Origin of the sequence: Bacillus sp. HY001, assembly GCF_007558965.1 — a bacterium.
GTDB lineage: Bacteria > Bacillota > Bacilli > Bacillales > Bacillaceae_G > Bacillus_A > Bacillus_A mobilis.
Genome location: NZ_VLTE01000048.1, coordinates 1 through 57,671, shown reverse-complemented (window position 1 = coordinate 57,671; position 57,671 = coordinate 1). Strand labels below are relative to the sequence as shown.

The 57,671-nt window shown below is 35.5% G+C and carries 51 protein-coding genes and 8 pseudogenes (1 of these 59 running past the window's edge); 13 read left to right on the top strand and 46 right to left on the bottom strand.

All coding sequences use genetic code 11. The annotated features are described in order from the left end of the window. The 3 genes from FOT98_RS21190 to FOT98_RS21180 all read right to left on the bottom strand — a co-directional run. Positions 1–1,129, bottom strand: partial view of a dynamin family protein gene (locus FOT98_RS21190; protein WP_063263285.1) — the 5' portion only. The gene continues 347 nt to the left of window position 1, outside the view; the window shows 1,129 of its 1,476 coding nt (coding positions 1–1,129); it begins with the start codon at positions 1,127–1,129; its stop codon lies beyond the left edge, outside the window. A gap of 211 nt (positions 1,130–1,340) precedes the next feature. Beyond that, positions 1,341–2,324, bottom strand: a complete 984-nt coding sequence (locus FOT98_RS21185) for a helix-turn-helix transcriptional regulator (protein WP_080467837.1) — start codon at positions 2,322–2,324, stop codon at positions 1,341–1,343. 556 nt (positions 2,325–2,880) lie between these two features. Further along, entirely contained in the window at positions 2,881–3,531 is a 651-nt protein-coding gene (locus FOT98_RS21180) for a Yip1 family protein (RefSeq protein WP_063263287.1), read from the bottom strand. Between the two features lie 447 nt (positions 3,532–3,978). On the opposite strand from FOT98_RS21180, the gene FOT98_RS21175 reads away from it, so the two are divergent. After that, a complete protein-coding gene (locus FOT98_RS21175) occupies positions 3,979–5,073 on the top strand; it encodes a response regulator aspartate phosphatase (RefSeq protein ID WP_063263288.1) in 1,095 nt (364 codons plus the stop codon). Continuing rightward, positions 5,073–5,357 (top strand): hypothetical protein, encoded by a 285-nt coding sequence (locus tag FOT98_RS21170; protein WP_061680352.1) that lies wholly within the window; start codon positions 5,073–5,075, stop codon positions 5,355–5,357. The genes FOT98_RS21175 and FOT98_RS21170 overlap by 1 nt, the downstream gene beginning before the upstream one ends. Positions 5,358–5,514: 157 nt before the next feature. Here the strand turns inward: FOT98_RS21170 and FOT98_RS21165 are convergent, their stop codons facing one another. The 18 genes and pseudogenes from FOT98_RS21165 to FOT98_RS33025 form a co-directional block, all read right to left on the bottom strand. Next, positions 5,515–5,970, bottom strand: coding sequence for an SMI1/KNR4 family protein (locus FOT98_RS21165; protein WP_063263289.1), 456 nt, complete (start codon positions 5,968–5,970; stop codon positions 5,515–5,517). 14 nt (positions 5,971–5,984) lie between these two features. Further along, positions 5,985–6,359 (bottom strand): HNH endonuclease, encoded by a 375-nt coding sequence (locus FOT98_RS21160; RefSeq protein WP_235608036.1) that lies wholly within the window; start codon positions 6,357–6,359, stop codon positions 5,985–5,987. 315 nt (positions 6,360–6,674) lie between these two features. Then, a complete protein-coding gene (locus FOT98_RS21150; protein WP_063263290.1) occupies positions 6,675–6,893 on the bottom strand; it encodes a hypothetical protein in 219 nt (72 codons plus the stop codon). A 725-nt stretch (positions 6,894–7,618) separates the two neighbouring features. After that, positions 7,619–8,011 (bottom strand): immunity 50 family protein, encoded by a 393-nt coding sequence (locus FOT98_RS21140; protein ID WP_000566923.1) that lies wholly within the window; start codon positions 8,009–8,011, stop codon positions 7,619–7,621. Positions 8,012–8,022: 11 nt separating this feature from the next. Further along, positions 8,023–8,112: pseudogene (locus tag FOT98_RS33030) on the bottom strand (HNH/endonuclease VII fold putative polymorphic toxin); the annotation flags it as partial. A gap of 331 nt (positions 8,113–8,443) precedes the next feature. Then, positions 8,444–8,899, bottom strand: coding sequence for an SMI1/KNR4 family protein (locus FOT98_RS21130; RefSeq protein WP_061680356.1), 456 nt, complete (start codon positions 8,897–8,899; stop codon positions 8,444–8,446). 11 nt (positions 8,900–8,910) lie between these two features. Then, positions 8,911–9,192: pseudogene (locus FOT98_RS21125) on the bottom strand (HNH endonuclease); the annotation flags it as partial. Further along, positions 9,184–9,258, bottom strand: a pseudogene (locus tag FOT98_RS32735) (protein kinase); the annotation flags it as partial. The pseudogenes FOT98_RS21125 and FOT98_RS32735, both read right to left, overlap by 9 nt. 171 nt (positions 9,259–9,429) lie before the next feature. After that, positions 9,430–9,638, bottom strand: a pseudogene (locus FOT98_RS21120) (ornithine cyclodeaminase family protein); the annotation flags it as partial. 10 nt (positions 9,639–9,648) lie between these two features. Next, positions 9,649–9,912, bottom strand: coding sequence for a DUF4176 domain-containing protein (locus tag FOT98_RS21115; protein WP_001116623.1), 264 nt, complete (start codon positions 9,910–9,912; stop codon positions 9,649–9,651). Positions 9,913–10,036: 124 nt separating this feature from the next. Continuing rightward, on the bottom strand, positions 10,037–10,705 hold the full coding sequence (locus FOT98_RS21110; RefSeq protein ID WP_063263291.1) for a hypothetical protein: 669 nt from the start codon (positions 10,703–10,705) through the stop codon (positions 10,037–10,039). Between the two features lies 1 nt (position 10,706). Beyond that, on the bottom strand, positions 10,707–12,086 hold the full coding sequence (locus FOT98_RS21105) for a T7SS effector LXG polymorphic toxin (RefSeq protein ID WP_063263292.1): 1,380 nt from the start codon (positions 12,084–12,086) through the stop codon (positions 10,707–10,709). Continuing rightward, the gene (locus FOT98_RS21100) at positions 12,083–12,445 is read right to left on the bottom strand and encodes a DUF3958 family protein (RefSeq protein WP_048545593.1); all 363 of its coding nucleotides are present in this window, start codon (positions 12,443–12,445) and stop codon (positions 12,083–12,085) included. Before FOT98_RS21100 ends, FOT98_RS21105 begins: the two co-directional genes overlap by 4 nt. 40 nt (positions 12,446–12,485) lie before the next feature. Next, complete coding sequence (locus FOT98_RS21095) at positions 12,486–12,761, bottom strand: TIGR04197 family type VII secretion effector (RefSeq protein WP_048545595.1); 276 nt, start codon at positions 12,759–12,761, stop codon at positions 12,486–12,488. A 160-nt stretch (positions 12,762–12,921) separates the two neighbouring features. Then, entirely contained in the window at positions 12,922–13,218 is a 297-nt protein-coding gene (locus FOT98_RS21090) for a WXG100 family type VII secretion target (protein WP_000918591.1), read from the bottom strand. A 183-nt stretch (positions 13,219–13,401) separates the two neighbouring features. After that, positions 13,402–13,610, bottom strand: a pseudogene (locus FOT98_RS21085) (ornithine cyclodeaminase family protein); the annotation flags it as partial. Positions 13,611–13,620: 10 nt separating this feature from the next. Beyond that, positions 13,621–13,884 (bottom strand): DUF4176 domain-containing protein, encoded by a 264-nt coding sequence (locus tag FOT98_RS21080; RefSeq protein ID WP_001160636.1) that lies wholly within the window; start codon positions 13,882–13,884, stop codon positions 13,621–13,623. A gap of 252 nt (positions 13,885–14,136) precedes the next feature. After that, a pseudogene (locus FOT98_RS33025) lies at positions 14,137–14,808 on the bottom strand (hypothetical protein). Positions 14,809–14,938: 130 nt separating this feature from the next. Between FOT98_RS33025 and FOT98_RS21070 the strand changes: the two are divergent. Beyond that, a pseudogene (locus FOT98_RS21070) lies at positions 14,939–15,157 on the top strand (tyrosine-type recombinase/integrase); the annotation flags it as partial. 4 nt (positions 15,158–15,161) lie between these two features. Here the strand turns inward: FOT98_RS21070 and FOT98_RS21065 are convergent. Then, complete coding sequence (locus tag FOT98_RS21065; RefSeq protein ID WP_063263295.1) at positions 15,162–17,282, bottom strand: family 10 glycosylhydrolase; 2,121 nt, start codon at positions 17,280–17,282, stop codon at positions 15,162–15,164. 551 nt (positions 17,283–17,833) lie between these two features. Continuing rightward, the gene (locus FOT98_RS21060) at positions 17,834–18,463 is read right to left on the bottom strand and encodes a hypothetical protein (protein ID WP_063263296.1); all 630 of its coding nucleotides are present in this window, start codon (positions 18,461–18,463) and stop codon (positions 17,834–17,836) included. Positions 18,464–18,691: 228 nt separating this feature from the next. Here FOT98_RS21060 and FOT98_RS21055 point away from each other — a divergent pair, with 228 nt between their 5' ends. Next, positions 18,692–19,030 (top strand): hypothetical protein, encoded by a 339-nt coding sequence (locus FOT98_RS21055; RefSeq protein WP_063263297.1) that lies wholly within the window; start codon positions 18,692–18,694, stop codon positions 19,028–19,030. Positions 19,031–19,340: 310 nt separating this feature from the next. Here the strand turns inward: FOT98_RS21055 and FOT98_RS21050 are convergent, their stop codons facing one another. The 9 genes from FOT98_RS21050 to FOT98_RS21015 form a co-directional block, all read right to left on the bottom strand. Then, a complete protein-coding gene (locus FOT98_RS21050) occupies positions 19,341–20,318 on the bottom strand; it encodes an ornithine cyclodeaminase family protein (RefSeq protein ID WP_063263298.1) in 978 nt (325 codons plus the stop codon). 19 nt (positions 20,319–20,337) lie between these two features. Then, entirely contained in the window at positions 20,338–21,342 is a 1,005-nt protein-coding gene (locus FOT98_RS21045; RefSeq protein ID WP_063263299.1) for a proline racemase family protein, read from the bottom strand. A gap of 356 nt (positions 21,343–21,698) precedes the next feature. Next, positions 21,699–22,901: an L-2-hydroxyglutarate oxidase gene (gene lhgO / locus FOT98_RS21040; protein WP_063263300.1), complete on the bottom strand. Its 1,203-nt coding sequence runs from the start codon at positions 22,899–22,901 to the stop codon at positions 21,699–21,701. A gap of 58 nt (positions 22,902–22,959) precedes the next feature. Continuing rightward, positions 22,960–23,898: a glutarate dioxygenase GlaH gene (glaH, locus tag FOT98_RS21035; protein ID WP_063263301.1), complete on the bottom strand. Its 939-nt coding sequence runs from the start codon at positions 23,896–23,898 to the stop codon at positions 22,960–22,962. Between the two features lie 310 nt (positions 23,899–24,208). Beyond that, a complete protein-coding gene (locus FOT98_RS33020) occupies positions 24,209–24,337 on the bottom strand; it encodes a hypothetical protein (RefSeq protein WP_257147110.1) in 129 nt (42 codons plus the stop codon). Positions 24,338–24,579: 242 nt separating this feature from the next. Then, a complete protein-coding gene (locus FOT98_RS21030; RefSeq protein WP_063263302.1) occupies positions 24,580–24,933 on the bottom strand; it encodes a DUF3870 domain-containing protein in 354 nt (117 codons plus the stop codon). A 32-nt stretch (positions 24,934–24,965) separates the two neighbouring features. Further along, positions 24,966–26,408 carry an aldehyde dehydrogenase family protein gene (locus FOT98_RS21025; RefSeq protein ID WP_063263303.1) on the bottom strand — a complete coding sequence of 481 codons (1,443 nt, stop codon included), beginning with the start codon at positions 26,406–26,408 and terminating at the stop codon, positions 24,966–24,968. A gap of 19 nt (positions 26,409–26,427) precedes the next feature. Further along, positions 26,428–27,756: a 4-aminobutyrate--2-oxoglutarate transaminase gene (gene gabT, locus FOT98_RS21020; protein ID WP_063263304.1), complete on the bottom strand. Its 1,329-nt coding sequence runs from the start codon at positions 27,754–27,756 to the stop codon at positions 26,428–26,430. 17 nt (positions 27,757–27,773) lie between these two features. Then, positions 27,774–29,198 (bottom strand): amino acid permease, encoded by a 1,425-nt coding sequence (locus tag FOT98_RS21015; protein ID WP_080467842.1) that lies wholly within the window; start codon positions 29,196–29,198, stop codon positions 27,774–27,776. A 318-nt stretch (positions 29,199–29,516) separates the two neighbouring features. Here FOT98_RS21015 and FOT98_RS21010 point away from each other — a divergent pair. After that, a pseudogene (locus FOT98_RS21010) lies at positions 29,517–29,717 on the top strand (YflJ family protein); the annotation flags it as partial. Positions 29,718–29,900: 183 nt separating this feature from the next. On the opposite strand, the gene FOT98_RS21005 reads toward FOT98_RS21010, so the two are convergent. The 3 genes from FOT98_RS21005 to FOT98_RS20995 all read right to left on the bottom strand — a co-directional run bounded on the left by FOT98_RS21005 (position 29,901) and on the right by FOT98_RS20995 (position 33,943). Continuing rightward, positions 29,901–30,854 (bottom strand): TRM11 family SAM-dependent methyltransferase, encoded by a 954-nt coding sequence (locus FOT98_RS21005; RefSeq protein WP_063263305.1) that lies wholly within the window; start codon positions 30,852–30,854, stop codon positions 29,901–29,903. Positions 30,855–31,004: 150 nt separating this feature from the next. Continuing rightward, complete coding sequence (locus tag FOT98_RS21000; RefSeq protein WP_063263306.1) at positions 31,005–32,627, bottom strand: N-acetylmuramoyl-L-alanine amidase; 1,623 nt, start codon at positions 32,625–32,627, stop codon at positions 31,005–31,007. A 266-nt stretch (positions 32,628–32,893) separates the two neighbouring features. Further along, positions 32,894–33,943: a M42 family metallopeptidase gene (locus tag FOT98_RS20995; protein ID WP_063263307.1), complete on the bottom strand. Its 1,050-nt coding sequence runs from the start codon at positions 33,941–33,943 to the stop codon at positions 32,894–32,896. A 126-nt stretch (positions 33,944–34,069) separates the two neighbouring features. Between FOT98_RS20995 and FOT98_RS20990 the strand changes: the two genes are divergently transcribed. Continuing rightward, positions 34,070–34,249, top strand: coding sequence for a hypothetical protein (locus tag FOT98_RS20990; RefSeq protein WP_063263308.1), 180 nt, complete (start codon positions 34,070–34,072; stop codon positions 34,247–34,249). A gap of 21 nt (positions 34,250–34,270) precedes the next feature. Here the strand turns inward: FOT98_RS20990 and FOT98_RS20985 are convergent, their stop codons facing one another. From FOT98_RS20985 to FOT98_RS20975, 3 genes are all read right to left on the bottom strand, one after another. Beyond that, positions 34,271–34,597 carry a nucleoside triphosphate pyrophosphohydrolase gene (locus FOT98_RS20985; protein WP_001277346.1) on the bottom strand — a complete coding sequence of 109 codons (327 nt, stop codon included), beginning with the start codon at positions 34,595–34,597 and terminating at the stop codon, positions 34,271–34,273. A 17-nt stretch (positions 34,598–34,614) separates the two neighbouring features. Further along, entirely contained in the window at positions 34,615–34,932 is a 318-nt protein-coding gene (locus FOT98_RS20980) for a hypothetical protein (RefSeq protein WP_063263309.1), read from the bottom strand. Positions 34,933–35,044: 112 nt separating this feature from the next. Next, complete coding sequence (locus FOT98_RS20975; protein ID WP_063263310.1) at positions 35,045–35,833, bottom strand: enoyl-CoA hydratase; 789 nt, start codon at positions 35,831–35,833, stop codon at positions 35,045–35,047. A 460-nt stretch (positions 35,834–36,293) separates the two neighbouring features. On the opposite strand from FOT98_RS20975, the gene FOT98_RS20970 reads away from it, so the two are divergent. Next, positions 36,294–37,673, top strand: coding sequence for an O-antigen ligase family protein (locus FOT98_RS20970; protein WP_063259402.1), 1,380 nt, complete (start codon positions 36,294–36,296; stop codon positions 37,671–37,673). A 302-nt stretch (positions 37,674–37,975) separates the two neighbouring features. On the opposite strand, the gene FOT98_RS20965 is transcribed toward FOT98_RS20970, so the two are convergent. Both FOT98_RS20965 and FOT98_RS20960 read right to left on the bottom strand, forming a co-directional pair. Next, positions 37,976–41,083, bottom strand: a complete 3,108-nt coding sequence (locus FOT98_RS20965) for an S-layer homology domain-containing protein (RefSeq protein ID WP_144291138.1) — start codon at positions 41,081–41,083, stop codon at positions 37,976–37,978. Between the two features lie 542 nt (positions 41,084–41,625). Continuing rightward, a complete protein-coding gene (locus FOT98_RS20960; protein ID WP_144291137.1) occupies positions 41,626–43,467 on the bottom strand; it encodes an S-layer homology domain-containing protein in 1,842 nt (613 codons plus the stop codon). A 263-nt stretch (positions 43,468–43,730) separates the two neighbouring features. Between FOT98_RS20960 and FOT98_RS20955 the strand changes: the two genes are divergently transcribed. Next, positions 43,731–45,152 (top strand): glycosyltransferase family 39 protein, encoded by a 1,422-nt coding sequence (locus FOT98_RS20955; RefSeq protein WP_144291136.1) that lies wholly within the window; start codon positions 43,731–43,733, stop codon positions 45,150–45,152. Between the two features lie 25 nt (positions 45,153–45,177). On the opposite strand, the gene csaB is transcribed toward FOT98_RS20955, so the two are convergent. After that, the gene (gene csaB, locus FOT98_RS20950) at positions 45,178–46,266 is read right to left on the bottom strand and encodes a polysaccharide pyruvyl transferase CsaB (RefSeq protein WP_144291135.1); all 1,089 of its coding nucleotides are present in this window, start codon (positions 46,264–46,266) and stop codon (positions 45,178–45,180) included. Between the two features lie 130 nt (positions 46,267–46,396). Further along, positions 46,397–47,917, bottom strand: a complete 1,521-nt coding sequence (locus FOT98_RS20945; RefSeq protein ID WP_144291134.1) for a putative polysaccharide biosynthesis protein — start codon at positions 47,915–47,917, stop codon at positions 46,397–46,399. Between the two features lie 251 nt (positions 47,918–48,168). Between FOT98_RS20945 and secA2 the strand changes: the two genes are divergently transcribed. Next, positions 48,169–50,532: an accessory Sec system translocase SecA2 gene (gene secA2 / locus FOT98_RS20940; RefSeq protein WP_144291133.1), complete on the top strand. Its 2,364-nt coding sequence runs from the start codon at positions 48,169–48,171 to the stop codon at positions 50,530–50,532. 15 nt (positions 50,533–50,547) lie between these two features. Continuing rightward, positions 50,548–51,429 (top strand): accessory Sec system S-layer assembly protein, encoded by an 882-nt coding sequence (locus FOT98_RS20935; protein ID WP_144291132.1) that lies wholly within the window; start codon positions 50,548–50,550, stop codon positions 51,427–51,429. A 101-nt stretch (positions 51,430–51,530) separates the two neighbouring features. On the opposite strand, the gene FOT98_RS20930 is transcribed toward FOT98_RS20935, so the two are convergent. Beyond that, positions 51,531–51,890, bottom strand: a complete 360-nt coding sequence (locus FOT98_RS20930; protein WP_061679994.1) for a hypothetical protein — start codon at positions 51,888–51,890, stop codon at positions 51,531–51,533. 218 nt (positions 51,891–52,108) lie between these two features. Further along, on the bottom strand, positions 52,109–53,623 hold the full coding sequence (locus tag FOT98_RS20925; protein ID WP_144291131.1) for a SulP family inorganic anion transporter: 1,515 nt from the start codon (positions 53,621–53,623) through the stop codon (positions 52,109–52,111). A gap of 151 nt (positions 53,624–53,774) precedes the next feature. Here FOT98_RS20925 and FOT98_RS20920 point away from each other — a divergent pair, with 151 nt between their 5' ends. Then, positions 53,775–54,245: a hypothetical protein gene (locus FOT98_RS20920; RefSeq protein ID WP_061679992.1), complete on the top strand. Its 471-nt coding sequence runs from the start codon at positions 53,775–53,777 to the stop codon at positions 54,243–54,245. Between the two features lie 88 nt (positions 54,246–54,333). On the opposite strand, the gene FOT98_RS20915 is transcribed toward FOT98_RS20920, so the two are convergent. Beyond that, complete coding sequence (locus FOT98_RS20915; RefSeq protein ID WP_063259404.1) at positions 54,334–55,182, bottom strand: MerR family transcriptional regulator; 849 nt, start codon at positions 55,180–55,182, stop codon at positions 54,334–54,336. A gap of 79 nt (positions 55,183–55,261) precedes the next feature. Here FOT98_RS20915 and FOT98_RS20910 point away from each other — a divergent pair, with 79 nt between their 5' ends. Both FOT98_RS20910 and FOT98_RS20905 read left to right on the top strand, forming a co-directional pair. Continuing rightward, complete coding sequence (locus FOT98_RS20910) at positions 55,262–55,897, top strand: GNAT family N-acetyltransferase (protein ID WP_063259405.1); 636 nt, start codon at positions 55,262–55,264, stop codon at positions 55,895–55,897. 106 nt (positions 55,898–56,003) lie between these two features. After that, on the top strand, positions 56,004–56,609 hold the full coding sequence (locus FOT98_RS20905; protein ID WP_063259406.1) for a DedA family protein: 606 nt from the start codon (positions 56,004–56,006) through the stop codon (positions 56,607–56,609). A 237-nt stretch (positions 56,610–56,846) separates the two neighbouring features. Here the strand turns inward: FOT98_RS20905 and FOT98_RS32730 are convergent. Further along, on the bottom strand, positions 56,847–57,671 hold an 825-nt coding region (locus tag FOT98_RS32730; protein ID WP_222104673.1), incomplete at its 5' end, for an LPXTG cell wall anchor domain-containing protein.

The window sequence follows — 57,671 nt, the reverse complement described above, 5'->3', positions numbered from 1 at the left end:
TATAATACGTTTTTTCGATTAATTCTCCACCTTCAACATCCAACGTGTCCATTTTGTTCAATACAAATATAACAGGAGCATTTTGACTATATTTTAAAATCTCTTTCAACAATTTTTGATCGTCAAAAATACCCCAATTTGTTATGTTTACTATATAAACAACATGAGTATAATCACCCTTCTTCAAAAAATCACTTGTTATCTTCCCGTGCAATTCATCAAACGAATTATTCGGTCCTGGTGTATCTATTAAGGAAATTTTCTTGTTCAGGCAGGAATACTTTCCAACACATCCCTCTATTTCAATATACGATACATGTGGATTTTTATTCCATTTTTTCATATCTTCCAACATAACATTGCATCTTATTTCATCTGTCATACCTTTCGCTATAGCTAGTTTATTTTTATAAACAGGATTAACAATAAACTCAAATAAATTCGACGTACAAGCTTTATTTTCAATTGGGAATAAATCATCTTCCACTAACGCATTAAATACCGTTGATTTTCCTGAACTCATCGTCCCAATAATCGCTACTTTAGGAGTTTTTATTTTTTCATGTCCAAAAGCATATCCATTATAAAAATAAACTAAATCCACATAACATTTGTCAGCCAAGAATTTTTTTGCAAGTTCATAATTTCCCTTTAATAAGTCGTAGATAAAATTAGAAAAGCCACGAATTTCTTTGGGATTGATTTTTAGTCTCGTAAAAATGTCATTTACAAGATCACACTCTTCAAATCTCTCTCCTAAAATCGTATAAACAAAAAGAATTTCAGCTGTTACCAAATAGCAATAGTCTAAATGAAAGATGTTCCACTGATTAAATATCTTCTTTCTCTTTACCATCCTCGATAAAATAGAATCTAAGCTTTTATTTAAATCAGAATAAACTAGACTATGTATATAGTTTACGTCTTCAGTCTTCAACTCAAACATATTACGATAAATACTTAGCAAGTTAGAAACATCTGGGTTTTCCTTCACATTGCATAAAGCAGCGTACATAATTTTATAGTAGCTTACTGTTGAAAGGTATCCCTCTTTTAAGAGCGGATGGGTCTCTCCATACATTTTATAGAATCGATATAAACTTAATTCTTTTTCATCTACTGCTCCCAATTTCTTCACTCCATAATAAAATCTCAATTTATTTTTAAGTTCCTAAAAATATCAAAACATTAAAATCAAATAAAAAAATAACTAACTATATAAATATTATATCTTTAAGAAGTTATTTTCTAGTAATTCGACAAAAACATCCAAAATACGCATGTAGCCTAAATTATTTATCTTTCATAAGTTATGGCACATTTAAACAACTTGAAGCCAATCATTCATACCTCCCCAACATCTCACCCAAACTCACCCTCATCTCCTCCCGAAACTCCACCGGCTTCAACACCTCAACAAAAGGTCCTTGGCTCAGTAACCACATTTTGATTCCCTTACCAAATACTTTCGCTTCAATGATGGCGCCATCGTCATCTTGAGATACGACGCGTGCAGTTGGAAGACGATCTAATACAGCTTGTAGTGATGCGCCTGAAAAACGGAATGTAAGATCCATTAATGGTCCTGAATGCATAAATTGAATTTTCTTTCGAAATTCTCCTTCTTCAAAACGATCTGTGTAGTTAACTTTGAAATGTTCCTTTTGGATCTCATAGTTTGCGATTCGATCCATCCTATAAATCGTTGGGAATTCAAAGTCACGTTCTACCGGAAAAGCCGCTAAGTAAAAGTAATACTCTGAAAATAGGATCCCTACTGGTTTTACTTTCCTTTTAGTTCCTTCCGCTGCTGTTTCTTTTTTATATTCCATTTCCAACAACTTCTTCGTTCTAACCGCATCACTAATGTCCCATATCATTTGAAGTAAAGAACTTTGATGTTGTAATGGTTCATAGTGATAACGCTCATTTCTCATAACATCTTTAATAAAATCACGATCTTTCGGTGCTGATTGATTCATAATTTTATCAAGTAACGTATTCATTTCATCCTTAGAAAAAGCTCTTGTTTCTAGCAAAACTTTTCCTAATGATAGGATTTCTTCTTTTGTAAGCCATAAATCACTACTACGTGATAAATGAACTTGCCGTTTTTTATCATCCTGTTCTAATTGCAATGAATTACCCGCATTCATATCTAAATACAACTGTATTTCTTCTAAATCCCTTTTAATTGTTTTTGGATGCACTCCAAAATTTTCTATTTCTTCTTTCTTTATTAACACGTTCCCCTTACATAGACGATCATATAAAGATAAAAGCCTTATTGTTTTTTTCTCACGTTCATTCAAATTTCCCACCATCCTTTATAAAAAACGTAATATAGAACTATTTAAAACTATATATTTCAACTACAGAAACTATCCTTATTCTTCCACTAAGTTATACGATTACTTTACCATAAGAAGGTGGACAACTTTTGTCCGTTTCTAATATTTTATTTAACATTTCACGACATTTTTTTCATAATAATTCCAGCAATATGATTATACTCTTTTTCCAGATAAAACAATACAGTTAATCTGGAATATTCTTAAAATGCCAATGAATACCACACCCCCAAAAAATATATCAACGATTATCCAATTATATCGACCGCAACTCCGAATATATCGACGATTCGACACAACCTATCGACTTACCGACAAATTTCGCAAAAGTCAGCACCAAAACCACCAATCAATCCCACACTCCTTCCCGCGCAAAAGAAAAAACCCTTCAATTAGCTGTAAAATCAATAGATTCTTTATAAAATAAAAAGCGTGAGCTATTGGGCTCACACTTAAGAATAATTTCAATTTTTTAGTTGTTATTTTTATACTTGTCCCCAAACCTCAATTAAGTTTCTAAGTTTATTGATTAAAAGATTGTAACCCCTACTATAAGAAATACTATTATTACTAATGGAAGAATGATAATCATAAAGGACACTATTATTGTTAATAATGCTTTCCATGCTGAAAATTGGTGTGCTTCTCCTAAACATTTTAAGGAAATAATGATTGTCCAAATTCCAATAACTATATCAATTATGGCAAAAATAAGAAATAAAATCGTTAAAGTTATGCTACTCTCCATTTTCGGTGTCTCACTCGTAAAGTTTTCTATCCCAAACAAGAAAAATGAAGGCACCCAAACTAATATAAGAGAATAAACGTAAGGGATATAAGAATAGGCAACTGCGTAACGTGTTTTTTCAAATGTACCTTGTCCACCAAGTTTTTTTGCCACCCAATTAAATAACGCTGGTAGCAAAAAATAATAAATTAAGAAAGCAACGAAGGTACCGAATATAACCATTGAGATTATTGAAACTGGACTACTTATTGAATCCCCCACATTTTTAGAAGATGCTCGATCTAAAGTCTGTACGAATGAGCCTAATAAAATGAGTAAAATCACATTCTTAGGTTTGGATATAAAAATTTCTTTCATTGTAGCACGTGGTTTTATCCAAATGGAGAACCAAGGATTAAGTGCACGTTTAAATTGATTTTCTGGAGTTTCCATATAAAAAACATTCCCCTTTCTTAAAACATATCAAATACAAATTCCTAATTATCCCAGTTATGTACATAGAAATATTAAAGCATAAATAGTCGATTATTTAAATATAAATATTCAATTATTTAATTTCATCTGAAACTTAGGGGGAGTGCTTCTTAGCAATTACCTTTATATTTTCTTACATTTTTAACTATGGGCTGAGTAGTTACTTTCATTTTTGAGTACCCCACATTCTTTAATACATTGGATAAAGTGAAACTTTAATCAGTGGGGGGGTCTTCATCCCCACTGTGCCGAATGTTTGAATTTACTAAACACAATGCATTAATGAATTTCTTCTTTTAAAATAAAATTGTTAAACAAATGTTGAGAAATATCAAAATTTAATTTCCATTATATTCTATTCTTGCTATCATTTAATGTAAGACTATTAGAAAAGGAAGGGATTATATGCGTGTTCCAGCGAAGGAGAATGAACAGATTTCAAAATTATTTAATGACTGGTATCAAGCTATACTACAACATCAAAATGTACAAGCAACAAACTTAAAACAAAAAGTTGAAGATAAGCTTTCCAGTATAAAAGAAGATAAAAATTTATTATTATACTATTCATTATTAGATTTTAGATATAAAGTACTAACCGATGGACTTAACATTACAAAAGATAGCTTTAATGAAATTAACTCCTTTGATATACCTGATAGTAGTTTTTTATCCTATTATTATCACTTCTTCAAAGCTATTCACAGCACAATTCTTGCAGACTATAATGAAGCAAAAGAATATTTTGAGAAGGCGAAAAAACTTTTAATGTACGCAATGAATGAAGTAGAAGAAGCTGAATTTAATTACCGTTTAGCTTCATTTTATTATCAAATCTATAAACCGCTTTTAGCTATTGATTACATACGAATAGCTAAAGATATTTTCTCTAAACACACAGGCTATAAAATTAATGTAGCATTATGTGACAATGTTTTTGGATTAGCTTGTATAGATTTAAGGCAATTTGAACAAGCCGAAGAAAGCTTTAACACTGCCATAGATATTCTAAAAAGTAAAAATGAAAAAACATTGTTACTACGTGTTAGAAATAACATCGGACTATTATATGCAAATCAAAATCTATCCTCTTTAGCAATTCGTCACTTATCAGAGGTGACAGAAAATATACCAAATCACTTTAAAGCCCTATATTTACAAGCAGATGAAAATTTAAAATTAGGCGAAACGGCAGTAGCATCTCAACTCATCGAAAAAGGCTTAAACATTTGCAATGAATTAGCAAATAAAGAATATCAATATCGCTTTAAAATCTTAGAAAAATTGAACAACACGTCTAACACTACAGAATTAGAAACTGTTTTATTAGCAGGAGTTTCATACTTTAAAACAGAAGAGTTATGGGATTGCATTGAAGAATATGCAGAACGATTAGCGAATAAATTTTATGCAGAGGAACATCATGTGAAGGCTAGTAAATATTTTTATATGAGTAATGAAGCAAAGAAAAAACTATTAGCTAAAGGGGCGTTAAAGTAATGAAAAAGTTTAGATTAACAATAGCAGGTTTAACGTTAGCTGGAATTATGACTTTTGGTATAAGTAACAACTTAGAATTTTCGGCATTAAACAAAGGTGACACACCTGCACCACAAAGACCTGATTTAGCATTTAGTGCTGGGCATATTGGTACTTCTCCAGAATATACACATGGAGAAGGGTGGTCTTCATCTTACACACACGGGGAGCCTTGGGGTATAGCTGATGGTAATACTGGTGCACCTGCTTACGACCACGGAAGACCGCCTGCGCCAAAAGCTTAATTGTTTCATAAAGAAAGTCATACTAATGGTGCCTTACATTTCATACAGTACATTTTAATTACTATAAAAACAGTAAAAACTTCTTCTTAACTTGGGGATAATATTAAAAAGACTTATGCGTAATTCACATAAGTCTTTTTTTGTTACTCATAATTAATTATTCGTCCTTGTCTTCAAATTCATATAAACTATCAAGTAAATCTGCAAAAAATGAACAAACAGGATAGATTGACTCTTCCATTTCTTCTTCCTCATGATCCCAAAATACGACTGTTGGTGACTGAGGATTATTTCGGTAATCAAAGCATAGAAGGTTACCAAACGGATCTCTAGCAAAAGGATATACTTTATCTACCAATCTATCTTTTATACTATTATATGTTTGCAGCATAGAAATTTTTCTCTCAGAGTCTAAGGTTAAAAGATTATTAAGTGAATCTTCATCCTGATTAGGAATATTGAATGTATCTGGAGTAGGATAGCCACCATCATATTTCTTTATACACTCAATAAAATCATTAGGAAATTTAATACCAAAGTACTCTTTTAATTGTTCAATTTGTTCATCTGTAACTTTTTTCTCACTTACATTAATCCATGTAATGTTGTTCATAATTATAAACCTCCCTATTTATCACTATCTTTCCCCCAAATTTTATATCCACCTGTATGACCAGTATCGTGATGTATCTGATAATCTACAAGTTGCATTCGACCAGGTTCCTGATGATGATGCCATGTATAATTTTCTGGTGTTTTCCCGATTCTAAATAGTTCAATCCCTTCTTTCATGAATTTTGAAGCTAATTTAGGGTCTTCCATTATTTGTTTATATAGGTCCTTATTACATCTTCTAAAATGTGTTGTTCTAGTTTTTTTGAAGTCTGTCTCTTTTAAGGTTACCTCGCTCTTAGATTTAAAAATAGGAAATCCATCAGCATCATAAGGTATACCTGTAACTGGATGTTTATCTTCTGAAATAGCCATTCTTCCAATAATCATAACGCTTTATTCCATATCTTCTAGCTTAACTATTGTTCCAATTGGTAATAGTTTTATTGATAATTTTGCCCTAAATATTAAATGAATTTTGCGAATTATAAATCTACTATTTTTTCTTATTGTCTATACGTTTATAGATACACTCTACTGTAAAGTATGCAATAACATTGCAAATTAGCAGCAAACCTATAAGTAAAATTTTATCTTCTAACCGTATAGTAGAAGAAGCCCCAATTAACAACATAAACATAATACATACAGTAAAAGTCAGAATTCTATTTATTGTACGCATATCTTAATTACTCCAGTCTTATATTAATCCCGTTTTTTTGTAAATTTATCATAAAACTTCTCTTGCGCCCACCGTCCAAATTTAAAAAAAAATATTAAACCTGCTCCCAAAAGAATGAGAACGATAGTTCCTAACAACTTTTCCCACCAATTGTTGGATGGAGTAATCATTAACCCTATAATAGATACGGATATTACGACATAAACTAAAATATATAATGGTTTATACGATGGTGTTTTCATATCATTTTTTCCCCTCAGGTTTTTCAAATTTAAAATTACTTCCCACAGTAAACCCCTCTAAAACAGGAACTGTTATACCAGTTTCTTTTCCAACGCTACCTTTCAAACCTATTGCGCCCAATCACAAGAGTAATTATAGTCGATCTTATATCATTTACAGCATAAAGAGCCATATAATATTCAAAAGCTTTCTTATTAAAATCTAGACTTTTTTTCATGTTAATTAAACCACCCTGCTATTGTTCCAATCATTAAAAGTTTCATAGCTATTTATTCTCCCTTTTTCTAAATTTATCCATAATATTATGAGCAACTATATTCCATAGTAAAGAAAGTACGGTAACAAAAAGTACAGCTAAAGAAAAATAAATCCTATCCTTCCATGTATCATGTACAATCATGCCCAGTATAATCATTATTAACGCACCAACACATATAACCATTTTTGAAAATTTTTACATTCTATTATCTCGCTTCCTTCTCAAACTCAAATGAAACTCCTGCGGAATTTATAACCATACCCACCTATTATAATCTCACCTTTGACACTTATATCATAATCACCTAATACAGGTATATAATCAGGTATCTTAATTTTAGTAATGTCCGCTTCATATGTTTGCAATACTATCAACGTTTCAAATGTCCTTTATACATTCCTTATTCAACCCCAAAATATTAAAATATGAATATTATAAAAATTAACTATCTACTTCCCATCAAAATTATGGTAATCCTATTAAACCTGGGGTTACCCCTTCTACCTTTGCCCATTCAAACGAGCACTCAACTAACATTTGATTCTTACACTTAATTTTTAATAAACCTTCTTCTTCTATCGTATTTATTTCAAAATAATCAATTATATTTTCTGTCCCTAAACCTTTTATTGTTAAATTATGAATAGTAAAGAAAGATATCTCTACATAAATTACATCCCACTTATTCCATCGCTTTGGCTTGTTTTCAACATTTTCCTTTGTCATCAATTGAATAACTAAAGTCGGACCATCTCTTTTAAGACGCACATCTAATAACTCTGATTCTTCCAACTTTGGTATTTTCCCAAAAATACTAATTAACGCTTGGGGATTTAAAAATTTAAATTGATCAATCATTTTTATACTCCCTATTTATTATTTCTCTTCTCAAAATAATAATGATCCTTCATACCATCTACCTGTCCTATTCGTGTATTGTATTCAGGTCTTACATTATGATGCGGTGGATGATCTCCAACTCCACCTTCTCCAAACTTATGACCCTCTGAATGATCTTGATTGACCTTTTACTTCATATGTAAATTCTCGAGTCATAATAGGCTGTTTATTATCATTTAATATCCTTTTACCATTACTATCCGTTAATGTTACCATTTTTCCCCTAATCAGGTGTTGAAATCTAGGTATATTTAATTGTCTTTTAATTTCTTTTAAACTAGCCCCCTAGATTCATGAGAATTTCCCCCCTCAATCTTCTTAACTTTGAGATAATATTAAAAAGACTTATGCGTAATACACATAGGTCTTACCTTTGTTACTCATAATTAATTATTCGTCCTCGTCTTCATAATCACGTAAGCTATTAAGCAATTCCGTAAAAGATGAACAAACAGGATAAATTTCTTTTTCTATCTCTTCTTCCTCATGTTCCCAAAATACAATAGTTGGTGATTGAGAATTATTCCGATAATCAAAGCATAAGTGATTTCCAAACGAATCTTTGCCAAAAGGATATACCTTATCTACTAATCTATCTTTTATATCTTCATATACTTGAATAATGGAATTTCTACTTTCTAAATCAAAAGTTAAAAGTTTACTAAACACATTTTCATCTTGATTAGGTATATCAAATATTTTAGGGCGTGGATAACCACCATCATATTTTTTCACACATTCAATAAAATCAATAGGAAATTTAACACCCAAATATTGTTCTACTTGTTGAATATGTTCATCTGTAATTTCTTTTTTATTTACCCCAATCCAAGTAACATTATTCATATATAGTCCCCTTATTTATCACTATCTTTGCCCCAAATTTTATATCCGCTAGTATGACCAGTTTTTCTACGCAACTCATAATCTACGAGTTGCATTCGTCCTGTGTCTTGGTAGTGATGCCATGTAAATGCATCAGGTACCTCCCCATGTTTAAATAATTCTATTTCTTCTTCTGTGAATTTTGAAGCCAATTTAGGATCTTTCATTATTTGTTCATATAATGCCTTACTGCATATTCTATCATGTGTTGGTCTAGATTTTTTGAAGTCTGCTTCTTTTAGTGTTACTTCAGCTTTACTCCACAACCCACAGCAAAGTCCTAAGCCATAAATATGAGTTAATTTTCGAACTAAATCCAAAGTTTCTCACCTGCATTTTTGTTTAATTTCAACAGAATATATGATACATCACATTTGAGATGCATACAGGCATTATAAACAAAAAGAACGCCACAATCTCAATATACTTTCATGTGCCAAAATATATGGACCGACAAACCAAACAAAAAAAGACCACCAAAAGGCAGTCTCTCAAAACTCAATCCTATTCCCAACTCCACTCTCCACCGCTTTTTCATACAAATACTTCGCAACGATAATGTCTACTACTGCCAAACCAACTGATTTGAAAATAGTAATCTCTTCGTCGTTTTCGCGTCCGGTTTTTTCCCCGCTTATGATTTGTCCAAGTTCGGCGTGGAGATTGCTAGTTTTATCGGAATTTGAAGGTCACCTGTTTCTAAATCACATTCAATTAAGCAATCCTACAAATGCCTCTTCTTCCTCATCTATAAAACCTACAAATATAATTTCTTCGATATCCTCATGATTAAATACAAATGTATACTCAGGATTAATGTATCCTTCTGGATAAAAACAGCCAATATAGTCATACATCACAGGTTCTTTAACCATAAGTTTTTGTTTTCTTCCATAAATCACAATTTTCTTCGTCCCACCTTTTAATAGAACAATAGAACCATTTGGTAAAAACTTTTCTTTAGAAAATGGCATAATCCCCCATCCTTCCTTTATCTAAATGTAATTCTATATTCATGATCTTACTTCTCCCTTTTCCATAGTCTTTACTGACTATAGGAGAACCGCGATTATATACTTAATATTCAATACAGACTCTTTAAAAGGTTTCATGTGTTCTACCTCCATCTTCTATATGCTTCCTTAAATAATAATACCTATGGAGTTCCATAATGAAATGAAACAAAATAAACGAAAGCATGGAGTATACACAAATTAATACAATTGCTACCATCTTTTGTGTTGCAAAACCAAGGCTGATATTAGCAACGAGTTGACCCAATCCTACAAAAGCCACTACTCCAAAACCAGAGTTTTTTTTCGATGATTTTGATTTTTTGATTGGCTCCTGAAGTTTTGTTATATGATTTTTATAATAATAATTCAAAGCAAAAATATACAAACCAACCGAAAAAATAAAATAGATAGGAGTTTGTAATCCTAACATTCCATATGCAAACTTTTGGGTTATAACTAATAATCCTACTGAACATACGATGCCAAATACCCCACGAAATAGAGTGTATTGTAATTGCCGTTTCCTAGGATTTATAACAATCCATATTGCCCATACATTTAAAAAAGCAACTGGTGGAACTATTATGTACATATATATCGGTTGAACAGGATTCGCAAAAGCAGGTAAAAGCACAAATATATCTGCTATCCCAATCACAAGAGTAATTATAGTCGACCTTATATCATTTACAGCATAAAGAGCCATATAATATTCAAAAACTTTTTTATTAAAATCTGTATTTCTTTTCATGTTAATTAAACCACCCTGCTACTGTTGACCAAGTTTTTTTCGCACCAGTTTTCACCATATCCTTAATACTATCATCTTCACCATCACCATCTACATCAACATCCCATTTTACACCTTCTGTTAAGTATGTTAATCCTACTGAAATACCGAATCCTGCTGCTGCAACTGCCAAAACTGGCGCAGCAGCAGGAAGAACTGCAACAGTCAGAACCGCAGCCCCTACAGTTGTTGCTCCTCCCACTACAACATTACCAATAATATCTCCTGCAATTTTATCATTCGAGGCATTATTTTTGATATTCTCACTCGTATCCGTATATGAATCTATAGCTACACTAGCCCATCCAAGCTTATCCTTTAAGGCCATTTTGGCTGCGCTTCCTTTTTTTATCATAGCTTCTATTTCTTTTATCTTAGGAGTAGCTGTTCCATTTTCGATTTTCTTTTCGATATCATTTACATAGTAAATCTTATGATCTCTATGCCGCCCATTAACTTTTTTATTATCTTTAACAGAATCATAACTCTCTCTTATAAGAACTCGTTTGTTTTTTCTATCAAATTCTTTTTTTACCTCATAACCATTCCTTACTTTATAAACTGTATTCCCTACTGCAGCTGCACCTGTAAGTGTTCCAAATGTATTCCCCACTCCATCCAATGGTACCATTGGATCAAAGCCAGTCATACCTAAAAATGAATCTTTTTTATCTACTTCACCAGATTCAGAATCCTTATTTAACCTTTCAACTTCACGAGCTCTATCTTCTGTAATTTTTTGAATAGGCCCCGTCCAATCCATATTCAATCCTTGTGTACTAAATGTACCGCTGACAACACTAAACCCTTTCCCACTTTGAACTTCCGCAAGACCTGCAGCAATACTAGCTGCTAATTGAAGTGCTGTACTATAATTATTACTAGAGTTCTGATTGAATTGATACAAATGATCCAGCTTTTCTTGCAGTTTTTGCCTCATAACAATAAAAAGATTTACCATAGCATCCATACCCGGCATTGGCATAGCTTGATTGACAGCTTCCATACTTGTTTTCATTCGGTCAATTTCTCGAATTTGTTCTAATATCTCGTGTTCAATTACATCCGCCTGAGCTACTTGTGATTGAAATTGACTTGGAAAAGCATTATTCTGACGAATTAGTTCTTCACATAAGTAAATAATTCCTTGCGCTAGAGGGCGAAAAGTTTGTACAAAAAATGATTTTGCACTGCTATATGTTTGCCCCTGTAACACAGTATCAGTTGCAAAAGCGTCAATCGACTGAATGGCTTGTTCCATACCTTGAATGGTAGCGGTACATACAGCATTCATACTTTGAGTTTGGTTTTGTACTTCTCCCAAATACATATTTAAACTCATGAATTAGCCTCCTTTACTAATTGTTGTTGCTGATATGAAAGATCATTTTCTAAGTCACTAAGATCTCGTTTCTCTTTAAACAATGTTTCTTTTTGGCTTTCCAATTCAAATGTAAGTTTTCGTTCTATGTATTGTGCTTCTTGACGCATATCCATAAAAAACAATGACATTTCTCTATCTTTATGCCAAGTTCCTAAAATACGATCAAACAAACGATGGTTTTGATTCTTCCATGCATGAAAATCTTCTTCTACTTTTTCCTGTTTTTGAATCGCAGATTGATTTCGGTCCTGCTCTTCAAATACACTTCGTAACTTTTGATTTACTTGATTAATTTGTTTTTCAATATCTTGACTCATCATATTCCTCCTACTATTTTACTTTACGTAGGTTGTCACATTAGCGAAAGGTATTATGAAGTTCATTATCCATTCTCTCAAACTCGTTAGATACCAAATGAATATTATCAACCGCTTGTTGAAAGGCAGCGGAAAATTGTTTCGTCAAGTCTAAAACTTGCTGATTCGCTTCTTGTGATTTGAAGTTAACAGACAACGTTGTACGCGTCGCCTTTGTTATAGAACGACTGGTTGCACTTTGAATTCTATCAGAGGCTGATCCCATTTTCGTAGCAATTTGCGTCGCTGTTTGTAAATTACTTTGAAATTGTCCCATTCTTTCAAACCCTTTCTATAAGTTTTCCAAACGCATCAACGAAATCTCATTACATATATTTCCCTATCAATATCACTCGCTGGGCATGCAATCAAATGAGCCATACAATATAAGCTGTATGGCTCATTAAAAATGCTTGTTATATAGAGTAAAACAATTTTTATTTCAAACCGAAATTACGTGATAATTCTTCATCATGAGAAGCAACAGCCTCTGCAGTTTTATTAAGTTGCATATTAATTTCTTGTAATAGCTGTGCGAAGTTTTGTACCTTTGGCTTTAATTGATTGAACTGTTGATCAAAACCTTCGAAAGCACGACCTTCCCATTCTCCTCTTAATTCATTTTGTAAGTTTTGTAGTTGACTTAAAATATCCTCAATTTGATTTGCACCTTGTCCATATCGAGCAGCTTTCGATTTAAGCTCCTCTGGTGACATGCGAATTTGTCCAGCCATTTTCATTTCCCCTTTAATACATAATGAGCAAAATATATATTGGTTAATTTTACTAAACATATTATAATCTATTATTCTGAACTTTTAAACGTTTTATCTTTCTATTGAATATTAGAATATAAATATTCTATTTTTTTTGCTTTACAAAATTTCATGCAAAAAAGACCACCAAAAGGCAGCCCCTCAAAACTCAATCCTATTCCCTACCCCGCGCTCCACCGCTTTCTCATACAAATACTTCCCAACGATAATATCTACTACTGCCAAACCAACTGATTTGAAAATAGTAATCTCTTCGTCGTTTTCGCGGCCGGCTTTTTCTCCACTTATAATTTAACCAAGTTCGGCGTGGAGATTGCTAGTTTTATCGGAATTTGGAGGTCACCTGTTTCTAGATTACATTCAATTAAGCAATCCTACAAATGCCTCTTCTTCCTCATCTATAAAACCTACAAATATAATTTCTTCAATAGCATCATGATTAAATACAAATGTATAATCAGGATCAATATATCCTTCTGGATAAAAACAGCCTATGTAGTCATACATAACCGGTTCTTCAACCATAAGTAGTTGTTTTCTTCCGTAAATTACAACCTTTTTTGTCCCACCTTTTAACAGAACAATAGAGCCATTTGGTAACAGCTTTTCTTTAGAAAATTGCATAATTCTCCGCCCTTTCTTATACGGCCTATATATTTTTCAAAGATTATTTGAATAGCGCAGAATCTCACTTGCACCATCCTGCCGTTTTCGATTAAGTATTATTTATCCCTATCACCCAAAATAGAAAAAAGATATCTCTGCTATCTAAATGTAATTCCACATTCATGAGATTAACTCTCCCTCCTATTTTTTCTATCCTTTAACCAACTATAAGAAGAATGCATTATATACTTGAAATGCAACAAATCCTCTTTAAAAGCCTATACGTATTTTCCCTCCATCTTCTATATGCTTCCGTAAATAATAATACTTATGGAGTTCTATAATCATATAAAACAAAACAAACGAAAACACTGTGCATGCAGACATAAATACAATTGCCCCCATCTGTTGTGTTGCAATGCTAAGAATTATATTAGCAATTAACTGCCCCGATCCCGCTGCAATAGCTACTACTTTTACACCACCAGTTCCTTTCGATGATTTTGATTTTTTTCTTGGTTCCTGAAGTTTTTCAATATGATTTTTATAAAAATAATACAAAGCAAAACCATACAAACCAAATGAAAGAATAAAATAGATGGGAGTTTGTAATTGTAACACTTCATAAGCATATTTTTGCGTTATAACCAATAATCCGACTGAACATATGATGCCATATACTCCCCGAAATAGAGTATATTGTAATTGTCGTTTCCGAGGGTTGATAGCAATCCATATCGCCCACAAATTTTAAAAAACAACTGGAGGAGTTACTATATATACATAGAGTAATCGAAATGGATTCGCAAAAGCGGGCAACAGAATAAATATGTCCGCTCCCACAAGAACAAGGGCAATTATTTGGAATCTTATTTCATTTACAGGATAAAGAGCCATATAATGTGCAAAAGCTCTCTTATTAAAATCTATAATTTTTTTCATATTAATTAAACCACCCCGCTACTGTTGACCAAGTTTTTTTCGCACCCGTTTTCACCATATCTTTAATACTATCATCTTCACCATCACCATCTAAATCAACATCCCATTCCACACCTTCTGTGAAATATCATTCCCTTCTCGAAAAGAAGATCAACCCATTAATAAGATCTAGGCTTATCAAAAAATTCAAAAAGCCGGAGATTTTGCCGGTATCGAATCTATCGGGATTCACACCATGCATAAAACCTCCGGCTATTGGTTCTATAAACAAATTAAGGATGTGGCTATGTTGCAAGAAATTTTAAATCACAGCACACCACAAATTACACTGGAATATATTTGGCGTTAAAATGTTAACGTAATTCCTCATTTATCGTTCTCGCCATCATAGTCGCAAACTGTTCTCGTGTTAACGGATCCCCTGGTCCGAACATTCTATTGCCATATCCAACCGTAATACCATTTTTGGCTAATGATTGAATGTACGAATGTGCCCAATAACCTTTTGGAACATCTGAGAATTCTTCACTGTGTGTCCCATTTAAATTATAGTTACGAGTTAAAATAGTTGCCATTTCAGCACGGGTTAACACGCCATTTGGATCGAAATATTTTTGGCCGCTGTCGTTTACTTTTCCTGTAACAATACCTAATTCAACTGCTTTTGCAATTTCTTTGTACCCATAAGTACTAGGATTTACGTCGATAAAATTAGGATTGGATACATTAGATAAATCTTTAATACCTTTTTCATTCAAAATCATAAAAATAGCTTGTAAACGAGTGAGTCTGTCTTCTGGTTTGAATGTCCCGTCTGGGAAACCTGAAATAATTTTCTTTTCAGCTAGAAAATTAATATAAGTCAAAGCCCAGTGGTTAGTAGATACATCTTTAAATTGCGGTTTTGGTTTCGGTTCAGGTTCAGGCGTAGAAGCCGGAACTAGGTCACTTTCGTTATGAAGGCGGTCTACTGCTGAAACTGCGTATGTGTAGTCACTACTATTCGTTACTGCCTTGTCTACATATGATAGTACCTCTGAACCATTGTTACGAATTGTTGTGACAATCACAGATGAGTTGTTTCCGTCGATTAGTTGTCCTCTGTTAAAACGATAGATAACGAAATAAGCCGCGTCATTACCAGCATTGTTATTCCATGAGATTGTTGCACCGTTAGGACCGCCTGTCACAGAATGTATAGAAGGCTTACTTGGCGCAGAGTTATCTAACCAAGGCATAGTTGGAATTAATGCTGGGTATTTGTACGCATTTGCTCGTAATTGATCTTTGATACCTAATATATTTGTCTTTAAATTTCGGTAACTAAAGAACATACTTCCTTTTACATTTTGAAGTGTTGAGTTAAGAGCCAATTGATTGTTTGTCTCAGTCGGGTTCTCCCAGGCCTTGTCCGAATCGTTATTAATCTTGTAAGCAGCTTGTCCAATGTATAGGTGTATGTTCTTTCCTTGTGCTTCGTTGTTCCACCATTTTGTTATTACGTCATAGTTTGCGGCATTATGGCCAATGCTCCAATAAACTTGAGGTGTTAAATAGTCCACCCATTCTTTATGCACCCATAATCTTGAGTCAGCATAGATGTTGTCGTAAGCGGATAAGCCATTTGTCTCGGAACCTTGTGTGTCATTATGTTTGTTTCTCCAAATACCGAATGGGCTAATTCCGAATTTCACGTGAGATTTTGTTTGTTTAATACTTGTTGATAAATCGCGAACAAGTGTGTTGACATTCTCACGTCTCCAATCGTCTTTATTTTCACCTTTCCCGTATGTTTCGTAAGTTGTTTCATCCTGGAAATTTTCCGCATCTGCGTATGGATAGAAATAATCATCCATATGAATCGCGTCTACATCATAGTTTTGGACAATTTCGAGAGTGCTATTTTTAATATAGTCTCGAACAGCTGGGATGCCAGGGTTATAGAGCAGTTGCTTGCCGTGTTTAACAACCCAATCCGGATGTTGTTTAGCTGGGTGATTTACAGCTAGTTTATTTACATCTTGGTGACTTGTTGTAATGCGATATGGGTTCAACCATGCGTGGAATTCTAGGTTGCGCTTATGCGCTTCTTCTACCATAAATGCTAGTGGATCATAGCCTGGGTCTTTTCCTTGTGTACCTGTTAAATACTCTGACCATGGGCTATGTTTTGATGGGTAAAATGCATCACCAGTTGGCCTTACTTGTACAACAACAGCATTCATCCCCATTGATTTAACATCATCTAAAATGTTAATAAACTGTTTCTTTTGTTCGTCAGCGCTTGCACCTTTCACTGGCCAATCGATATTGAACACAGTTGAAATCCAAACGGCACGTAGTTCACGTTTTTTATTTATGGCTTGTTGTTCTGATGCTTCTACGCTAGAAGCAGATATGATAAGTGCCAGAAACAAAATGGGAATGAGTAGACTCTGAACGCGCCCCCTACTTATTACTTTTTTTATAAACATATTTATTTCCTTTCTCTCTTTGCGATATAACAACTAGTAGATTTTTTGTTTCCTAGAATCAAAAGGTTATATATTCCAAATGATATTATAACATTTTATATGTTTTCCGTCACAATTCCCTCATTTGGTACCTCTACTAAGCCAGGAGAAAACCTTTCTAAATTTCCATCCCCCTATTAATTCATCATCTTCAAATACAAAATATTTCACACTTACCACTCCTTAATTAATAATTTTTTTGCTCTTTATGTATTACTTCTTGCAAAAAATATTATTTAGTCCACTAAGTAAAAGTGCCAAGCGTGGAATAGATAAAATATAATTTGATTTACACAAACAAATAAACCTATTGCAGATACAATCATCAAAAATCCAGCCTCTTTACATGCACCCTTAGCTTTTAGAAAGCCAAAGAATCCTAAAATAGGGATCACTATACATGCCCATCAAGCTAAGAAAAGTAAATACACCAAAAGGCAGCCCCTCAAACCGAAATTTTATGTTAACTTGTAACAAAAAAAGAGGAGCCATCTCCTCTTAATAAATAAACACTATTTAATTTGTTCCTTATACTCACGGTTAACAATTACATACCATTTTCCTGTATCAAATTTTTCCTTATTAATCACGTAAACTTTATTTTGTCTCCTTACCTCCCCTGGTTTTAATTCCTTAGTAATACTAGAGGTCTCACCTTTTTCAACCTCATAACTACTAGCTGCCCACACATCACTTTGGTAAGCATTATCATTTTCATCCACTAAATCCACTGATGGTAAAACGGCTAATTTCATCGATTCGTTTGTGATATTTTTCCCTTCTGCTTCTACAACAATAAAAACATGTCCATCTTCAGGTTTTTGGAATCCTATACTCTCTTTACCAACCTTATCTCTTTCTACAACTCTTTTTACAGTTACATCAAATGTAGGTGTATGAAAATCCTTGTTTACAGCATACTCTTTTTCTTTTATTTTTGATTTCTCTTTTGTTTGTTCTGTATTTTTCTGCTTTGTATTCTCTTTCGTTTTCGCCTCATCAGTTGTTTGTACTTTCTTTTCTTCTTGTTTAGAATTGGTTTCTTTAGATTCTGAAGAAGTTTTGTCGGATGTATTGCCGCAACCAGATAAATTGAATACTAAAGCGCCACCTAAAATACATGTAGTAAATTTTTTCAACATCTCTTTTTATCCCCCAATAACACAATATGTAAATTTCTTACTTATCATAGCAAAAAATACAATCTTAAATTGTTGCGTATTGTCGAATGATTAAGAATAATCAATTGTTTTTACATAAAATGAGTTAAAAAACTAGTAGCCTATAGAAAACCCCTCTAAAATGATTGTTATATATGATCGAAAATGTAGAATGAAATTAAAGATAAAAAACACATTTAGGAGGTTATTATGACATTTGATGAATTGAAAAAAAACAAACCAACAACCTCATGGGTTGAGTATGATGAAGATGGGGAATTTTTCACTGAAGAAAATATAAGTGCAACAAATACGGTTCTTGACACTTACATTAACAATTTACAACAATTAGGCGAGAATCCAACCGAAGTCAAAGTAATGCAAGCTGTTAAAGAGGTAGTTATTAAAATAAATGAACTAAATATCGAACATGACCATTTTATCGAAACAATGGAAAGAGAAGATCTCTATGAATTTATCGATGCAGCTGCACGAATAGCTGGCTTAGAATCCGAAGAAGACATAACAGAAGAATGGCGGGAATGGTAAAAAAGTTGCACCTCTAATTGTTAGAGGTGCAGCTTTTTTCATACTCCACTTGAATTAATGATTTGATATCTGCACAGGATTCACATGTTCCAACATATCATTAAGCTCATCCTGCCAATGAATACCACACCCCCCCAAAAATATATCAACGATTATCCAATTATATCGATCACAACTCCGAATATATCGACGTTTCGACACAACATATCGACTTACCGACAAATTTCGCAAAAGCTACCTCCCAAACTATCAACCAACCCCACAACCGCACCAAACACCCTACAAAAAAAGACCACCAAAAGGCAGCCCCTCAAAACTCAATCCTATTCCCCCCCCCTCGCTCCACCGCTTTCTCATACAAATACTTCGCAACAATAATGTCCACTACTGCCAAACCAACCGATTTAAAAATAGTAATCTCTTCATCGTTCTCTCTACCAGGTCTTTCTCCGCTTATAATTTGACCAAGTTCAGCGTGGATGTCGCTTCCTTTGAATAAACCTTCTCGCACTGGAACTTGAAGGTCACCTGTTTCTTCTAATGCTGCTTCTTTTGATTCGACTACTACTTTGTTTGCGCCCGCGATGGCGTGGGATGGTAGTTCTTGCATGTTCGGTCTGAATGAACCGACGGCGTTTATGTGGACGCCTTTTTGTAGTTTTTCTGAGAAGACTGGTGTGGATGCGTTCGTAGTTGTGACGATAATGTCTGCTTCGCTTATTGCTTCATTTGCATTTGTGTGAACATATGCAGGTTTATTGAATTTCTCTTGTATATATTGCGAGAATGCATACGCTTTTTCTTCTGTTCGATTGTATAAAATGACTTTCTCGATATCTCTCACCGCAAATACAGCTTCAGCAATTCCCTTCGCCTGTTCTCCGGTCCCGATTATGCATAAAACTTTTGCATTATGACGAGCTAAATGTTTTGTCGCTACTCCTGATAGAGCCCCTGTTCGAATCATCGTTAAGTAGGATCCTTCTAAAAGTGCGAGCGGTTCTCCCGTTTGAAAGTCTGATAACATCACAACCCCGTTTATCGTTTTCTTTCCTATCTTTTTGTTCTCGGGGACTACTGTTACTACTTTTAAGCCAAGTGCCTCAAGTCCTTCCGCTACTGAAGGCATAATTAATGCCGTATTTTTCTCGTTCGCAAATGGTAATGAGCCGCGAATTGGCGTGATTGTTCTTTCTGCGGAAAATTCTTTTAAAGCAAGCGCCGCGTATTCAATGACTTCGTTCATATTTGCTAAGTTTCGTTGTTCGTTCGCGCTTATGACTAGCATATATTTCCACCTCCTCCTCTTATCCTAACAAAAATCCCCGGTTCAAATCATCTCTCGGATCTATAACGAACTGATGAAATCCTGTAATAAAGGCATGCCCCGTTACTTTTGGAACGACAGCTTCATATGTATCTACTGCGGTTACCGACAATACTTCTCCTTCAAATTTCCCGTCAGTAATGCATTCGTGGACGAAAATTTCTCCCTTTTGTAAAGCATCTTTTTCAAAAAGAGTTACAATTCTTGCAGAAGTTCCTGTACCGCAAGGAGAACGGTCTACTTGCCCGTCAGCGAAGATCGTTACATTTCGTAAAGTTGCGTCTTCCCCTTTCGGTTCATCTGAGAAAATAACGCCGTATATTCCTTTTAACCCTTCTTCAAGTGGATGCTTTACTTCCATTTGACTCTCAATGTAGTGCTTAATTTTACCGCCCCACGTTTGAATAGCAGCTAAGTCTTTAAAATCAACCTTCAAACCAAATTCTTTACTATCCACCACAGCATAAAAAGCTCCGCCAAACGCGATATCTACTTGAAATTCATAGTCATCTATTTTAATAGGAACGTCTTTCTTATATACAAAAGAAGGAACATTTTCAAATGATACGGACTCTACTTCGCTCCCGTTATATTTCGCGTACGCAATGACTTCACCGGCAGGGCTGTCGATAATGAACTTTTGTTTCTCACCTGTCACTTCAAACATACCCGTTTCAATTCCGACTGTAATAACAGCGATAATGCCATGACCACACATCGTACTCCAGCCCTCATTGTGCATAAATACTACACCAAAATCAGCGTGTGCACTTGCAGGCGGCGTAATGATACAACCGTACATGCCGTGATGTCCTCGCGGTTCATACATAAGAACTTCGCGAAGATGGTCCAAATGTTCCATGCAGTATGTGCGTCTTTCTAACTGTGTTTCTCCTTTTATTTCTGGCACGCCGCCTGTAATAATTCGAAGTGGTTCCCCAGCTACGTGAGCATCAATTGTCGTGTACACTTTACTAACCTTCATTCCTATCTCTCCCCTATATGTTGATACTCTTTTTATTGCAAATATCATGCCAACGCATAGGGTATAAATTTGTATGCATTGTGTAAAAAAGAATACACTACTGTCTATATTTTTATACAGTAGAAGGTTGGCGACCATGAGTCTCCAACTAAGTCCACACTCGCCCGAAAATATATCGACGATTATTCAATTATATCGAACACAACTCCGAATATATCGACGATTCGACACAACATATCGACTTACCGACAAATTTCGCACTTTCACACCCGATAACCACCAACCAATCCCACAGCCGGACTTCCACAAACACCCGAACCCCACTAAAAAAAATCCCCCGACACTCGGGGGATCCATCAAACCCGAACCCCCACCACATCCGGCACTCGCTTCGCAATCTCCTCCCCAATCTTTATACTAGCCGTCGCCGCCGGGGATGGCGCGTTGCAAATGTGCAGAGAGTTTATGCCTGGAATAATGCAGAAGTCATCCACCATATTGCCGTTCGATAAGATGGCTTGTGCCCTTACGCCTGCATGTGTTGGGACGATATCTTTTTCTGTTAGTTCTGGTATTAAGCGCTGTAAGCTTTTGAGGAATGATTGTTTACTGAATGAGCGCACCATTTCTTTTATGCCTTCTTTCATGTTTGGCATTGCCATTTTCCAGAAGCCTGTGTATGTCATTGTTTCCATGAAGTCTTTTATGTCGAAGTCTTTTTTCGTGTAGCCTTCGCGCTTGAAGCTTAATACTGCGTTTGGCCCTGCATGGACGTCTCCGTTTATCATTCTTGTAAAATGAACACCTAGAAACGGGAATTCAGGGTTTGGGACTGGGTAGATTAAATGTTTTACGAGATGGCGTTTTTCCGGGACGAGTTCGTAATACTCACCGCGGAACGGAACGATTTTCATATCTGTTAATATGCCTGTCTTTTTCGCAATGCGATCGCTATGTAAGCCGGCGCAGTTAATGAGAAATTTTGTTTTAAATGTGCCTTGGTTCGTCTCAATTGTGACAGCGTCTTTCTTTTCTGTAATACGTTCTGCGGTTGTTCCTACATGCACTTCTCCGCCACTTTCCTGAATGAAGCGGGCGAATGCATAACTGACGCCTTTATAATCAGCAATTCCGCAAGAAGGAACACGGATTGCGCCAAGTCCTTTTACATGCGGTTCAATTTCGGCTAATTCTTCTTTATCTATTTTTGCGATATGTAAATCGTTTTGTAAGCCTCTCTCATATAAATTATGTAAAAGAGGGAGTTCTTCTTTTTCTGTTGCGACAATTACTTTTCCGCACATGTCATAAGCGATGTCATGTTCTTCACAAAATTGGACCATCGCTGCGTTTCCTTCTTTTGCAAACTTCGCTTTATAACTTCCTGGTTTATAGTAAATGCCAGAATGAATGACACCGCTATTATGTCCAGTTTGATGATGTGCGAGTTCCTTTTCTTTTTCAATGATTGCAATTTTCGCATGAGGGAATTTTTTCGTTAAAGCCATTCCCGTTGAAAGGCCAACAATTCCTCCGCCAATAATTATAAAGTCATACATCCTACTTCCCCCTTAATAGTATAAAAGGCAGGTCTCTTTGCAAGACCCGCCGTACATATTATTTAGAAAAACAACCACGCTGACGCATTAGTTCTCTATATAAATCTTTATTTTTTTCGAATGCCGCTCTTCCGTGCATCCAAAATAAGTTATTTAAAAGAACTAAATCACCAATTGGTAATTTCAATGCATGTGTTGCTGGTGAATTCTCAACTGAGTACGATAAATCTTTTAGATAGTTTGCTTGTTCAATATTATCTGGATACGCGAACTGATCGATAAAGCAAATGCACGGTGCGTTATTTACATCAAAGAATGTTTCACGATAGACGATTTCTTGCGAATTTTTACTTGGTGGCGCTTTATACGTAACTTTAACAGATGCGAGCGAATGATTTCTAAATTTCTGCAGATCTTCCCAATCGTCTAAATGTAGTAAACGTGATTCCCCGCCTACTGCATTTTGTTCTTCAATCTTCATCATAAGAAGCCAATCTGTCGGCTCATCAACGAATGTTCCGTCTGTATGAAGTGTAAATAATCGGTACGCTTGGCGAAGATAAGAATCACTACTATCTGTATCTTTTACATTAAATCTAGCATAATACGTTCCTGTCATTGCATCAAAGTTTGGTGTCCCAATTAAGTGTGTTAATGCTGTCGCAAATTTCACGTAATCTGCTGGATCTACCGTTTCGCCTTGTACCCCAATTGTAAATCCGCCCGTTTCACGATCATGAATAATGCCGCGAATGTTATCCATAAACGATTGCCCAAAAATCTTTCTCATTCCGTCAGCAAGATTAAACCTAGAATAAGGAATGTATTGCAGTGACTGCTCTGAATACCCTTTTACCTCTTCAAAAAACTGCTTAAGCAACTGCTGATTTAATACGATATGATATAAACGTTTATGCTCTGGATGAGGAACAATTTCATACCCCTCATATTTTTTTGCAAACTTCATCTTCGCACTTTGTTCTGTAATAATCGACATTTTAATTCCTCCCTAAATGAAATATGAAGAACGTATTGACGCTTTTTACAGACAGTTATCCTTATCTTCTGTATGCTGAGATCCGGTCTTACTGCCCTAACAGCAAAAAGCCAGTCATACGTATCCACGACATAACAATCGCAGATACATACAACTGGCTCATAATTACGAGTGTTCTTTAATCTCTTAAAGTACAATAATAATAGACAGTTCATATGAAAATATGTGTAAAACAGGTAGGCAAGATCGAATTTAGAGAAGGCTAATTTCTCAAAGGGATCTTATTAATTAAATAATAATTCAAAATATTCTAACTGTCAATTCGTTTTTTATTATTTTCTCGACATACTTTACACATTTTACAAATTCCTTTGCTTTCTGCACATCCTCTTTTTTTCGCCTCTTGCTTTACAACCTGCACGTCATTTAACTTTTTCATATTCCTTGCCTCCTCAATAAAGTGAAACTTTAATCAGTGGGGGTTTTCTTCATCCCCCACTGATTATTAGTTGAACCAATCGGACTTTTATGGACAGTTGATCCCCCACCTAACTTCTTTGCTTTCGCTGAATTTCGAGGTGGGGGTCTTACTGCCCATTAAAGCGGGATATAAAAAGCCAGTCGTATCCCGTTAACGGAAATACAACTGGCTCTCGTTTACGATAATAAACTAGACAGTTTTTATGGTGTTGTTTCCTCATACTCACCTTGTGGCTGTTCATCATTTAAATAACTTACATATTGGCGGTGCAAATCTTTTACCGCACTAACTATCGCATTTTGCGCTTTTCCTTGATAATGATCTGTAATATCTTGAACGATTTCTTCGATACCATCTCGTAAACTATGTCCTCTCAAAATTTGAGCGACGAAGTCCCTGCCGTGTTCTGTTGCAAGCGTACATGATGCTTCAATAATGACATGATATTTATGATCTGCCTCAATTGTAATTGTTAATGTTTCATACATACTGCGAACAGCCATCCCTTTCGGAAGTCTCGCGTGTCCTGCCATAAAAAATGTCCCTTTACGCATATTTTATCCTCCGTTACTATGTTTTTTAGTGTTTATACTCGATCTACGTATACTGTCTTCATTCTCGTGTAAAATTCTTTCGCCGCTTTTCCTTGCTCACGCGGTCCAGCACTAGAGTTTTTCATTCCGCCAAACGGAACTTGTGGCTCTGCTCCTGCAGTTTCTGAATTCACATGAACCATTCCAACTTCCATATCATCAATAAACCGTTGCGATAAACTTAAATTATTCGTACAAATCGATGCACTGAGTCCGTATTCTGTATCATTCGCTAAAGAAACAGCTGCTTCATAACTATTTACTTTAAATAAACAAATAACTGGGCCGAAAATTTCTTCTTTCGCAATTCGTGCATCTCCGTCTACATTTTCAAAAATAGTCGGTAATACGTAACAACCATTTTGTAGTTCAGTTTCATCTGGTACGCCGCCTCCATACAGTAAAGAAGCCTCTTCTTTTCCTACTTCAATCATCGATAACACAGATTGCTGTTGTCCCTTGGAAACGCATGGTCCCATAAATGTATCAGGATTTAGCGGGTTCCCAACTGTAAGAGCTTCTGTACGCTGCAACAGTCGATCCTTGAACGCTTCATAAATTTCCTCTTCAGCTATTACTCTACTTGTTGCGGTACATTTTTGTCCTGTTGACATAAACGCACCTTTTATCGCAATAGTTACCGCCTTTTCAATGTCAGCATCGTTTAATACAACTAACGGATTTTTCCCGCCCATTTCTAATTGAACTTTTTTTCTTGTTTCAACGGCTGCTTTTTGAATGATATTTCCTACGTGATTCGAGCCGGTAAAAGAAACCGCTTGTATATCTGGATTCCCCGTTAATTCTGCTCCAACTTCAGACCCTTTTCCGAATACGCAATTGATAACACCCGCCGGAATACCAGCTTCATGAAACGCATTTACAAGATGGTACACCGATTTTGGCGTCACTTCAGCTGGCTTAATGACAACCGTATTTCCGTAAATAAGTGCCGGCGCCATTTTCCACACTGGAATGGCAATCGGAAAATTCCACGGCGTAATTAATCCAACCGGACCTACAGCTACACGTTTACTGTAAAGCATTGTACTTTCATTAGCAGACGGGATAATCTCTCCGATTGGTTGATTTGCTTCTGCTGCATAATATTCCAAAATGCTAATCGCCCGCTTCGTCTCTCCTATTCCTTCTGCAATCGTCTTTCCTTCTTCACTTGTTACATCTAGGCCCACTTCATTTACCTTTTCTTTTAAAATAGCTGCCGCTTTCCATAAATAACTCGCTCTCTCTTGAAACGATAACTTTTGCCACGTATGAAAAGCTTCTTTCGCTGATGCGATTGCGACTCTCGTATCTTCTACTGAACTAAACGGAAATTCACCTAATACTTCCCCGTTATGCGGATTATAGTTTTTTACATATGCATTCGTGGAAGGTTCTTTCCATTCACCGTTTATATAATTGAAATACTTCATTCCCCTGCCCCCGCCGTTTTTATTTTGATCGTTTTGCAATTGCTGCTTCTAAAATAGTAAGCCCTTCTTCAAGCTGTTCATCCGTTATAACGAGAGGTGGTAAGAAGCGAAGTACGTTACTATAAATACCAGCGCTTATCGTAATGACCCCTTTACTATGCGTTTCTTTCAAAATCGCTTTCACTTCTTCTGACGCTGGCTCTTTCGTCCCTTTATCTTTTACAAGCTCAATGGCAGTCATAGCACCAAGACCTCTCACATCACCAACTATTTCATATTTCTCCTTCCAGCTATGAAACACTGTCATCATGCGCTCGCCAATTTCTACAGCACGATTTACTAAATTCTCTTCTTCAATTACATCTAAAACAGCTAATGCAGCCGCGCAAGCAGCCGGGCTTCCTGAGAAAGTACCACCTAATTGACCTGGCCCAGGTGCATCCATCAAATCTGCTCTTCCTGTTACTGCACTAAGCGGCATACCAGCAGCGATTGATTTTGAAAAAGTCATTAAATCAGGAACTACGCCGAAATGATCCATTGCAAATAAACTTCCCGTACGAGCAAAACCAGTTTGAATTTCATCCGCAATCATAATGATTCCATACTTATCACAAATATTTCGAACACCTTGCATAAACGTAGTCGTCGGAACGATAAACCCGCCTTCTCCTTGAAGCGGTTCCAAAATAATCGCGGCGATATTATCACTTGCTACTTCCTCTAACATAAAGCGTTCGAAATAGGCCAAAATTTGCGCGTCTACTTCTTCTTGCGACAGTCCTTCTTCCGCGCGGTAATAGTACGGATATGGTAGTTTGTATACTTCTGATGCAAACGGACCAAATCCATGTTTATATGGTTTTACCTTACTTGTCAGTGACATCGTTAACAGCGTACGCCCGTGATATGCACGCTCAAATGAAACAATCGCACTTCTTCCAGTAGCTTTTCTAGCAATCTTCACCGCATTTTCTACCGCTTCCGCACCACTATTCGCAAACATCGTTTTTTTCTTACAATCACCTGGCGTTAACTCATTCAGTCTTTCCGCCAGTGCAATATAACTTTCATACGGCGCTACATGAAAACAACTATGAATCGAAGACTCCACTTGATCTTGAATCGCCTTTACTACTTTCGGATGACAATGCCCGACATTTTGCATACCAATTCCACCTGCAAAATCGATTAATTCATTGCCATCTACATCCGTAATAATCGCGCCTTTTGCTGATTGCACATACAACTCTGTAATATTGTAAGGCCCTTCTGGCACCGCATTCTTTCTTCTTTCATGTAATATGCTAGATTTTGTAGTTATAATATCCTTCTTCTCTTTCAACATAGTATATACCCCTTTTCTTATTCTTTTTCTAGGCTAACTTCCGAATCTTTTATCATCGTAAAATCATTCGACTTTTGCTTATCTAACTTTTTAACTCGTAAAAAATAACTGATTATTACTACGATCGTAGCTAGTAATGTCATGTAAAACTGCATACGCATATCTGCTATAAACGCTTGTGAAACAAATATCGTAATAATCATCAAAAGCGTTGCATATGTGAGATAAGGGAATAACCACATTTTCACTTTCAGCTTCCCAGCCCCTTCAAGTTCCCTTTCTCGTCTTAACTTGACATGAGAAATGGCAACGAACATATACATCAGCATCGTTACCCCGCCCGAACTATTCGCTAAAAATGCAAACAGTTTATCAGGAGATATAAACTTCAACATCGCGCAAATAAATGCAAATACGATACTCGCATAAATTGCGATAACCGGCGTCCCTCTACTATTTAACTTTGAAAAAGCAGACGGAGCATCACCTTTTTTCGCAAGTGAAAATAGCATACGCGAACTCGTATAAATCCCTGAGTTCATAACGGAAAGTAGTGATAAAAATACAACACCATTCATAATTTCTGCGGCTGCAGGTACTCCTGCCATATTAAATAAACTTGCATATGGAAGTTTCAATAATTCCTTATCCGTCCACGGAATAAACATAACTAAAATCGTTACTGATCCGACGAAGAAAAGCATAAGACGCCATACTACACTATTAATAGCTCGTATAACATTCTTCTCTGGATTTTCCGATTCTCCGGCTGCAATCGCTGCAACTTCACTCCCTGATAACGAGAACGAAATAAACACAACGCTCAGTAAAACAGGGACAATTCCATTCGGGAAGAAACCACCGTGTTCTGTAATAATAGAAAGAGTCGGTCTATCTACTCCTGGAACGAGACCAAAGAACATCGAAATTCCTAAAATTAAAAACGCAACAATCGCCACCACTTTAATAAACGCTAACCAATATTCAAACTCACCGTACAATTTTACTGAATATACATTCGTCATCGTCATTAATAGAACCATACATAAACTTGCGATCCATGCTGGAATCGAAGGAAACCAATTATTGATCATTACGCCTAAAAGCACCGCTTCAATTGCGATAATAATGACCCAGTTAAACCAATATAACCATCCGATCGTATACCCGGCCCACGGTCCAATTGCTTTGTTCGCATACGTTGCGAAAGAACCACTATCCGGATTTTCCGCTGCCATCTCCCCTAACATCCGCATCACGAGCACAACCATTAAAGCACCAATAATGTAGGACAAAATTGCAGCCGGCCCTGACGATTGAATAATCGTTCCACTTCCTACAAACAAACCGCCCCCGATAACCCCGCCAATTGAAATCATTGTTATATGCCGTGTTTTTAAATCTTTTTGTAACTCTTTTTTCTCTTTAGCCAAACAATCCACCAGCCCCTCCATTAGCATGAACGTGCGCCACACTCCATTGACAACGCTTTCTTTAAATCCCCTCCTACTTTAAATAAAAAATAAAAAGAGCCAGAAAAACAACGCATACAAACGCATTGAATTTTACTGCCCCTATCCTTATGGCTCGTCCTCCTGCTAAGGAAGTTCAAGTGGAAAGAAGTTCCGCTATTTCATTTTTAAAACATACACCCGGGCTTACAGAGAGGCTAATCACTGTCATCCGATAATAAGTTAATCATAATACAATTAGACTGAATATTCAATAATCATTTTCGCGAATTTTATGAATAAAAAAGAAAATTCTCTCCCCCCACCACATATACTGTTCAAAAGCAAAAAGGAAGTGATCCCATGTATTACGGAACAAAAGGCTGGTACGTAGCCGAATTAAAAAAATTAGGCGTGCGCTATCACGAAGGGCGCAAACTAGAAAGTTACCGCGGACACGTCTTACGTAATTTACTCATCGCACAACAAGAGAAATTAAAAGAACAGTAATATACTAATGTAGCGATATCGGCGATTCTCGGAATATATCAACGATTTAGCACAATATATCGACGATTCGACATAGGATATCGACTTACCGACAAATTTCGCCAATTCATCTATCTACACTACCAACCAATCACACACCAATACCAAACAAAAAAGGTCACCCAAACGGGTGACCTTCTTTTCTTATTCACAAACAAGAATTTGTCTAGTAAATGATCCTTTTCTTGTAACACAGCGATCTGTAATTTCAAATCCTGCTTCATGGATCATGTCGTCCATTGTTTCCATCGTGACAACGATTACCTTTTTAGCGATGCGGCGCGCACTTGAAAGAATGGAGAACTGGTCTTCTGGTGTGGCATGCGTAAATAAGTCGTACGGCATATCGATAATGGCAACGTCGTAGTTCTCCGTAATTTCCTCGATTGGACCTTTTGTTACTGTTCCTTCAAACCCGAAATGTGCAATGTTTTTTCTCGTTCCAAGCACAACAAGTGGATTAATATCTCTACCAACGATGTTAATCCCCATAGAAAGTGCTTCTACTACTACTGTTCCAATACCGCAGCACGGGTCAATTGCTCGTACTCCATCTGGATTTGGTACAGCAATATTGGCAACGGATCTCGCAACACGTGTGCTAAGAGATGTCGAATAACTATGCGGTTTTTTTATGTGATGATACCAAACTGGCTCACTTTCTACATAGTGTCCGAAGTACCAGCGTCCTCCAAGAGGAACAATCCCGAATACACGCTCTGGATTACGAACATCCGCTTCTCCTTCAATATGCATACCGAGGTCGCGTTCAATGAGGCGTCTTTCCCCATATTCAATTTTATTTTCTTTCCCAAGGTCATTAATTTTAACGAAAATAACTTTAAATGATGCCCCCGCCAAATCAATTTGTTCCACTTGTTTTAGAATGCTGTCTAAGTCGTCGCCTTCATACATAACCTCAACGCGCTCTTTTATAAACGCACTTCTACTCGGTTCAATTTTGACATCACTTTTCAAAATATTAACGTGAGATTCCATTCCAAAGAAAGAGCGCATTTCCAAGTAACATAAAGCACGCTCCTCCTCACGAAACGCATACGTATATATACATGCAGGTGTTTTACTATGATTATTCAATCTATGATCATCCTCTATCGTTTAAAATTATTATGATTACAATTATTCGAATATCTTTTTAACGTAAAATTAAATGATATCACATGCCGGAAATAAAGAGAAACCCTAATAAATAAAAGAGACTGCCCATTGGCAATCTCTTTTGATTTATTAACGGAAAGAAGATACGTTATTACCCTTTGCTTCGTAATAATCTAAAATGCCTTGATAAATCGCTTCTGCTGCACGTTGTTTCTGTGCTGCTGTAGCGAGTTTATTTGCATCATTCTTATTATCTACAAATGCTAATTCTGTTAGTACAGCTGGCATTGTATTATATTTTACTACGTACCAAATATCCTTTTTCACACCACGGTCATGTGTTCCAAGTGCTGCTACAAGGCGTTTTTGAATTTTGTCTGCTAATAAGCGACTGTCTTCCGTATATGGATTCGTTGATTTTGTCGGTGCTGCTGCATAATAGAATGTTTCTGTACCGTGTCCATCTTTTTCATCCGAACCGTTACCGTGAATACTTACGAAGATATCACCCTTATTTTCTTTAGCAAATTCTACTCTTTTTATTAAAGAATCACTAGAATTTACTCCTGGGCGTGTATCGTTCGTACGTGTTAACTTCACAGTAAATGGTGTCTTTTTCTCAAATATTTTTTGTAATCGTAAAGATGTGTCTAATACGATTTGACTTTCTTTCTCGTAATAACCAACATTACCCGAGTCAATTCCACCGTGACCTGGATCAATAATAATCGCTTTACCTTCTAGGAAGTTCTCTTGTTTTACTGGGTTTAATTGATTTTTATCTACCCACTGGAAACCACTATTTGTACGGATACGAATCCAGCTATCTTTTTCTTCAATAACTACTACTTTTTGCGCTTCACGTTTCGCTAGCACTTTAGAAGAATGTGACGCTTCTGCATATGTTGTAAATCCTTCATTAATAACTTCTGTTTTTTCTTTTAAAGGTGTCCATTTCTCACCTTTGCTCGTTACAATTTTAATCCATCCATCTCGCTCTTCTTTTACTACAACTTTTTGTGGATCATGTTGCAAGTCAGTAATTCCTGAAGATAAAGATGGTTGATGATATGTAATGAACTTACGATCTATATACATTTCCTTCGTTGTTTCTTCTGGTTTGCTCGTATTATCATTATTTTTCTTTAGCTTGTCCGCTTTATACGTCATTTGCGCTGCTTGCTCACGTGGTATAGACTGATTTGGACTCCAAATTGTCTTCCCGGTACCCGCAGAAATTTCTAACGCTACTAAAATATTTGCTGCTTCTTTACCGAAGTGATCTTCTAAATCAGTAAATTTATTCGTGATTGGGGCTTGTACTAAACCTTTTAATTTATAAGCCTTAACAAGCATAGAAGCCATTTCAGCACGCGTTACTTTTCCATCAGGATCAAATACGCCTGCTCCTCGGCCTGCAATAATATTTTCTTTTTCAATTGCTGCAATATACTGAGTTGCCCAATGATTTTTTGAATCATTAAAAGATGGTTTCCCAGCTGGATCCACTTTTAATCCAATTGCTTTCGCTATAATTGTCGCTGCTTCCGCACGTGTTAAAAGACCTTTTGGTGCAAACGTATCACTTGTCATACCGCTAATTACATCTCGCTCTACTAAATAGTAAATTGCGTCTTTTGCAAATGAGTCGTCTGCAACATCTGAAAACTTCTTCGTTTCTGCTAAACTACTAACTGGATAAGCTAGTAAACTTGCTGCTAACATACCAGCAGCGATTGCTTTGTACTTCATGAAAAACAAATCTCCTCTCGAAACCTCACATTTTATAAAATTCTCTTAATCAAAATAATATTAAAAATATTAACTGGTAAATAACTCCTATAATAGTTTATAACATTCTATCACTGTAGTAAATACGTTTCCTGTCTATATTATTAAATATAAACATATAAGGAATAATAAATATAAATACATTTCAAAAAACGATTAATTATCCACAAAATGAAAAGCTGATTAAAAATAACATTTTCAATCAGCCCTCTCTATTTTCTATAAAATTATCCTTCAATTAAATGAGACATTACATACGCATATACTAACGCTTCTGTATGTGCAATCGAACTTTCATGTGTACGCTCAAATGCATGAGAAGAATCAATACCCGCTCCAATTAATGCATGTTTCACATCAAATCCAGCGTGAATCGCAGCTGATGCATCCGATCCGTAGTACGGATAAATATCTACTTTATATTCGATATTGTTTGTTTTCGCAAGCTCTACTAAATGTTTACGCAGTGCATAATGATACGGACCACTAGAGTCTTTTGCACAAATAGATACTGTATATTCATCAGATGCTTGTCCATCACCTAACGCTCCCATATCAACCGCTAAATACTCAACCGTTTCTTCTGGAATGTTAGAGTTACCACCGTATCCAATCTCTTCATTATTAGAAATTAAGAAATGAGTTGTATATGGTAATGTTACGTTTTCATCTTGTAATCTCTTAATTAACTTTAATAAAATCGCAACACTTACTTTGTCATCTAAATGACGTGATTTTATGTATCCACTCTCTGTAGTTTGAACGCGCGGATCGAATGAAACGAAATCTCCTACTTCAATTCCTAATTCGCGTACTTCATCAGCTGAAAAGACACGCTCATCAATACGAACCTCAATATTTTTCTCGTCACGTTTTGCTTCACCTGCATCTTTATATACATGCACAGATGTTTGATGCATTAAAATCGTTCCTGTATACGTCTTACCACTTGATGTTTCAATTTCGCAATATTCCCCTTCTACAGAGTTCCAGCGAAATCCGCCAATCATAGAAAGACTTAGACGACCGTCAGGCTTAATTTCTTTCACCATCGCACCTAACGTATCAACGTGCGCCGTTAATAAACGGTGCTGTGCATCATTTTTCCCTTTTACCGTTAAAATAAGAGCGCCTTTATTGTTACGCTTCGTTTCTACGTTCCACTCACTTACATAGTTTTCAATAAAACGAATGATTTTCTCTGTATTTCCAGATGGACTCGGAATAGAGACAAGCTCCTTAATCAATTCCATCGTTTCTTTCGCATGATGTGCCATTGTCGTTTCCTCCTCATTTTCTCTACTATTCAGTATACCGAATTTACTATAAATCCTCTACTCATATAGCCTAATTTTCTAAATTGTAGTAAAATTCTTTTTAGTATATAAAAGGAGTTATAAAATATGAATATATCAAAAAAATATATACACATTGCACTCATTTGGTTTTTAGCATCATTATTTTGTTTACAAGTTTCTTATGCAGTTCACACTACTACTTCTATTACAATTGGCTGGGTATTAACAGCTATCTTCTTCATTATTAGTTTAATTGCAACAAAAAAACATAGCGTTACTCACTAACGCTATGCTTTCCCTACGAAACTATTCTTCTGACACATCTAATAAATAAATACCTCTTTCAAACCCACCGCGCTCTATTTCTTTTTGCTTACGAAGACGTTCTACATCTTCAATTGTTGCACCTTCTGCACGCGCTAATGAGATGATCACTTCCAGTGCATCTGCAAGAGAATCAAGCGCATGTTCACGCTCTTTCATGGAAGCAAATTCACGAATTTCTTCCGTTCCAATTTTCGCTAAAGCTTGTATGTATGCGTGTCCTGTTAATTTTTGCGCTGTATATGTTTTTCCAGACATCAAAATCTTCTCTGGAACACGGTCTCTTACTAACTTGTTATATGCTGACATCATTCATCCTCCTATGTTTAATAACATCCGAGCTCTGCTGTATAGAAAAACCATTTTTTCTTCACGCACGCACTAAGCATATCAATTCCTGATCCATGTGCTCTTACGTGTGGAAAGAAATAGTGCTCTGATTCTTCTTCCTTACCATATAAAGTTTGGTACTCATCTGGAATTGCTTCTTTTTTCACATCTTTTTCTTTCGTTACCTCGCCAGAAAACGCAACGCTTGGATGTCCTTCAAAAAACAAAGCAGTCCGTACCGCCATAGATGGTGTACTATGTAACGCATAATATGCTATTACAATTATGCCGATAACACCGATAATTTTCTTCATATATTACTCCTTAAAAAAAGTGCTAACACAATTATACTAAAATGTGTTAGCACTTTCTCCCCTTTACCTTAAATTAACCAGCAGTAAAACTATCATTACTTAAAATTTCACTTTATTCCCCTTTAAATGCTGGCAAACGTTTTTCTAAAAATGCAGCAATGCCTTCTTTATGATCCGCTGTTTGTCTCATCGCATATTGGCCGCGTTTTTCAAGCTGCAATGTTTGTTCTAAATTAGAACGATTTACTTCACATAAAATTTGCTTCGTTTGAACCATCGCTTTAATCGGCTTTTGTGACCATTCACTAATTTTTTGCTTCACAGCCGTTTGGAAATCCTCACCGATTACTTCATCAATTAAGCCGATATCAAGCGCTTCTGTTGCTGATAATTTCTTTCCTTCCCAAATAATTTGCTTCGTCATATTTTCACCGACGCGCTTTTGAAGGAAGAAATGGCCGCCACCATCTGGAATTAAAGCGATTCCAATAAAGTTCATCGCAATAATGGATGAAATATCCGCCATCACATAGTCAGCTGTTAAGGCAATACTTAATCCAAGACCAGCAGTTGGTCCATGAATCGCACTAATAACAAGCTTCGGCATCGTATATAAAGTTACAACAACTTCAGAAATAGTATTCATAATACCATCAAACTTGCTTTCATCATTACTTGAAAGCATCGATTTAATATCTCCACCAGCAGAAAAACCACGGCCGTTTCCGCATAGCACAACAATGTGCGCAGAACTCTCCGCTACTTCTTTCAGTTTTTGTAATAGCTCTTTTAAAGTTGGCTCATCTAATGCATTTAACACCTCTGGACGATTGACCATAATCGTTGCAACGTGCCCTTCATATTTCACAATGACAGATTCTGTTTTACTTGTTACTTCCATTATATACCCCTCTTTTCTACATAAAGTGAAACTTTAATCAGTGGGGGTTTTCTTCACCCCCCACTGATTATTAGTTGAACCAATCGGACTTTTATGGGCAGCCCGACCCCTACCTAACTTCTTTGCTTTCGCTGCATTTTGAGCTGGGGATCTTACTGCCCATTAAAGTGGGATAAAGATTATACTTATATAATTATAGAAAGCAGGTGAAAAACCCTTCTTTTTTCTTAATTTTCTGTCTAATAATCGCGTAATTTGTATATAGCCTCGTATAAAACATACAATTCCGTTGAAAAATATAGCAATTAAAGTCGGTTTATCCATACTTTTCATCTATTTACCATTACAATGAAATGGTGTATTCTTAAGTTTGATATAAAAAATCAAATATAGAAATTCATTTTCCTTCCTATTATATATAGAAGTGCTGAAATAAAGGAATGAAGAAATGGAGGCACATATGGTTACTAAGTTAAAACAGACGGATAACTACTTCCCGCATTTCCTACTGCTATTCATTGTGTTTCAACCAATTTTAGATTTATTAACATCTTTTTCAATCTATGTATTACACATGAGCGCAACAGTCGGAATCGTAGTCCGTTTCGCCTTTATGCTTCTTGCATTAGGTTATCTACTTCTTCATCATAAACAACACGGCGCGAAAAGGTATATTCTCTACTTATGTCTCTTTGGCATCGTACTCGCAATTGGCCTTGTGAATAATGTAATGGTCAAATCTCCAGTTTCATTTGGAGAAGAAGTGAAATTTATTTTGAAAAGTGTATATCCAATTGTACTGCTGTTTGGATATATTATCGTATTAAAAGAATTAAAAAATAACGAATATGTATTTCATAAAATCATTACCTATTTCTTATATGCAACGTTAATTTTGAGTATTTCACTCATTGCGGCAATGGTAACAGGAACAGATTTCCAAAGCTACCCGCACTCCAAAATCGGTTCAAGAGGTTGGTTCTTTGCGGGAAATGATTTAAGTGCTATTTTTGCAATTATGTTCCCAATTGTTGTCTTATACTCAGTTCATAAAACAACTTCTTTCTCGAAATTTTATTACTGGATTCCAACTGTACTCGCGATGTATGCAAGCATTATGGTCGGAACGAAAGTAGGATATGGTGCAATTGTTGCTACACTTGGCGTAGCACTTTTATTCTCATTCATTGAATATATGATGAACCGCAAAAAAGAAAGAAAAGGATTCACACATCTTGTAAACACAGTTGTTGCGGCTGTCGTATTAGGAGGATTACTAGTCCTTACACCGCACACTCCTATCGCAAAAAATATGAGTATCCATTTACAAATGTATGAATACAAAAAATCAGCACAAGAAGAAAAAGACCGAAAAGAAGGAAAAGTAGTTACAGAAGAAGAACATAAAGAAGGCGAACTAACAGACTCTGAAATGAAAAGTTTAATTTACAGTGATCGCGACAAATTTTTAAAAGTATATAAACAATACTATAAAGAAGCACCACTATCTCAAAAACTATTTGGAATGGGATACGCCGGTAACTATACAACGAAAATGAAATTGGTCGAAATGGACTTCCACGACCTATTCTTCGCATTCGGAATTGTCGGCTTCCTTATGTACTTACTGCCACTTCTTTATTTCGGTATAAAAATATTCATTCGCTTGATAACAAACTTCAAGAAACTATTTAGCGTAAAACATATGCTACTAGCTAGCACACTCGTCCTATCACTCGGCATAGCCTTTATGTCCGGCCACGTATTAACAGCACCAGCTGTAAGTATATTCTTTACTGTCATACTTGCTTATATGGTTGTTGATTTGGAAATTGAATAGCAAAAAAAAGGTGCCCCAAAGAGTCAGTTACACTGGCTTTTGGAGCACCTTTTCTAATCTATCCCCTTTTTATCGTACTCTTCATTGTACTTTCGCTCAATACAGTTTCTACTACCATTTACAATGAACTGCACGTCGCGTAAAACTATTACATACGCGCTGTAACGACACTTTTATCTTGATTAACAAATTGGTAGAGCAATTATCCCCCTTTACATTCCCTAAAAAATAAAAACCCACTGTAAGAAATCTTACAGTGGGTTTTCTCATACTCATTTACGATAAGTGAGTATAATTATTTATTACTTAACTTGGAAAGTTTTTTCGAAACCGCCTTCTAATACAGAACCATCATGTGAAGTTAAGTTTTTGTTCACAGTGATTGTATTAGATGCAGAGTTTTTCAATTGACCTTTAGGTAATGTGATAACTACTGTTTCTAAACCTTCAGCTTTTGCATCTTTATCTTCAACTGAGATTTGAGTACCAGTTGGTAACTTTTGACCATTTAATGTGTACTGAGCTGGGTTAGTAGCATCATGTACGCCACCTTTGAATTGAACGCCTTCAGTGAATGTAATTGTTACTACATCATTAGCGTCTTTTTCTTCACCAGTCACAGTTACGATTTTGAATGGTGTATCTTGCTTCTCAGCTTCTGGTGTTTTCTTAATTGCAAAGTCTTTTGTAACTGTTGCTGCAGTGTTACCTACATCATCAGAAAGTGACTTAACAACTACTGTCCAAACAGTGTTTCCACCTGCATCTACTACAGTTTGTGGAGTAGTCTCTCCAGCGTTCCAGCTAACTTCGAAGCTCATGTCAGCACCAGTGTGTCCATCAGCATATCCGCCAACTGTTCCATCGAATGTCACAGTTTTGCCATCTTTATCTTTACCGATAAATTGAACACTTGTTTCAGGTAATTTAGTTTGATCTTGGTTTAATGTTTCACCAGCATCATCTTTACTAGCTAATTTTACAGGCTCATCCATTGTTACAACGAATTTACCTAATACATCTGTTCCAACGATATCTTTAATAACTGGGCTCTTCGTATCTGGTGTATTTAATGGTGAACCATCATAGTTTAAGCTTAAGTTTAGCTCATCATTTTTCTCACCGTTTGTAGCGCTAGTTAACGTATCTTTTGCAATTTGGATACGGTATTTATCGTTGTAGTAGTTATTTTTCGTACCTTTAGTATTGTAAATTTCTGTCCAGTCTTTCGTTAATTCAATTACATAGTCACCGCTAGCAACTTTTTTAACGTTGAATGGCACGTCAGTTGTTTTCCACTCTACAGCTTTTGTATCTGGGTTAACAACTTGTTTTTGTAATTTAATTACATTTTGAAGATCTTGTTCTTTAATTCCTTTGCTGAATGCAACGCGGAATTGCTCTGGTGATTCTACTTTCACTGCTGCAGATGGTTTTGTTTTATCTTCTGCTACTTCGAATGATAAGTTTTGAGTAGAACCGATGTTAGCATTGTCAGTTAATGCAGCGAAATCTTTTAAGCTTGAAACTTGTAGAGAGTGCTTACCAGGCATAAAGAATCCAGCTTTTGCACCTTTAGCAGCTTCTTTATAAGAATCTTTTAATGTGATAGTCGCTACGTTACGATCATCTTGGAATGTAACTGGGTTAAATTCGCCATATGTTACATCGAATTTGCTGCTGTCGAATTGACCATCAATTTTGAATGTACCTTCAGCTACTGCTTCAGAGAACTTAACTTTAAGTGTATTTAAGCCTTCAGCTTTTACAGATGTTACTTCTGGTACACGAGCGTCTGTTAATACAAACTTAGTTTCAGAAGGTACTGTAATATCAGCTTTTACTTTTACTTCTTTGTTATCGATTAATGCGCTATCTTTTTCTAAGATAAGCTCAACAGCTTTTTTATTTCCAGATACTGCACGGATACCTTTAATTTTGATATCGTTCTTGCCTTCTTGCTCAACAGATACGTTATTTTTTAATACGTAAGCTTTCTTATCAGCAGTTAATTTTAAATCGCCAGTAGAAGTTGTCGCAATAAAGTCAGCAAGTGTAACGTCTTTATCGAAGTAAGCTACTACGCGATCAGCTTGGTTAGACTCTGCTTTTACTACAGATAATTGACGTTTTTCTTCTGGATTACCAGTATTTGTAGCTGGTACAAATTTAACGTTAGTTGTACCTAATACTTTACCGATTAAGTGCTTGTAGTCTTCAGAAGCTTCGATTAATTGTGCATCGATTTTTGCAGTTAATTCTTTTGGACTGAATTCAGAAGTTAAAACTACTGTAGCTTTACCATCTTGAATTGTTACACGGTTATGAGCTAAGTTACCGTAAGTTGTGTTTAATGCAAGTACGATATCGTCAGCTTTTTCGTCTACTTTGTTTGTAGCTTTGTCAATTAAGCTAAATGTTACTTCTGTGTTGTCTGCACCGTCAGCGTCAAGTTGAGCGTCTTTTACATCAACTTTAAGCTCCCATAGGTCAGCTACAGAAAGTGTTTGGAATTCATGCGTTCCTAGGTCAAGTTTTTTCGTGTTAACTAGAACGTCTTTAATTGCTACAGAATATTTAGTGTCAAGTTCTAAACCTGATACGTCTAATGTAGCAGTTTTCTTGTCTTCAGATAATGTTGCTGATTTAACAGCAGCACCGTTAATAGTGAAGTTTTCAGCTTTAACAGCGTCTACTTTGTTGTCGAATTTCACTTCAACAGATGTTTTAGAAAGAGCTTTAACAGAAGTTACTTTCACTTCAACTTGCTCTGCTGGCTTGTAAGTCATTGCATTGTAAATGAATTGAGCCGCTTGTTGACGAGATACAACGCCGTTTGGATCGAATTTACCTTCACCTACACCAGATACAACTTTAAGGCTAGCAAGAGTCTCGATTGAAGATTTTGCAGTTGCCCAAGATAAGTTGTCGATGTCACTGAAAGTTTGTTTATTTTTGTCGTCAGCTTTGAATCCGTATGCATTAACGATAAGCTGTGCCATTTGTGCACGAGTTAACTTTTCGTTTGGACCGAATTTACCTTCGCCTAAACCAGCCATGATTTTGTTTTTCTCAGCGATACCGATGAATTTAGCATAAGGGCTAGATGCATCAACATCAGAGAATGAAGGTGTAGCTGTTTCGTTTTGTAGACCTTTCGCTTTTACCATGAAAGTAGCTACTTGAGCACGTGTTACATCTTGTCCAAATCCGAATAAACCATCACCGATACCTACGATGATACCTTTTTTCGCCATGTCATTGATCGCATCAGCAGACCAGTGATTTGCAGGAACATCCTTAAATGCGTTTTCTGCTGCAGATGCAGCAACTGGTGCTACTACTCCTGCTACCATTGCAGCTGTCATTGTACCAGCCATTAATTTGTTAAAAGACTTATTTTTTGCCATTGATCTATTTCCTCCTTGAGAAATATAATACTAGCTTTAGAAATATGTATTTGAAAAACTAGTGATTTACTAAATTTATATATTAATCTACAAACACTTTTTGGAGATTAGTAATTTATTAGCCATAATAAATACTATCTTTTTCCAAAAAGTTAAACCATGTATATAATACGTCATAATTCTTTTTTTTTAAAGAATTTTTTATCGCATAATTCGACAAATTCACAATCTTTGTCGAATTATATATTTATCAACTTTTCTAATATGTAAACGCATATACATCGCTTGTATTTAATATACAAATAGCATTATAGCACATAATATAAATGAAATGACAATTTATACTTTTTAAAATTATCGACACTCTTCGACAAAAACACACTTTATTTTTGTTATTTTGTCGAATTATTTGTTATTATTTTCTATAAAGTGGTATTATTTTCATATAAATGTTATTAAATAGCATTCATCTCATTTATTCATTTTTTCGACAAACAAAAAGACTAATCCTCTAGGTGATCAGTCTTTTTGTTTTTTCTTTATTATTGTTTTACGTATTCTATATTTTCTTTTGCAACATATGCTTCATTTACCGCAGGGTCATCAGAAATGATTTTAACCCATGCTTGTCCATTTATCGTTTCTTCTCCTGTAATCGTAACAACTTTATTTGCCGCTAAGTTATACAGTCGTTCATTCGACGTACGAGGATCTTTTTTCGCTTCCACCTTATTCGTTACACGAGCAAGTTTATATTTGTTGTACTCTTTTTTACCTAAGTACGAATCAAAACGGAACATATGCCCTGCTACTTTTTTACCCCAGTTTGCATCAGATGCATATTTCATATTTAAACCGCCAGCTTTATCACCTGTATACGTTGCCGTATAGCGCCAATGTCCTGGATTTAAATATCCTTCACTCATATATACTTTTGCAGCATGTTCAATACAATCTTCTTTGGAATTAAATGATAGACCGTTACCAAACGGACTATTATCTGTTGCATTTAAGCCAAATAAATTATTTTTTTCTCGTGCAAGCCTGCTTGTCCCAAAATCACTCTCATGAGCTGCTAATGAATATAGGAATAATGCATTTACATTATACTTGCTTTCTACTTCTTTAAATTTCGCACCTAAACCGATTAATGGAGAATCTGCTTTAACTGATTTTATATAACTATCTAATTGTTCTGCCGTGTACTCTGTTTTCGAACGTAATGATACGTAATTAAAATATTGATAGAACGTTTCATTTCCGAATGTTTTTCCATCTACACTATACATTGATCCCCCTTGCTTCATGAATGAAGGGGCTGCACCAAATCTATATTCTGCATATTTAGGTGAACTTGTATTATACGTGAAATATCTGTGATATAAATATCCATCTGGTTTTACGTAATAGGACGACTTCTTCATTTCATTTTCAGGAATTAAAGTGACTTCATTTTTCTGCACATAACCTGTTAAATCAGAGAGTTGTACTTTCACACGATCTTCTCCAACTTCTAACACTTTAAGTTCCGTTCCATACTGAATGTACGTATATACTGTTTTTAAATTATCACCGTAAATATTAATTGTATCTCCAGAAATTTGCTTCGCCGCTGCAAAACCGTCCTTAATCCATACGTATTCATTTTCATATTTCACTGCATTGATGCCTTTATTTTGTGCAGCTGTAACAGCTTCTTTATATGTAGTGTAACGCTCTACTACTTTCCCTGCATCATTTAACAACACATAATTCTTTGTTTCTACAGGCGTTTCTCCACCACCAATTTTACCAAGCATCAAGTTTAGCATCGCCGAAGCCATACCTCTTGTCGCTGATAAGTGTGGTCTAAACGTATTATCTTCTGGATAGCCTTTAATAATCCCCGTTGCTACCATAACTTGTACATGTTCTTTATAGTTAATACGATTCGTATCAGCAAATGTAAGCGGACTTACAGTTACGTTAACCTTTTTATAATCTAGCGCCTGCTTTACCATTACGGCCATTTCTTCACGTGTAATCACATCGTTTGGTGCAAAAGTCTCAGGACTACGCCCTTTAATAATTCCAGCTCCGAATGCTCTACTTACACCGTCATATAATCCGTATGTTTTTGGTACATCACTAAAATTCGAGTCTGCTTGTGGAAGTTGCAAGGCTTTCGCTACTAATGTAGCAAACTCTGCTCTCGTTATCTCTTTGTCAGGTAAATACACATCATTTCCATATCCTGACATAATCCCTTTATTAATAAGAGTACGCATATGCTGCTCAAATGGATGACCTGTAATATCATCACTTGCCGCATAACTTGAAATAGGAGTTAAAAGCAATGACCCCGTTAACGCAACTGCTGTAATACCTTTTGAAAATTTCTTCACGTTTATGTAATCCTCCTCGTAATCTACGAATTTATCATTCCAACACCGATTATATACTAATTATATAAACATGATAAATAAAAATTAACATACAGCCTTTTCAACATAAACATTTTATTATATTAAAATATTTATATACCCATTGATTGTCCTCTGTTCCCCATTCCTTTTACAACCGTAAAATCCTTTATGATATAATGACGTAGTTATTTCTGTTTATATAGAAATAACTACAAAGATATTACATAAGACGGAGGATCATTATGCCTAGATTATATGCATTTGCATTTAAATCACTGCAACTATTAACATTGTTATTTTTTGCAATGACTCTTATATACTCATTGCAATTTTTAATAACCGAACCAAAGTACGATCATCCCTATTTCCTTATAGTGGCACTTATAGTCGTTCTAATCGGTATTATATTCATGTCTATCATCGTGAATCGATGTTTCACTCAAACACAATTTATCATCTTTATTTGTCTACTAGCGTTCACACTTCGTCTTGCATGGGTGTTAACAGTACAAACAAATGTCGTACAAGATTTCGAACAAATGTATAACGGAGCCGTTGATGCAGCAAATAACAATTTCTCATTCGCGGACAAAGCATATTTTACTACTTGGGTATATCAATTAGGCTTTACAATGTACCAAGCTGGTGTCATCAAATTGTTCGGCGAAGGTGTACTAGCGATTAAACTATTAAACATACTGTACTGCACTGGCATTACATACTTTATATATCGCATAGCTACGCATCTATTTAATGAATTTAGCGGTAGAGTTGCCGCACTTATTTTCGCAACGTATATTCCTAACATTATGATGACTTCTGTACTAACAAATCAGCATCTCGCAACATTTCTATTCTATGCTGGTTTTTATCTTCTCGTAAAAAAAGGAATCTCGCATTCATATGCGTGGATATTTGTTAGTATTCTTATTGCATTTGGCGATATTATGAGACCGATTGGTATTGTTATTTTACTAGCTCTCATTCTTTTCTTACTGATCGTTCATATAATTGGTGATCAAAAATTGAATAAAAAAATGGTGATATCAAAGCTAATTGGCATGATTGGCATTTATTATATCGTGCATTTCATCTTTAGCTATACATTAATCGCTACAGGAGTTACACAATATCCATTGTCTAGTCGAGACCCTTATTGGAAATTTGTAGTCGGATTCAATCCTGAAACAACGGGTGGATTTTCTTTCCCTGACCATAAACTTGTTTTTCAATATCCGATTGGCGAGGAACGTTTCGAAATTGAAAAACAGCTCATTAAAGAAAGAACTGCCGATAAAGGACAACTATTATTGTTATTCAAAGATAAATTTAAAATTATGTGGGGAGATTATGACGCAGCCATTTATTGGGGATTAGAAGGACATCCAAGACCCGAATTATCAAGATTACTGTGGACGTTAGAAAAATTATGTTACGTAAACATTTGTATATTCGCTTGCATAGCTTCCATCAAAACAATAAAAGAACAACGAAATAAAACGTTACTGTTCTTCTCATTATTAATTTTAGGGTACGTAGGCGTGCACTTCTTCATTGAAATTCAATCGCGCTATCGCTACTTTATCATCCCGACGTTTATGATCATACAAGGTTACGGTGTCTATCTCATCACACAATATATAAAAGAAAGATTCAGGGCGTAAAGAAATACACTAACAAAAAAACACTCTACTTTTTCTGTAGAGTGTTTTTTTCTATATGATAAATAATTTTCTGAGCCGCTTGTTCTCCTTGCAGTTGCAGCTCATCTACTCTTCTTTGCAGAGATTGCTGTATCTCTTCATGTTGCATCACTTGCTTCTTCGCAATTTTATATAGATCGTCTGCACTCCAGTCTCCATCCACACTTCCTATAACCGGCTGATTCACTTGTCTTAAAAATGAATCGATTTTTGGATCGTATGAAATTCCAACCATCGGTGTTTTCGCGACAGCCGAAAAAATAAGAGCGTGAAGACGCATACCAATTAAAAGGGTACATTCTGATAAAATAGATATTTTCTCATCAATATCCATTTTATATGGAAGCATAAACGTCTCTTCTCCCATTAAATCCACTACATCACGCGAAGCATTTTGATCAAACGGACCATGCATCGGGACGAATAAAATTTGGTATCCTTCTTGCCTTAATTTTTTTAAAGCCATCGCTAACTTTTTTATATAATCTTCTTTTGCATTCCAGTGACGCACACTAACTGCAATTATTTTCCCATGCAGAGAATGTTTTTGTAGCCAATCTGATTGTTTTTTTCGTTTCCATGTTAAAACTGGATCTGGAACAAGTTCAATATCCCTTTTCATGCCAAGTTCCTTTAAGTATAAAAATGAATCCTCATCGCGAACTGATATATATGCAGCTTTCGACAAATGCCATTTCACTAATAGTCGATTATGCCTTTTTGTGATCGGACCTATTCCTTGTGAATAAATGTAATACGGTTTTTTTAACATACGAGCAAGCCACATAATACCCGTATAGTATAAAATACTTTTTATACTCGTTTTATCTTGGAGGAGGCTCCCTCCGCCACTAATAAGCCCATCACTTTTTTTAATTGCATCATAAACCGATTTGATACTCCAACGATCCACCGCTTCTACTCCGTACATTTTCCTTGTATAGTCAGGGTCATTTGACAGCACAACGAGTTCAATATTCGGATTCTCTTTATGTAACGATTCAATAATCGATTGTAGAATAGCTTCGTCTCCAACGTTATAAAAACCATAATATCCTGATAAAACTAACCGCACTCTTAATCTCCTCCAACATTTGGTAACCAATCATTTCACACATCATAACTGGCACCAACTCCTTACCTAAAAACGCATTATCACAATAAGCCCGTCCGAATTCCAATCCCTACATTTCGTAGTTCTATATTTATTTTTTCAAAAATGGTATTTGTTTTGTTGATATCCAGTTTAATTTCAAAGCACATACCGCATACAAAATTATTGCAATAGCAAATGCTATACCACTATATAATAACGCAATCATTCTTGAAGATGTAACATCTATTATAGTAGATAGTTCATATAATCCTAATCCTAAAATACAAGATACACCTATGACAATAAAAAACCTCCCTATATGAACAGAATAGGAAAGATATTTTCGAATGTACAAATGATTTACGATACAGATTAACACATATATAATCAATGTACTATAAGCCGCTCCATCTATGCCAAACTTTTTTGTTAATACTATGTTTAAGAAACATTTCACAAAACTTGCGCCGATAACAATCCACGCAGCTTGGGCAGAGCGGTTAATTCCTTGTAAAACTCCTATTGATAATACCATAACCGATGTGAAATACGAACTACCAATCATAACAGCTAACATACTGCTTCCTTTCGCATCTGTAAACAATCCCACATTTAACGGTACCGTTAATGCAATTAACCATATCGTTAACGGGGCAGTTAGCACATGCATGAGTGAGTTCGTATTTTGAACTGTTGTTTTTGCTAAATTCATATCTTTTTTTGCTAGTGCAGACGTTAATAATGGTATTAATGGAAATACAATTGCACTTGCGAAAACAACAATTAATTGTGTAAATGCAGAACCGCGGCTATATATACCAAATTGCGCTTGAATTTCGGCCGACGACCCTTGCAGCACGTGCGGCACTGTTAGCGAATCCACCAAATTTAAAAGCGGCATGGATAAAGCTCCAATAGCAATTGGAATAGATACTTGCAATATTTTCTTTCCATCCTTTTTCAAATCTTGCATTGAATACGAATTACTCTTATATTGATATGAACTTTTATTGTACGTCATACGTAAATATATAAGTGAACTTATTACCCCAAGAAAAGATCCAACCATTGCCCCACTAGTAATGATAGCACTACTTTCATTCCAATATACTAATATATAAGCGATGATTAACATAAAAAATACTCGTACAAATTGCTCAATGACTTGTGATATCCCCGTCGGTTTCATATCACCGAATCCTTGAAAATACCCACGATAAACCGCCATATATGGTGCAACGAGTAACGCTAATGACGTAACTAGTAAGGGCACCCTCGTTTCTTGTCCACCAAGCATACTTGCAATTTCAGTAGAAAATAACACGATTACTAAACACCCGAATATTCCAAATGCTATCCCTATAATCGATGCTGATTTAAATAATTTCGCAATTTCTTTATGCTTATTTTTTTCTTTTAACTCTGCAATCAGTTTTGAAATCGCTAGCGGAACACCAGCTACTGACAATGTGAGAGCAATCATATATACAGGAAATACGAGGCGGAAAATACCAAGCACTTCATCTCCTGCAATATTTTGTAACGGAATTTGAAAAAAACTACCAAGCAATTTCGACAAAAAAGTTGTAATTGTTAAAATTGCTGCACCTTTTACAAACTTCTTATTCATGTACCTTCTCTTTTCTTTTATACATATATTCTTAAACGTATTGTTACGAAATATAGAGACCGTATTTTATCTCATTAAATTATCATACCAAATTTCTTATATATTGAATACTTCCTTTTTTATAGCAAAACGAAAGTATACTTATTTAAAAAACGATTTCACTAAAACTTCCTACCACTTTCCATTTCTACTTTTTTCTAGTATAACTATACTATAATGTATCTATTGTCAGTAAGAGGAGTGTTACAAGAATGCTGAATTCGGTCAAGAAGTTATTGGGAGATTCACAAAAAAGAAAGATTAAAAATTATGAACAACTTGTGAATGATATTAATCAATTAGAATCTGTAATGGAAACATTATCAGATAATGAATTACGCCAAAAAACTGTCACTTTCCAACACATGTTACAAAATGGAAAAACAGTTGATGATATAAAAATAGAAGCATTTGCTGTCGTTCGGGAGGCTGCAAAACGAGTACTTGGTCTTCGTCATTACGATGTTCAGTTAATCGGTGGCCTTGTATTACTAGAAGGAAACATCGCTGAAATGCCTACAGGAGAAGGAAAAACCCTCGTTTCTTCTTTACCTACTTACGTACGTGCTCTTGAGAAAAAAGGCGTTCACGTTATTACAGTAAATGATTATTTAGCAAAGCGTGATAAGGAATTAATCGGACAAGTTCATGAATTTCTCGGTCTAACAGTTGGATTAAACATACCACAAATAGATCCTAGTGATAAAAAACGCGCCTATGAAGCCGATATTACATATGGAATTGGAACTGAATTTGGTTTCGATTATCTTCGTGATAATATGGCATCATCTAAGTCACAACAAGTTCAACGCCCCTATCATTTTGCTATTATCGATGAGATTGATAGCGTTTTAATTGATGAGGCAAAGACTCCCCTCATTATCGCTGGGAAAAAAGCAAGTAGTTCCAATTTCCATCATTTATGTGCGAAAGTAATGAAAACATTCCAGGATACTGAGCATTATATTTTTGACGCAGAAACAAAATCATGTAGCTTTACAGAAGACGGTATTACTAAGATTGAAAGTCTATTTGATATTGATAACTTATATGATTTAGAACATCAAACTTTATATCATTATATGATTCAAGCATTACGTGCACACGTAGCGTTCCAATTAGACGTTGATTATATTGTAGATGATGAAAAAATTGTACTCGTTGACATTTTCACTGGGCGTATTATGGATGGTCGCTCTTTAAGTGATGGACTACATCAAGCACTTGAGGCAAAAGAAGGTTTACAGATTACAGACGAGAATCAAACGCAAGCATCCATTACAATTCAAAACTTCTTCCGTATGTACCCAGCATTATCAGGTATGACTGGTACAGCAAAAACAGAAGAAAAAGAATTTAACCGCGTATACAATATGGAAGTTATCTCAATTCCAACGAATCGTCCTATACTTCGTGAAGATAAAAAAGACGTTGTATATGTAACAGCCGATGCTAAATATAAAGCTGTCTGTGCAGAAGTAATAAATATACATAAAAAAGAACGTCCTATTTTAATTGGTACGATGTCCATCCTTCAATCTGAAACAGTTGCTCGTTATTTAGATGGAGCGAATTTACCTTATCAGCTATTAAATGCAAAGAGTGCTGAACAAGAAGCTGATTTAATTGCATTAGCTGGAAAAAAAGGACAAATTACAATTGCTACAAACATGGCAGGACGTGGAACGGATATTTTATTAGAAAAAGGTGTTCATGAGCTTGGTGGTTTACATGTAATCGGAACAGAAAGACATGAATCTCGCCGCGTTGATAATCAGTTAAAAGGGCGAGCTGGCCGACAAGGCGATCCTGGAAGTTCCCAATTCTTCCTTTCATTAGAAGATGAAATGATGAAACGCTACGCAGGTGAAGAAGTAGAAAAGCTAAAAAAATCACTTAAAGCTGATGGAAATGGCCTTATTCAAACTACAAAAATTTATGATTTAATCAACCGTACACAATTAATTTGTGAAGGCGGCCATTTTGCAATGCGTGAATACAATTTAAAATTAGATGATGTCATTAACGATCAACGAAATGTGATCTATAAACTTCGCAACAATCTTTTAACCGAAGAAACAAATATGATAGAAATTATCATTCCGATGATTGAACATACTGTAGACGCAATCGCACAAAACTATTTATTAGAAGGGATGCTCCCTGAAGAATGGGACTTCACTAACTTAACAAATGACATACAAGAGATTTTATTGGGAGAAAAAATTCCATTACTATCTGCGAACAACGTTCACTCTGTCGAAGACTTACAGATGTTATTAAAAGAAACAGTTGCAAATTATATTGAGCATATTAAAAGTGTAGAAAACAATGCCGAGGCTCAACAAACATTACGTCAAGTAGGAGTACATTTCCTTGACCTAGGTTGGACAAATCACTTAAGTACAATGCAACATTTAAAAGAAGGTATTGGATTAAGACAATATCAACAAGAAGACCCTGCCCGCCTTTACCAAAAGGAAGGACTTGATATTTTCTTACAAACATATAGTCACTTTGAAAGAGAAATAGTTTTATATCTTGCACGATACTTAAAAGTTCCACAAAATGTATAATGAGGTGAAAATTACATGTTATCATTTTTAAAAAAAGCAAAGAAAAAAGGAAAAGATACCGTCGTTTCTAGTTCTCAACTATTAGGAAATACAGAAACAGCTGTAAATAACAATAAAAAAATTAAGTCCGCTTTATATTTCCATCCTGCTTGGGGAGAAATTGAGCTAGAACAAAAATATATATACCAATTTTTGCATAAAGACTTACAGGACCTACAGGAAAACCAAGTCTCACTTGCTGGAATTGACACTGAACTGAAAGACGGCAATTACCGCATTACAGTCTTTATTCGTAATTCAGCTGCACAACCTATTAAATTCGAAAAAGTAACATTGCAGTTATTAAATAAAGACGAAGAAATTTGCGCCCGAAAAACTTTTGATTTGACTCATTTAGGAGCAATCCCAGCAAACACTAGTATGCCATGGGTATTTACATTTGAAAAAGACACAACAACAAATGCTAACCTATCTAAAGAAGATTGGCAATTAGCCTTTGAATTTAAACCTGAGCATACGTTAGATATAGACCCTACGTGGGAATCTCAAATCACAAACGAGACAAAACAACAATTACAACAACTTGTTTCTAATCTGACACCACCTGGTGAAACAGAAGTAAATTTCTTTGGATTACAAACAAATCTTGAAGAAAATGGTGATTTACATATCTCCATCCTAATTCGTAATGGCTATAATCAAACTATCAGATTGGAGCAAATGCCGCTTCATATCTCTGATGCATCTGGTGAGGTTATCGCTAAAGGTAACTTTAAATTAGGCAATTTTGAAGTAAAAGCAAATTCAAGCAAACCTTGGACGTTTACATTCAACGCTGCTTCCGTATTAAAAAAGGAACTAGACTTATCAACTTGGAAAGCTTTCATTCCACAATAAGATAATCTTTTAACTGAATCCAATCGCTAAAAATAAACAACACCTCTAATCGTTACATGGAATGTAACAATTAGAGGTGTTGTATTTTTTATGTAATTCAACTACAAACGTTCAATATGATACGCTGCTTCCAACTTACAAAAATCATCTATATTGTTTACTTCGTGATCTTTTAAAATTTTCAATTGCTCTTCAGTCGGCTCTTCATTAATAAGCTCGTTAATTTTTTCATTCACTTTTACTGCTAACGCTTGATGGAAATCTGGATGTTCTTTCAACTTGTCATCTACTTTATTAATCCAAGTTGATTTTGTATATAAATATTGTTTCCACTGTTCAACAAATTGTTGTATGTCAAACTTTTCTTCGTTCCATTCAATTTCCTGCATATACTTCTCAAAAGAAGCAACGATTGAACGTGTAATCCCGACTTTTACTCCATGTGGTAACTGTTTGTACATCAAATATTCCCTCCAGCTTAAAGCGATTTCTTTTCAGCGTAAAGAAATCTTAAAATTCTTACACTTATTACGATAGCATACTGCTAATCTAAAATGTTACTATACTGCTAAGTTTGGCAATTGTCAACAGACGTATAACATCCAGATATTCAAATTCAACACATACATATGCGAATAATCAGAAACCCTCACATTTTATCACGTAAGGGTTCTTATCTCTAACTTATTTTTGCCTTTAAGAACTGTAATTGTTCCCTCTGCTCATTACTTGCCATCGTCAAGATTATTTGTTCAATACTCGGATGCAATTGCTCAAGCGTCACACTCGCACCCGCTTTATCCGACTGCTCAACAAAGTTTAACAACGCCATAGCTCCTGATACATCCATATAGCGCACATCTTTCATACGTAAAACAACCGGAGACTTTACGTCTTGTAACGCATAAAAAATACGATCCACTGTTAGGAAAGAAAGTGGGCCTTTAATTTTATACGTCGCTTCCTTTTCTTTTATAATAGAAGCTTTACGTTCTTTACATTTCACCATGTATATAATGAACGAAAGAATAATACCGAACGCAACAGCAATCATTAAATCAAACTTCACTGTGACAACCATCGTTACGAGCATAACAATGACATCACCTTTTGGTGCTACATGCATTTTCTTCATGCTTTCCCAATCAAACATACCAATACCAGTTAAAATTAAAATACCTGATAATACAGCAAGCGGAATGTATTGCACGACTGATCCTAGTCCCATAATGAAAATAAATAATATAACACTATGCATACTTGCTGAAAGCGCCGTTTTACCGCCACTTCTTATATTCACGATAGACCGTACAGTCGCTCCTGCCCCTGCTAATCCGCCAAACAATCCGCTCACCATATTACCGATACCTTGTCCGACCAGTTCTTTATTACTTTTATGACGTGTACCTGTCACATTATCCATTACGACCGATGTTAACAACGAGTCAATCGATCCTAATAAAGCAATACTAAGCGCTGGTAAAATAAGTTCTGCGATGCCTGTTCCACTTAAAGATGGAATATGAAGCGTCGGCATCGCTTCTGGAATCGTCCCGATCTTCTCAATCACCTTATTTAATGACAAGTTTCCGATAATCGGTAACTTCACTGTAAGCCCTTCTAACGCAGAAGCAAATAAAGGAAGCAAAGCAGTCACACCGACTAATGCAACTAAACTAGATGGAATAGCCTTAATCCATTTTCCAGAAACGATCATTACAATAATCGTTAATACTACGAGTAGAAAACTATTTTGCACATGCTTTATTTCACCTAAAATAATAATTAATGCGATTCCGTTCATAAATCCTGAAACGACAGGATACGGAATATATCGCACGTAAGAACCAAGCTTACATACACCAAATAAAATTTGAAACAGTCCCGCCATCATAAAGGCTATAAAACTCGCCTCTAATCCGTGCGTCGCAATAACCCCTGTTGCAATAACCGTAATCGGCCCAGTTGGCCCCGTTACTTGCCCAGGTGTCCCGCCAAATAAAGCCGCAAATAAACCTGCAAAAATCGCACCATACAATCCAACTAGTGCTCCCTCAGACGTTCCCGTTGCAGCAATACCAAATGCAATGGCAAGTGGCAACGCAACAATCGCAACAGTAAAACCAGCTAAACATTCCTTTGCTATTTTTTGAAACATATAAATAACCACCTTCACATTAAGTCCACGTTCCATTGTACACCTAAAAGAATATATTCGTTAGTCCACTTTTTACAGTATCGTGACGTAAACGTATTCAATTATAAGCCTCTCCTTGCCTTTGGAAACCATTATAACTATGCTATAATAGATAAATTAAATCTTTTATTATATATTTGGAGGCACTATGCTAACTTTTGAAGAAAAATTATCGATTATTGAATCTTTCCCTGAATTAGAAAGAAAGAACGTATCACTAAAACGCGTAAACTTTCACTTTGAAGAAAGTCGTTTAGATAAAAAGAACGTTGTATATCATTTACACCCAAATGGAAACGGATTTGTATATGCAAACTTCATTAAAGGTTATAAAACAGATGATAAAGGTATGATTAACATCCGTGAGTTTTCAGAAGAAGAACTACGTTCATTAATTGAAAAAGTAATTGAACGTCTATCACAAGAGCCAGAGGAAATTGTAGCACCAATGGAACCTGCTGCTGAAGAAGAATGGAAGAACGAAGACGGTCATATCCTAACTCTTATTCAAGAGGATGACATGTGGAACGTGTACGCTGGTGTAAACTTAGATGGTACATTCAACTCTTATCCAGAAGCTGCGGAATACCTTGATGAAGAAGGATTTTCACGTAAATAATACGAACCAATGAGACCGTCCCATTTTTTGGGCGGTCTTTCTTATTAAGTAAGTACGCTTTTTCGATCGTCCCCCTAAATGTATAGCATCAAAACTTCTTATTCTCACTATCCCCTATCAAAATTTGAATTTGACAACTATACGTCTCCGCATTAAAAATATCACTAACTAACTCCACTTCAATAAAACTCTCTACTTCTATACTATTTTCTTTTACGTATTTCATTATGGTATTTCGACATTCTTCCTCATTCTCTTTACTGTACGCTAACGTTATATATTTTCCGCCCGGTAATACTTTTATATTTTGCATCTCTTCCATATGTACATCATCTCGTACCTTATTAAATACATACTTCGGTTCTACATCCCAATTTGCATTTACGTTGTAGAGAATCCCCATCTCCATTTCCATCTTCTCTTCATACTCTTGCACGATTTTCTCTAAATCAGAATAATACAGTAACTCCTGTAAGCTCCCTACTTCTTTACAAGGCGCAACAACGACATAACGCTGGTCAAAAAATTCAATAGAGATTTCATCATTCTTTAATATTTCCTGTGAACTCACTACTTTCGCATGTAAGTCATCAATCGTTTCCATTACCTCTTTCATCTTCTTTACATGCTCTTCCGCTTCTTCTCGCTTCACTTGTAAAAATCGCAGCAATTTATCCGTATTACTTTCTTTAAAAATCTCTTGCAGCTCTACTATGCTCGTGTTCAACTCTCGACAGCTTTTTATAATATCAATGTGAATAAATTGATCTATCGAATAATATCTATACCCAGTTGATTCCTCAACATGTTTTGGAATCAGAATCCCCATCTTATGATAGTATCTTAGCGCTTTTATCGTAATATCCTTTATTTTTGCAACTTCTCCAATAGAAAATAACTTTTTCATTTGCATCTCTTCCCTTATATTTTTTCGTATGCAACCATTGACTCTCCCCTTAGAGGAGACCTTACTATTTATAATAAGTCATTTACATTAATAAAGGGAGTATACAATTATGAACACAGTAAAATATAGAAGTCTTGTTAAGGAAGACTATGAGCCTATAAAACATTTAATCGGTGAAGCATTTGGATTTAATGAATTCATTGCCGATAAAAACTTCTTAAACTCAGTATTAAACTTTTATTTACACAGTTGTATTTTAGGGAGTTCCTTCAGTAAAGTAGCTGAAAAAGATAATAAAGTGATTGGTGTCATTTTAGGCGATTCTGAAAAAGATAAAAACCGTTTAAAAAGATTCCATAACACTATTAGCTTTGCCTTTAACACGCTAAATCTATTCATAACGAATAAAGAGAATAGAGAATTTTTAAAAGCATTTATACAAGTACAAAAAACATATAAAGAACTCATTCAAGGAAAAGAAGATCAATTTCAAGGCTGCATACAATTATTCATCGTATCCGAAGAATCAAGAGGTCTTGGAGTTGGAAAGTCTTTACTAAGTCATCTATTCCAATACATGAAAAAAGAAGACGTAACATCTTTATATTTATATACAGATAACGAATGCAACTATGAATTTTATGACAGACAAAACTTCCAACGCATACAAGAAAAAGCCGTTAATTTCGGACCAACAGAAGAAGATTTCAACGTATTTTTGTACCGCTATAACTTTAACTCATAGTAACATGTACACTTCAATGCTCTTTGCTACTTAGCAAAGAGCTATATTGAGTATGGCCTTAACTCGATTCAAATAGAGAGAACTCACTTTAAAAGGAGCTCATAACATGGAATGGATTCATGAATTATTTCAGCAATACGGGTATTATGTAGTACTTGTCGGTTTACTTTTAGAATATATTGCGCTTCCGTTTCCAGGGGAGCCTACATTAGCCTATGCAGGATTTTTATCACACCAAGGTGATTTGAGTCTACCCATTTTAATTATGTTATCTTTTATTGGGACAAGCGCTGGTATGACCTTTCAATACTTTGTAGGAAATAAATTAGGCATGCCCTTCATTCAGAAGTACGGGAAATATGTATTTTTAACTCAAAAGAAAATTAATTTAACAAAAATATGGTTCGATAAATACGGCTACTTTTTAATCTTTATCGCCTTTTTCATCCCAGGTGTCCGCCATTTCACAGGGTACTTTGCAGGCATTATCAACTTACCATTTCGCCGCTTTGCGATGACAATTTATTCCGGGGCTCTATTTTGGGTATCCTTCTTCTTGATCGGCGGTTATTGGTTAGGTGAAAATTTAGATGAGATCTTCCAAATACTCGGGCAACACATATGGGAAATTCTCTTCGGTATGATTATCATTACGCTAATCATCCGATTTCGTAAAAACATAAAGCATATGATTTTAAAACGTATCAATTAAAACAATACTTAATAAGTAAAATTCAGCTTAGCCACGTACGAAAATAAAGTGAAACTTTAATCAGCCCTCACCAATCGGACTTTTATGGGCAGTTGATCCCCCACCTAACTTCTTTGCTTTCGCTGAATTTTGAGGTGGGGGGCTTACTGCCCATTAAAGCGGGATAATAAAAAGCGGAGACCTATAGTCTCCGCTTTTTTTACATACATTTTGTTTCCAAACGAACTCTCATGTTCATTAGTTTTTCTGACGTCTAAACAACATCGCTCCGAAAAGTAATAAGAACATACCTGTCATAACAGAAGTAGCTTCTGTTGATGCTCCACCTGTTTGAGGAAGAAGTTTCGATTTCTTATTACCTTCTTCACTCGATGATACTTCAGATTTATTTTGTGCTTCTGCTTTACTGTGTACCTCTTGCTTGTTTTGTACTTCTACTTTTTCTTGTACACTTTGTTTGTTTAATACTTCTTTTGTTTCTTCTTTAGTTTGCTCTTCTTTTGGTGTTACTAAAATTTCCGGCTTCTCTTTTACCTCTGGTTTCTCTAACACGTTCGGTTCTTCTGTCACCTTTGGCTCTTCCGGTTTTTCTTCTTTTATTTCTTCTGTTGTTTCTTCTTTATTTTCTTCTTCTTTTGGTGTTACTAAAATTTCCGGCTTCTCTTTTACCTCTGGTTTCTCTAACACGTTCGGTTCTTCTGTCACCTTTGGCTCTTCCGGTTTTTCTTCTTTTATTTCTTCTGTTGTTTCTTCTTCAACTTGCTCTTCTTCTGGTTTTACATGAATTTCCGGCTTCTCCGTAACTTCTGGCTTCTCTAGCTCTTTCGGCTCTTCTGTTACTTTTGGTGTTTCCGGTTTTTCTTCTTTTATTTCCTCTATTGTTTCTTCTTCAACTTGCTCTTCTTCTGGTTTTACATGAATTTCCGGCTTCTCCGTAACTTCTGGCTTCTCTAGCTCTTTCGGCTCTTCTGTCACCTTTGGCTCTTCCGGTTTAACTGGATCTTCTAGCTCTTTTATTGTTTCTTCTTTATTTTGTTCTTCTTCTGGTGTTACTAAAATTTC

Bases quoted from the DNA above. Each gene is read 5' to 3' on its own strand.
- FOT98_RS21090 (WP_000918591.1), bottom strand. From the start codon at position 13,218: ATGGCTGGACAAATTCGCATGTCACCAGAGGAGCTTAAATCGAAAGCT.
- FOT98_RS21060 (WP_063263296.1), bottom strand. From the start codon at position 18,463: ATGTTGAAAAAATTTACTACATGTATTTTAGGTGGCGCTTTAGTATTC.
- FOT98_RS21160 (WP_235608036.1), bottom strand. From the start codon at position 6,359: ATGATTATTGGAAGAATGGCTATTTCAGAAGATAAACATCCAGTTACA.
- FOT98_RS20945 (WP_144291134.1), bottom strand. From the start codon at position 47,917: ATGAATAAGAAGTTTGTAAAAGGTGCAGCAATTTTAACAATTACAACT.
- FOT98_RS21170 (WP_061680352.1), top strand. From the start codon at position 5,073: ATGAAAAAGTTTAGATTAACAATAGCAGGTTTAACGTTAGCTGGAATT.
- FOT98_RS21055 (WP_063263297.1), top strand. From the start codon at position 18,692: ATGACATTTGATGAATTGAAAAAAAACAAACCAACAACCTCATGGGTT.
- FOT98_RS20965 (WP_144291138.1), bottom strand. From the start codon at position 41,083: ATGGCAAAAAATAAGTCTTTTAACAAATTAATGGCTGGTACAATGACA.
- FOT98_RS20925 (WP_144291131.1), bottom strand. From the start codon at position 53,623: ATGGAACGTGGACTTAATGTGAAGGTGGTTATTTATATGTTTCAAAAA.
- FOT98_RS20980 (WP_063263309.1), bottom strand. From the start codon at position 34,932: ATGAAGAAAATTATCGGTGTTATCGGCATAATTGTAATAGCATATTAT.
- FOT98_RS21150 (WP_063263290.1), bottom strand. From the start codon at position 6,893: ATGAAAACACCATCGTATAAACCATTATATATTTTAGTTTATGTCGTA.
- FOT98_RS20995 (WP_063263307.1), bottom strand. From the start codon at position 33,943: ATGGCACATCATGCGAAAGAAACGATGGAATTGATTAAGGAGCTTGTC.
- FOT98_RS21095 (WP_048545595.1), bottom strand. From the start codon at position 12,761: ATGGGACAATTTCAAAGTAATTTACAAACAGCGACGCAAATTGCTACG.
- FOT98_RS21105 (WP_063263292.1), bottom strand. From the start codon at position 12,086: ATGAGTTTAAATATGTATTTGGGAGAAGTACAAAACCAAACTCAAAGT.
- FOT98_RS21000 (WP_063263306.1), bottom strand. From the start codon at position 32,627: ATGAAGTACAAAGCAATCGCTGCTGGTATGTTAGCAGCAAGTTTACTA.
- FOT98_RS20990 (WP_063263308.1), top strand. From the start codon at position 34,070: ATGAATATATCAAAAAAATATATACACATTGCACTCATTTGGTTTTTA.
- gabT (WP_063263304.1), bottom strand. From the start codon at position 27,756: ATGTTGAAAGAGAAGAAGGATATTATAACTACAAAATCTAGCATATTA.
- FOT98_RS20905 (WP_063259406.1), top strand. From the start codon at position 56,004: ATGGAATGGATTCATGAATTATTTCAGCAATACGGGTATTATGTAGTA.
- FOT98_RS21180 (WP_063263287.1), bottom strand. From the start codon at position 3,531: ATGGAAACTCCAGAAAATCAATTTAAACGTGCACTTAATCCTTGGTTC.
- FOT98_RS21110 (WP_063263291.1), bottom strand. From the start codon at position 10,705: ATGAAAAGAAATACAGATTTTAATAAAAAAGTTTTTGAATATTATATG.
- FOT98_RS21140 (WP_000566923.1), bottom strand. From the start codon at position 8,011: ATGATTGATCAATTTAAATTTTTAAATCCCCAAGCGTTAATTAGTATT.
- FOT98_RS20920 (WP_061679992.1), top strand. From the start codon at position 53,775: ATGCTAACTTTTGAAGAAAAATTATCGATTATTGAATCTTTCCCTGAA.
- FOT98_RS21185 (WP_080467837.1), bottom strand. From the start codon at position 2,324: ATGGTGGGAAATTTGAATGAACGTGAGAAAAAAACAATAAGGCTTTTA.
- FOT98_RS21175 (WP_063263288.1), top strand. From the start codon at position 3,979: ATGCGTGTTCCAGCGAAGGAGAATGAACAGATTTCAAAATTATTTAAT.
- FOT98_RS20935 (WP_144291132.1), top strand. From the start codon at position 50,548: ATGTTATCATTTTTAAAAAAAGCAAAGAAAAAAGGAAAAGATACCGTC.
- FOT98_RS20975 (WP_063263310.1), bottom strand. From the start codon at position 35,833: ATGGAAGTAACAAGTAAAACAGAATCTGTCATTGTGAAATATGAAGGG.
- FOT98_RS21130 (WP_061680356.1), bottom strand. From the start codon at position 8,899: ATGAATAATGTTACTTGGATTGGGGTAAATAAAAAAGAAATTACAGAT.
- FOT98_RS21025 (WP_063263303.1), bottom strand. From the start codon at position 26,408: ATGAAGTATTTCAATTATATAAACGGTGAATGGAAAGAACCTTCCACG.
- FOT98_RS33020 (WP_257147110.1), bottom strand. From the start codon at position 24,337: ATGAAAAAGTTAAATGACGTGCAGGTTGTAAAGCAAGAGGCGAAAAAA.
- FOT98_RS20955 (WP_144291136.1), top strand. From the start codon at position 43,731: ATGCCTAGATTATATGCATTTGCATTTAAATCACTGCAACTATTAACA.
- FOT98_RS21165 (WP_063263289.1), bottom strand. From the start codon at position 5,970: ATGAACAACATTACATGGATTAATGTAAGTGAGAAAAAAGTTACAGAT.
- FOT98_RS21080 (WP_001160636.1), bottom strand. From the start codon at position 13,884: ATGCAATTTTCTAAAGAAAAGCTGTTACCAAATGGCTCTATTGTTCTG.
- FOT98_RS20930 (WP_061679994.1), bottom strand. From the start codon at position 51,890: ATGTACAAACAGTTACCACATGGAGTAAAAGTCGGGATTACACGTTCA.
- lhgO (WP_063263300.1), bottom strand. From the start codon at position 22,901: ATGTATGACTTTATAATTATTGGCGGAGGAATTGTTGGCCTTTCAACG.
- FOT98_RS21030 (WP_063263302.1), bottom strand. From the start codon at position 24,933: ATGCGTAAAGGGACATTTTTTATGGCAGGACACGCGAGACTTCCGAAA.
- FOT98_RS21045 (WP_063263299.1), bottom strand. From the start codon at position 21,342: ATGAAGGTTAGTAAAGTGTACACGACAATTGATGCTCACGTAGCTGGG.
- FOT98_RS20910 (WP_063259405.1), top strand. From the start codon at position 55,262: ATGAACACAGTAAAATATAGAAGTCTTGTTAAGGAAGACTATGAGCCT.
- FOT98_RS20970 (WP_063259402.1), top strand. From the start codon at position 36,294: ATGGTTACTAAGTTAAAACAGACGGATAACTACTTCCCGCATTTCCTA.
- secA2 (WP_144291133.1), top strand. From the start codon at position 48,169: ATGCTGAATTCGGTCAAGAAGTTATTGGGAGATTCACAAAAAAGAAAG.
- glaH (WP_063263301.1), bottom strand. From the start codon at position 23,898: ATGTCGATTATTACAGAACAAAGTGCGAAGATGAAGTTTGCAAAAAAA.
- FOT98_RS21050 (WP_063263298.1), bottom strand. From the start codon at position 20,318: ATGCTAGTCATAAGCGCGAACGAACAACGAAACTTAGCAAATATGAAC.
- FOT98_RS21100 (WP_048545593.1), bottom strand. From the start codon at position 12,445: ATGAGTCAAGATATTGAAAAACAAATTAATCAAGTAAATCAAAAGTTA.
- FOT98_RS20985 (WP_001277346.1), bottom strand. From the start codon at position 34,597: ATGTCAGCATATAACAAGTTAGTAAGAGACCGTGTTCCAGAGAAGATT.
- FOT98_RS21115 (WP_001116623.1), bottom strand. From the start codon at position 9,912: ATGCCATTTTCTAAAGAAAAGTTTTTACCAAATGGTTCTATTGTTCTA.
- FOT98_RS21065 (WP_063263295.1), bottom strand. From the start codon at position 17,282: ATGTTTATAAAAAAAGTAATAAGTAGGGGGCGCGTTCAGAGTCTACTC.